This window comes from Pseudolysinimonas sp. (assembly GCF_051954455.1).
GTDB lineage: Bacteria > Actinomycetota > Actinomycetes > Actinomycetales > Microbacteriaceae > Pseudolysinimonas.
This window is the reverse complement of sequence record NZ_JBQCHS010000003.1, coordinates 55522-109432: the sequence shown is the minus strand read 5'-3', so window position 1 is coordinate 109432 and position 53911 is coordinate 55522. Positions and strand designations below refer to the sequence as shown.

58 protein-coding genes and 4 tRNA genes (2 of these 62 running past the window's edge) are annotated in these 53911 nt (G+C 71.3%); 23 read left to right on the top strand and 39 right to left on the bottom strand.

What is annotated here, in order from left to right; all coding sequences use genetic code 11:
- The 5 genes in view from ACTHM3_RS01630 to ACTHM3_RS01610 are tightly spaced (each overlapping or abutting the next) and all read right to left on the bottom strand, a layout consistent with a single transcriptional unit that may run on beyond the window.
- Positions 1–298, bottom strand: the 5' portion of a protein-coding gene (locus tag ACTHM3_RS01630; RefSeq protein WP_440404340.1) for an L-rhamnose mutarotase. The gene continues 26 nt to the left of window position 1, outside the view; only the first 298 of its 324 coding nucleotides appear in the window; it begins with the start codon at positions 296–298; its stop codon lies beyond the left edge, outside the window.
- Positions 295–1044, bottom strand: coding sequence for an SDR family NAD(P)-dependent oxidoreductase (locus tag ACTHM3_RS01625; protein ID WP_440404339.1), 750 nt, complete (start codon positions 1042–1044; stop codon positions 295–297). Before ACTHM3_RS01625 ends, ACTHM3_RS01630 begins: the two co-directional genes overlap by 4 nt.
- Entirely contained in the window at positions 1044–1892 is an 849-nt protein-coding gene (locus ACTHM3_RS01620) for a fumarylacetoacetate hydrolase family protein (RefSeq protein WP_440404338.1), read from the bottom strand. The genes ACTHM3_RS01625 and ACTHM3_RS01620 overlap by 1 nt, the downstream gene beginning before the upstream one ends.
- Complete coding sequence (locus tag ACTHM3_RS01615) at positions 1889–2023, bottom strand: hypothetical protein (RefSeq protein ID WP_440404337.1); 135 nt, start codon at positions 2021–2023, stop codon at positions 1889–1891. The genes ACTHM3_RS01620 and ACTHM3_RS01615 overlap by 4 nt, the downstream gene beginning before the upstream one ends.
- Positions 2020–3108 (bottom strand): mandelate racemase/muconate lactonizing enzyme family protein, encoded by a 1089-nt coding sequence (locus tag ACTHM3_RS01610; RefSeq protein WP_440404336.1) that lies wholly within the window; start codon positions 3106–3108, stop codon positions 2020–2022. The genes ACTHM3_RS01615 and ACTHM3_RS01610 overlap by 4 nt, the downstream gene beginning before the upstream one ends.
- Before the next feature lie 297 nt (positions 3109–3405).
- Here ACTHM3_RS01610 and ACTHM3_RS01605 point away from each other — a divergent pair, with 297 nt between their 5' ends.
- Together ACTHM3_RS01605 and ACTHM3_RS01600 are read left to right on the top strand one after the other, a co-directional pair.
- The gene (locus ACTHM3_RS01605) at positions 3406–4089 is read left to right on the top strand and encodes a GntR family transcriptional regulator (protein ID WP_440404335.1); all 684 of its coding nucleotides are present in this window, start codon (positions 3406–3408) and stop codon (positions 4087–4089) included.
- Positions 4090–4264: 175 nt separating this feature from the next.
- A complete protein-coding gene (locus ACTHM3_RS01600; protein ID WP_440404334.1) occupies positions 4265–5614 on the top strand; it encodes an MFS transporter in 1350 nt (449 codons plus the stop codon).
- A 321-nt stretch (positions 5615–5935) separates the two neighbouring features.
- Here ACTHM3_RS01600 and ACTHM3_RS01595 read toward each other — a convergent pair whose 3' ends face one another.
- The 3 genes from ACTHM3_RS01595 to ACTHM3_RS01585 form a co-directional block, all read right to left on the bottom strand.
- Positions 5936–6562: a hypothetical protein gene (locus tag ACTHM3_RS01595; RefSeq protein WP_440404333.1), complete on the bottom strand. Its 627-nt coding sequence runs from the start codon at positions 6560–6562 to the stop codon at positions 5936–5938.
- Entirely contained in the window at positions 6562–6780 is a 219-nt protein-coding gene (locus ACTHM3_RS01590; protein WP_440404332.1) for a hypothetical protein, read from the bottom strand. The genes ACTHM3_RS01595 and ACTHM3_RS01590 overlap by 1 nt, the downstream gene beginning before the upstream one ends.
- Before the next feature lie 272 nt (positions 6781–7052).
- Positions 7053–7142 (bottom strand) — tRNA-Ser (locus ACTHM3_RS01585).
- Between the two features lie 100 nt (positions 7143–7242).
- Here ACTHM3_RS01585 and ACTHM3_RS01580 point away from each other — a divergent pair.
- The 6 genes from ACTHM3_RS01580 to radA all read left to right on the top strand — a co-directional run bounded on the left by ACTHM3_RS01580 (position 7243) and on the right by radA (position 14390).
- Positions 7243–8880, top strand: coding sequence for an HAD family acid phosphatase (locus tag ACTHM3_RS01580; RefSeq protein ID WP_440404331.1), 1638 nt, complete (start codon positions 7243–7245; stop codon positions 8878–8880).
- Between the two features lie 72 nt (positions 8881–8952).
- Positions 8953–10269 carry an efflux RND transporter periplasmic adaptor subunit gene (locus tag ACTHM3_RS01575; protein ID WP_440404330.1) on the top strand — a complete coding sequence of 439 codons (1317 nt, stop codon included), beginning with the start codon at positions 8953–8955 and terminating at the stop codon, positions 10267–10269.
- Positions 10269–10964, top strand: a complete 696-nt coding sequence (locus ACTHM3_RS01570; protein ID WP_440404329.1) for an ABC transporter ATP-binding protein — start codon at positions 10269–10271, stop codon at positions 10962–10964. The genes ACTHM3_RS01575 and ACTHM3_RS01570 overlap by 1 nt, the downstream gene beginning before the upstream one ends.
- The gene (locus ACTHM3_RS01565; protein ID WP_440404328.1) at positions 10961–12301 is read left to right on the top strand and encodes an ABC transporter permease; all 1341 of its coding nucleotides are present in this window, start codon (positions 10961–10963) and stop codon (positions 12299–12301) included. The genes ACTHM3_RS01570 and ACTHM3_RS01565 overlap by 4 nt, the downstream gene beginning before the upstream one ends.
- Positions 12302–12321: 20 nt before the next feature.
- Entirely contained in the window at positions 12322–12930 is a 609-nt protein-coding gene (locus ACTHM3_RS01560; protein ID WP_440404327.1) for a DUF5666 domain-containing protein, read from the top strand.
- Between the two features lie 95 nt (positions 12931–13025).
- Positions 13026–14390, top strand: coding sequence for a DNA repair protein RadA (gene radA, locus ACTHM3_RS01555; RefSeq protein WP_440404326.1), 1365 nt, complete (start codon positions 13026–13028; stop codon positions 14388–14390).
- A gap of 37 nt (positions 14391–14427) precedes the next feature.
- Here radA and ACTHM3_RS01550 read toward each other — a convergent pair whose 3' ends face one another.
- From ACTHM3_RS01550 to ACTHM3_RS01540, 3 genes are all read right to left on the bottom strand, one after another.
- Positions 14428–15063: a hypothetical protein gene (locus tag ACTHM3_RS01550; RefSeq protein ID WP_440404325.1), complete on the bottom strand. Its 636-nt coding sequence runs from the start codon at positions 15061–15063 to the stop codon at positions 14428–14430.
- 60 nt (positions 15064–15123) lie between these two features.
- Positions 15124–15633, bottom strand: a complete 510-nt coding sequence (locus ACTHM3_RS01545; protein ID WP_440404324.1) for an amino-acid N-acetyltransferase — start codon at positions 15631–15633, stop codon at positions 15124–15126.
- Between the two features lie 86 nt (positions 15634–15719).
- The gene (locus ACTHM3_RS01540; protein ID WP_440404323.1) at positions 15720–18203 is read right to left on the bottom strand and encodes an ATP-dependent Clp protease ATP-binding subunit; all 2484 of its coding nucleotides are present in this window, start codon (positions 18201–18203) and stop codon (positions 15720–15722) included.
- A gap of 172 nt (positions 18204–18375) precedes the next feature.
- Between ACTHM3_RS01540 and ACTHM3_RS01535 the strand changes: the two genes are divergently transcribed.
- From ACTHM3_RS01535 to ACTHM3_RS01520, 4 genes are all read left to right on the top strand, one after another.
- Positions 18376–18975: a hypothetical protein gene (locus tag ACTHM3_RS01535; protein WP_440404322.1), complete on the top strand. Its 600-nt coding sequence runs from the start codon at positions 18376–18378 to the stop codon at positions 18973–18975.
- Positions 18975–19235 (top strand): helix-turn-helix domain-containing protein, encoded by a 261-nt coding sequence (locus ACTHM3_RS01530; protein WP_440404321.1) that lies wholly within the window; start codon positions 18975–18977, stop codon positions 19233–19235. The genes ACTHM3_RS01535 and ACTHM3_RS01530 overlap by 1 nt, the downstream gene beginning before the upstream one ends.
- 49 nt (positions 19236–19284) lie before the next feature.
- Complete coding sequence (locus ACTHM3_RS01525) at positions 19285–20163, top strand: cytochrome c oxidase assembly protein (protein ID WP_440404346.1); 879 nt, start codon at positions 19285–19287, stop codon at positions 20161–20163.
- Between the two features lie 118 nt (positions 20164–20281).
- On the top strand, positions 20282–21274 hold the full coding sequence (locus tag ACTHM3_RS01520; protein WP_440404320.1) for a pirin family protein: 993 nt from the start codon (positions 20282–20284) through the stop codon (positions 21272–21274).
- On the opposite strand, the gene ACTHM3_RS01515 is transcribed toward ACTHM3_RS01520, so the two are convergent.
- The 11 genes from ACTHM3_RS01515 to panC form a co-directional block, all read right to left on the bottom strand.
- On the bottom strand, positions 21271–22176 hold the full coding sequence (locus ACTHM3_RS01515; RefSeq protein ID WP_440404319.1) for a glycoside hydrolase family 43 protein: 906 nt from the start codon (positions 22174–22176) through the stop codon (positions 21271–21273). The two genes, ACTHM3_RS01520 and ACTHM3_RS01515, sit on opposite strands and share 4 nt — an antisense overlap.
- On the bottom strand, positions 22173–23477 hold the full coding sequence (locus tag ACTHM3_RS01510; RefSeq protein WP_440404318.1) for a family 1 glycosylhydrolase: 1305 nt from the start codon (positions 23475–23477) through the stop codon (positions 22173–22175). The genes ACTHM3_RS01515 and ACTHM3_RS01510 overlap by 4 nt, the downstream gene beginning before the upstream one ends.
- Positions 23474–24331 carry a carbohydrate ABC transporter permease gene (locus ACTHM3_RS01505; protein ID WP_440404317.1) on the bottom strand — a complete coding sequence of 286 codons (858 nt, stop codon included), beginning with the start codon at positions 24329–24331 and terminating at the stop codon, positions 23474–23476. The genes ACTHM3_RS01510 and ACTHM3_RS01505 overlap by 4 nt, the downstream gene beginning before the upstream one ends.
- Entirely contained in the window at positions 24321–25259 is a 939-nt protein-coding gene (locus ACTHM3_RS01500; protein ID WP_440404316.1) for a carbohydrate ABC transporter permease, read from the bottom strand. Before ACTHM3_RS01500 ends, ACTHM3_RS01505 begins: the two co-directional genes overlap by 11 nt.
- Complete coding sequence (locus tag ACTHM3_RS01495) at positions 25256–26521, bottom strand: ABC transporter substrate-binding protein (RefSeq protein WP_440404315.1); 1266 nt, start codon at positions 26519–26521, stop codon at positions 25256–25258. Before ACTHM3_RS01495 ends, ACTHM3_RS01500 begins: the two co-directional genes overlap by 4 nt.
- Before the next feature lie 53 nt (positions 26522–26574).
- Positions 26575–27630, bottom strand: a complete 1056-nt coding sequence (locus ACTHM3_RS01490; protein ID WP_440404314.1) for a LacI family DNA-binding transcriptional regulator — start codon at positions 27628–27630, stop codon at positions 26575–26577.
- Positions 27631–27810: 180 nt separating this feature from the next.
- The gene (locus ACTHM3_RS01485; RefSeq protein WP_440404313.1) at positions 27811–27990 is read right to left on the bottom strand and encodes a hypothetical protein; all 180 of its coding nucleotides are present in this window, start codon (positions 27988–27990) and stop codon (positions 27811–27813) included.
- A 154-nt stretch (positions 27991–28144) separates the two neighbouring features.
- Complete coding sequence (locus tag ACTHM3_RS01480; protein ID WP_440404312.1) at positions 28145–28273, bottom strand: hypothetical protein; 129 nt, start codon at positions 28271–28273, stop codon at positions 28145–28147.
- A complete protein-coding gene (locus ACTHM3_RS01475) occupies positions 28273–28569 on the bottom strand; it encodes a DUF4287 domain-containing protein (RefSeq protein WP_440404311.1) in 297 nt (98 codons plus the stop codon). Before ACTHM3_RS01475 ends, ACTHM3_RS01480 begins: the two co-directional genes overlap by 1 nt.
- Before the next feature lie 30 nt (positions 28570–28599).
- A complete protein-coding gene (gene lysS, locus ACTHM3_RS01470; RefSeq protein ID WP_440404310.1) occupies positions 28600–30087 on the bottom strand; it encodes a lysine--tRNA ligase in 1488 nt (495 codons plus the stop codon).
- 9 nt (positions 30088–30096) lie between these two features.
- Positions 30097–30939, bottom strand: coding sequence for a pantoate--beta-alanine ligase (panC, locus tag ACTHM3_RS01465; RefSeq protein ID WP_440404309.1), 843 nt, complete (start codon positions 30937–30939; stop codon positions 30097–30099).
- 71 nt (positions 30940–31010) lie between these two features.
- On the opposite strand from panC, the gene ACTHM3_RS01460 reads away from it, so the two are divergent.
- Both ACTHM3_RS01460 and ACTHM3_RS01455 read left to right on the top strand, forming a co-directional pair.
- Positions 31011–32459 (top strand): serine hydrolase domain-containing protein, encoded by a 1449-nt coding sequence (locus tag ACTHM3_RS01460; RefSeq protein ID WP_440404308.1) that lies wholly within the window; start codon positions 31011–31013, stop codon positions 32457–32459.
- Entirely contained in the window at positions 32459–33253 is a 795-nt protein-coding gene (locus tag ACTHM3_RS01455; RefSeq protein ID WP_440404307.1) for a class I SAM-dependent methyltransferase, read from the top strand. The genes ACTHM3_RS01460 and ACTHM3_RS01455 overlap by 1 nt, the downstream gene beginning before the upstream one ends.
- On the opposite strand, the gene ACTHM3_RS01450 is transcribed toward ACTHM3_RS01455, so the two are convergent.
- Positions 33254–34303 carry an alpha/beta hydrolase gene (locus tag ACTHM3_RS01450; protein ID WP_440404306.1) on the bottom strand — a complete coding sequence of 350 codons (1050 nt, stop codon included), beginning with the start codon at positions 34301–34303 and terminating at the stop codon, positions 33254–33256. It abuts the gene before it with no gap.
- 38 nt (positions 34304–34341) lie between these two features.
- Between ACTHM3_RS01450 and ACTHM3_RS01445 the strand changes: the two genes are divergently transcribed.
- Together ACTHM3_RS01445 and ACTHM3_RS01440 are read left to right on the top strand one after the other, a co-directional pair.
- Positions 34342–35094, top strand: coding sequence for a 3-hydroxybutyrate dehydrogenase (locus ACTHM3_RS01445; RefSeq protein WP_440404305.1), 753 nt, complete (start codon positions 34342–34344; stop codon positions 35092–35094).
- A complete protein-coding gene (locus tag ACTHM3_RS01440; protein WP_440404304.1) occupies positions 35079–35945 on the top strand; it encodes an alpha/beta fold hydrolase in 867 nt (288 codons plus the stop codon). The genes ACTHM3_RS01445 and ACTHM3_RS01440 overlap by 16 nt, the downstream gene beginning before the upstream one ends.
- Here ACTHM3_RS01440 and ACTHM3_RS01435 read toward each other — a convergent pair.
- On the bottom strand, positions 35879–36298 hold the full coding sequence (locus ACTHM3_RS01435) for a winged helix-turn-helix transcriptional regulator (protein WP_440404303.1): 420 nt from the start codon (positions 36296–36298) through the stop codon (positions 35879–35881). The two genes, ACTHM3_RS01440 and ACTHM3_RS01435, sit on opposite strands and share 67 nt — an antisense overlap.
- Positions 36299–36383: 85 nt before the next feature.
- Here ACTHM3_RS01435 and ACTHM3_RS01430 point away from each other — a divergent pair, with 85 nt between their 5' ends.
- Complete coding sequence (locus ACTHM3_RS01430) at positions 36384–37031, top strand: NAD(P)-dependent oxidoreductase (protein ID WP_440404302.1); 648 nt, start codon at positions 36384–36386, stop codon at positions 37029–37031.
- A gap of 9 nt (positions 37032–37040) precedes the next feature.
- Here the strand turns inward: ACTHM3_RS01430 and ACTHM3_RS01425 are convergent, their stop codons facing one another.
- The 10 genes from ACTHM3_RS01425 to tilS form a co-directional block, all read right to left on the bottom strand.
- Positions 37041–37718 carry a DUF2520 domain-containing protein gene (locus tag ACTHM3_RS01425; protein ID WP_440404301.1) on the bottom strand — a complete coding sequence of 226 codons (678 nt, stop codon included), beginning with the start codon at positions 37716–37718 and terminating at the stop codon, positions 37041–37043.
- Entirely contained in the window at positions 37715–39328 is a 1614-nt protein-coding gene (locus tag ACTHM3_RS01420; protein ID WP_440404300.1) for a PH domain-containing protein, read from the bottom strand. The genes ACTHM3_RS01425 and ACTHM3_RS01420 overlap by 4 nt, the downstream gene beginning before the upstream one ends.
- Positions 39329–39347: 19 nt before the next feature.
- Positions 39348–39839, bottom strand: coding sequence for a PH domain-containing protein (locus ACTHM3_RS01415; RefSeq protein ID WP_440404345.1), 492 nt, complete (start codon positions 39837–39839; stop codon positions 39348–39350).
- 2 nt (positions 39840–39841) lie between these two features.
- The gene (locus ACTHM3_RS01410; RefSeq protein ID WP_440404299.1) at positions 39842–40321 is read right to left on the bottom strand and encodes a DUF3180 domain-containing protein; all 480 of its coding nucleotides are present in this window, start codon (positions 40319–40321) and stop codon (positions 39842–39844) included.
- A complete protein-coding gene (folK, locus tag ACTHM3_RS01405) occupies positions 40318–40818 on the bottom strand; it encodes a 2-amino-4-hydroxy-6-hydroxymethyldihydropteridine diphosphokinase (protein ID WP_440404298.1) in 501 nt (166 codons plus the stop codon). The genes ACTHM3_RS01410 and folK overlap by 4 nt, the downstream gene beginning before the upstream one ends.
- Complete coding sequence (folB, locus tag ACTHM3_RS01400; RefSeq protein WP_440404297.1) at positions 40815–41177, bottom strand: dihydroneopterin aldolase; 363 nt, start codon at positions 41175–41177, stop codon at positions 40815–40817. The genes folK and folB overlap by 4 nt, the downstream gene beginning before the upstream one ends.
- The gene (gene folP / locus ACTHM3_RS01395; protein WP_440404296.1) at positions 41174–42028 is read right to left on the bottom strand and encodes a dihydropteroate synthase; all 855 of its coding nucleotides are present in this window, start codon (positions 42026–42028) and stop codon (positions 41174–41176) included. Before folP ends, folB begins: the two co-directional genes overlap by 4 nt.
- Positions 42029–42110: 82 nt before the next feature.
- Positions 42111–44117, bottom strand: a complete 2007-nt coding sequence (ftsH, locus tag ACTHM3_RS01390) for an ATP-dependent zinc metalloprotease FtsH (protein ID WP_440404295.1) — start codon at positions 44115–44117, stop codon at positions 42111–42113.
- Between the two features lie 111 nt (positions 44118–44228).
- Positions 44229–44780 (bottom strand): hypoxanthine phosphoribosyltransferase, encoded by a 552-nt coding sequence (hpt, locus tag ACTHM3_RS01385; RefSeq protein WP_440404294.1) that lies wholly within the window; start codon positions 44778–44780, stop codon positions 44229–44231.
- On the bottom strand, positions 44780–45928 hold the full coding sequence (gene tilS / locus ACTHM3_RS01380; RefSeq protein ID WP_440404293.1) for a tRNA lysidine(34) synthetase TilS: 1149 nt from the start codon (positions 45926–45928) through the stop codon (positions 44780–44782). Before tilS ends, hpt begins: the two co-directional genes overlap by 1 nt.
- A gap of 48 nt (positions 45929–45976) precedes the next feature.
- Here tilS and ACTHM3_RS01375 point away from each other — a divergent pair, with 48 nt between their 5' ends.
- Positions 45977–46465, top strand: a complete 489-nt coding sequence (locus tag ACTHM3_RS01375; RefSeq protein ID WP_440404292.1) for an inorganic diphosphatase — start codon at positions 45977–45979, stop codon at positions 46463–46465.
- Between the two features lie 37 nt (positions 46466–46502).
- On the opposite strand, the gene ACTHM3_RS01370 is transcribed toward ACTHM3_RS01375, so the two are convergent.
- Together ACTHM3_RS01370 and ACTHM3_RS01365 are read right to left on the bottom strand one after the other, a co-directional pair.
- Positions 46503–47825 (bottom strand): C40 family peptidase, encoded by a 1323-nt coding sequence (locus tag ACTHM3_RS01370; protein WP_440404291.1) that lies wholly within the window; start codon positions 47823–47825, stop codon positions 46503–46505.
- A gap of 15 nt (positions 47826–47840) precedes the next feature.
- The gene (locus ACTHM3_RS01365; protein ID WP_440404290.1) at positions 47841–49109 is read right to left on the bottom strand and encodes a peptidoglycan DD-metalloendopeptidase family protein; all 1269 of its coding nucleotides are present in this window, start codon (positions 49107–49109) and stop codon (positions 47841–47843) included.
- Positions 49110–49381: 272 nt separating this feature from the next.
- On the opposite strand from ACTHM3_RS01365, the gene ACTHM3_RS01360 reads away from it, so the two are divergent.
- From ACTHM3_RS01360 to ACTHM3_RS01345, 4 genes are all read left to right on the top strand, one after another.
- Positions 49382–49454: transfer RNA gene (locus ACTHM3_RS01360), tRNA-Glu, on the top strand.
- Between the two features lie 29 nt (positions 49455–49483).
- Positions 49484–49557: transfer RNA gene (locus ACTHM3_RS01355), tRNA-Asp, on the top strand.
- Positions 49558–49628: 71 nt separating this feature from the next.
- Positions 49629–49704 (top strand) — tRNA-Phe (locus ACTHM3_RS01350).
- A 158-nt stretch (positions 49705–49862) separates the two neighbouring features.
- A complete protein-coding gene (locus ACTHM3_RS01345; RefSeq protein WP_440404289.1) occupies positions 49863–50639 on the top strand; it encodes a ZIP family metal transporter in 777 nt (258 codons plus the stop codon).
- 73 nt (positions 50640–50712) lie between these two features.
- Here the strand turns inward: ACTHM3_RS01345 and ACTHM3_RS01340 are convergent, their stop codons facing one another.
- The 3 genes from ACTHM3_RS01340 to ACTHM3_RS01330 form a co-directional block, all read right to left on the bottom strand.
- A complete protein-coding gene (locus tag ACTHM3_RS01340) occupies positions 50713–51807 on the bottom strand; it encodes an ABC transporter substrate-binding protein (RefSeq protein WP_440404288.1) in 1095 nt (364 codons plus the stop codon).
- Between the two features lie 63 nt (positions 51808–51870).
- A complete protein-coding gene (locus ACTHM3_RS01335; protein ID WP_440404287.1) occupies positions 51871–52761 on the bottom strand; it encodes an ABC transporter permease in 891 nt (296 codons plus the stop codon).
- Complete coding sequence (locus tag ACTHM3_RS01330) at positions 52758–53621, bottom strand: ABC transporter ATP-binding protein (RefSeq protein ID WP_440404286.1); 864 nt, start codon at positions 53619–53621, stop codon at positions 52758–52760. Before ACTHM3_RS01330 ends, ACTHM3_RS01335 begins: the two co-directional genes overlap by 4 nt.
- 149 nt (positions 53622–53770) lie before the next feature.
- Between ACTHM3_RS01330 and ACTHM3_RS01325 the strand changes: the two genes are divergently transcribed.
- Positions 53771–53911: the start of an ATP-binding protein gene (locus ACTHM3_RS01325; RefSeq protein WP_440404285.1), read on the top strand. It continues 1452 nt past the right edge of the window; 141 of the gene's 1593 nt are visible here — the first part of the coding sequence; its start codon is at positions 53771–53773; the stop codon falls past the right edge of the window.

Sequence of the window (53911 nt, the reverse complement as noted above, 5' to 3'; positions counted from 1 at the left end):
CGGCCTTCGACCACGGGGTCCCGGAGGGGTCGAGCGCAATCCGGCGGCGGCCGGTCAGGTCCCACCATCGCCGGGTCACCGGGTCCGCCGCCATGCGCGCCATGCGGTGGCGTAGTCGGTGCCGAGGTACTCGAACGTCGAGAAACAGCAGATCGCCGTGCAGGTAGATCCGGTCGTCGCGGGTCCCGCAGCCGCGGATCGTCCGCTCGACCTCCACCCACACCGGGCGATGCAACCGCAGGTATTCCTCGCGCCGCTCGGGCCGCAGGCCGACGACCTGGCCGTAGTGCTCGCTCATTCGGGACGCAGTCGGAGTTCCTGCATGCCGCCGTCGACGGCGAGGCTCGTGCCGGTGGTCGCCGTGGATCGCGGGTCGGCCAGGTGGAGGATCGCGGTGGCGACCTCGTCCGCGGTGACCAGGCGCCCGCTCGGCTGGCGGGCGTTCAGCGCAGCGCGCTCGGCCGCGGGGTCCTCGGCGCTCTCGAGGAGTCGACCGACCCACGGAGTGTCGGCCGTTCCCGGGCTGACGGCGTTGACGCGGATTCCCTCCCGCAGGTGATCGGCCGCCATGGCCCGGGTGAGGGCGAGCACCGCTCCCTTCGAGGCGCTGTACAGGGCGCGCTGCGGCAGGCCGGCCGTCGCGGCGATGGACGCCGTGTTCACGACCGCGGCATGCGCCGAGCTCCGCAGGTAGGGCAGGGCCGCCGACGTGACGCGCGCGATCCCGACGACGTTGACGTCCAGCACCCGGAGCCATTCCTCCGCCGGGTTGGCGGCGATGTCGCCCTGCGCGCCGATACCGGCGTTGTTGATGACGATGTCGATCCCGCCCAGCTCGTCGCCGATGCTGCGGACGGCGGCTCGAACACCCTCGTCATCGGTGATGTCGACCGTCCGCGCCGTGAATTCCGGGTCGGCGTTCGTGGTGTCGCGGTCGAGGATCGCGATCCGCGCGCCCTCCTCGGCGAAGCGTCGAGCGGTGGCGGCGCCGATGCCGGACGCTCCCCCGGTGATCAGGACCACCAGTCCGTCGAATGCGCCCATCATCGTCTCATCTCCGCCGTGAACGGCGTTCTCTGCCGACCGAGCCCGTCGATCTCGACCTCGACGACGTCCCCGTCGGTCAGGTACGGGAAGCGTCCCGAGAGCGCGACACCCTCCGGGGTTCCGGTCAGGATGAGATCTCCGGGGTCGAGCCGAAGGTACTGGCTGAGGTGCCAGATGACATAGGGCACGTCGAAGATGAGGTCCCGCGTCGACGAGTCCTGCCGCGGCTCACCGTTGACCCGGCTGGTGAGCCGCAGGTCGCGAGGGTCCACCTCGTCGCCCGTCACGAGCCACGGACCGAGCGGGGTGAACCCGGGGGCGGACTTCCCCTTGCTCCATTGGCCGCCGGACTGCACGAGCTGGAAGTCGCGTTCCGACAGGTCGTCGGCGGCGACGTACCCGAGCACGTGGTCGAGCGCCTGGTCAGGCGAGTCGAGGTAGAGCGCGGTCCGGCCGATCACCACGCCGAGCTCGACCTCCCAGTCGGTCCGGGTGCTGCCGCGAGGGATCGCCACGGGGTCGTGCGGTCCGACGACCGTGTTGGGCGGTTTCAGGAACAGCACCGGCGACGTCGGCGGCTCCGAGCCCGATTCGGCGGCGTGCGCCGCGTAGTTCATCCCGATGCAGTAGATCGCCCCGGGCCGCGCGATCGGCGACCCTGTCCGGAGCCCGTCCGCCCCCTCGAGCAGGGGGAGACCCGCCCGCGCTGCGGCGGGCCGCACGCGTTCGACCGTCGCCGCGTCCACTCCTCGCGCGCCGACGACGCCGCGCAGATCGCGGATCGCGTCGCCGTCGAAGAGCACCGGGATCTCGTCGCCGATCGGACCGAGCCGTCCGAATCTCATGGGGTCGCCCCGTTGCCGTGGATGAGCCGGATCACGCACTGGAGGGTGATCATCTCGGTGAGGTGCCGGGTGCGGGCGTAGACGGAGGCGATCCTCGTGAGGGGCGGCGCGACGGAGGGCGCGGAACTCACGCGACCCGCCGATCGTCCACCGCGTCAGGATCCCACTCGATGCCGAGGCCGGGAGCGGTGGGCGCCACGGCGACGCCGTCGCGGATCTCGATGCGGTTCGTCGTGATGGCGCGCAGCTGCGGGATGTGCTCGACGTAACGCCCGTTCGGCACCGCGGCGGTGAGGCTGACGTGCAGCTCCATGAGGAAGTGCGGGCACACCTCGACGTTGAACGCCTCCGCGAGGTGGGCGACCTTCAGCCAGGGGGTGATCCCGCCGATCCGGGCCACGTCCACCTGCACGATCCCGGCGGCCCCGCGCTGCAGGTACTCGCGGAACTGCCCCACCGAGTAGATCGACTCGCCCACCGCGATCGGCGTCGGCGTGGCGGCGGCGAGGCGCTCGTGACCGGCCACGTCTTCCGCGGGCAGTGGTTCCTCGATCCAGAACAGGTCGACCGGCTCGAGGATGTGCGCACGCCGGATCGCGTCGGCCGAGGTGAGCGACTGGTTGGCGTCGACCATGAGGTCCATGCCCGGCCCGATGACCGAGCGCACGGCCACGAGTCGCTCGAGATCCTCGTGCGGGTCGGGCTTGCCGATCTTCACCTTGACGCCGCGCCATCCGGCGTCGCGCGACGCGGCCGCCCCGCGGACGAGCTCGTCGACCGAGAGCTGCAGCCAGCCTCCCTCGGTGTCGTAGAGCGGCACCTCCGGTCGATGGCCGCCAGCGACCTGCCAGAGCGGAAGGCCCTCCCGCCGGCTCTTGAGATCCCAGATCGCGGTGTCGACCGCCGCGAGCGCCAGCGCCGTGATGACGCCCACGGTGGTGGCCTTGGTGTGCAGGAACAGCGTGCGCCAGACCGTCTCGGTGGAGGCGGCGTCGAGCCCGGGCAGCAGCGGGATCAGGTGGTCGCGCAGCATCGACAGCGTCGCGCGACCACCCGTCCCGATCGTGTAGGAGTACCCGGTGCCCGTGAGGCCGTCGTCGGTGTCGATCTCGACGAACAGCGTCTCCTGCTTGACGAACGTCTGCAGGGCATCGGTGCGGACCGTCTCGACCTCGAGGTCGACCAGGTACGCGCGGGCGGCGGTGATGAGGGGCATGAGGACTCCGTGGGATGCCGGCGGGACTACGTGCAGTTCAGGTATGCGGTCTGGACGCCCTTCTGGAGCGCTTCGTCGCCACCCCGCGCACCGCGTCGTCGGTGGTGGCGTCGTCTTTCGTGGCGATGAAGGCAGCCCGAGCCGACGATCACGCCCGGCTTCTCCCTGCGCATGCCGTGGTCGAGGCCCCCAATCCTGATGCGCCTCAAGAGCTGAATAGATCCTATAGGATCTTTCACGAGACTAAGCTACTGGGCGCGACGTGCTTGTCAAGAAGGGCGTCAGGACGGAGCGGCCATGGACTCCCTGGTCGACGTCGTCGGAGCACTGCAGCCTCGGCAGATGCTGGCCGACGAGATCTACTCGCGGCTGCGGACGCTCATCATGTCGAGTGCGATCCCCCCGGGCACCCGGATCAACATCGAGGAGATCGCCCGACAGCTCGACGTCTCGGCGACGCCGGTCCGCGAATCGCTCGCCCGGCTCGAATCCGACGACCTCGTGCTGAAGCTGCCCCTCAAGGGATATCGGACGACCGAGCTGCTCACGGAACGACAGGTCGACGAGCTCTACGACCTGCGGCTGATGATCGAGCCGCCGTCCGCCGCGCGCGCGGCGAAGGCGCACGACGCGGCGGCCGTCGCCGAGGTGCGCCGCGAGGTGGACGGCGCGACCGGCATCGCCGGCGACGAGGAGATCTCGTATCAGGAGCTCTCGGTACACGACACGCGATTCCATGACCTCGTGCTGCGCGCCGCCGGCAACGAGACGGTGCGGCAGGCGTTCGCCCGCACCCACGCCCACCTCCACGTGACGCGCCTCGCCTACCGAGGCACCTACGGCGCGCACACCATCCGCGAGCACGCCGCGATCACCTCGGCGATCGAGGCGGGCGATGCGCGCGCCGCGGAGAAGGCCATGCGCGTCCACATCGAGGGATCGCGCGCCCGCGTTCTCAGCGCGTTCGACGGCTCGCACTGACCGCCGGCCGGTCCTCGCCGGTCACGGGCGGGCCGTGCGGGTCCTCGATCGCGATGCGCGGCGCACAGGGCGCTCCCGCTACGCGATGGCATTCATCGACGCCGGCTCCGTAATTCTATAGGATCTATGGAATCGCGCCGCCGCGGATCGCGGGGGCGGACATGGAAGGACGACGATGTCAGCACCAGCCACCACGCTTCCGCGACGCAACAGCACCTTCGGGGTCGCCGCCGCGTCCCTGGTCGGATCCGCCCTCGAGTGGTACGACTTCTACCTCTACGGGACCGCCGCCGCCCTGGTCTTCAACCGGATCGTGTTCGTGACCGGCAACCCCACCGCATCGACGCTCGCCGCCTTCACGACCTTCGCCTTCGGCTACTTCGTGCGTCCGCTCGGCGGTCTCGTCTTCGGGCGGCTCGGCGACGTGATCGGCCGGAAGCGCGTCCTCGTCGTGACGCTGCTGGTCATGGGGATCGCCAGCTTCCTCATGGCCCTGCTGCCCACGTATCAGCAGGTCGGCATCCTCTCCCCGATCCTCCTGGTCGTCCTGCGGCTCGTGCAGGGACTCGGCGCAGGAGCGGAGTTCGGCGGGGCCGCCGTCTTCTCGGTCGAGAACGCGGATCCTCGCCGGCGCGGCCTGCACGGCGCCTGGCCGTCCTCGGGCGTCTACATCGGCCTGCTGCTCGCATCCGGCGTCTTCGCGCTGGTGAGCAAGCTGCCCGAGCAGCAGTTCCTGGGATGGGGATGGCGGATCGCCTACGGCCTCAGCATCATCGTCGTGGTCATCGCGCTCGTCATCCGACTGCGGCTCGCCGAGAGCCCCGCCTTCCTCGAGTTGCAGGCCGAGGAGAAGGCCCCCCGCTCCCCCGTGAAGGACGTGTTCCTCCGCGAGAAGCGCGGCATGCTCCTGCTGGTCCTGACGCAGACCCCGCAGAACGTCGTCTCCTCGATCAACCTCGCCTTCATCACGGCCTACCTGGTCGGCAACCTCAAGCTCGCGAACTCGATCGGCCCCATGGCGACGACGATCGGAACCGCCGTGACCGTCGTGTCGCTGCCGCTGTTCGGGCTCCTCTCCGACCGGGTCGGCCGCCGACCGGTGATCCTCACCGGGATGGTGTTCTCGGCCCTGTTCGCGTTCCCCTACTTCTGGCTGATCGACGGAGGGCGCGCGCCGTTCACCATCACCCTCGCCATCGTGCTGAGCCTCGGAATCGGCATCGGGGCCATGTTCGGGCCTCAGGCGGCGTACTTCGCGGAACTCTTCACGGGCTCCGCCCGCCTGACGGGGCTCGCGTTCGCGCGCGAAGTCGCGGGTGCCCTCACCGCCGGGACCACCCCGCTCATCGCCGTCGCACTCGTCGCGGCCGTCGGCGGCGCGTCGTGGCTCGTGTCGATCTTCATCATCGCGGCCTGCCTCATCGGTATCGTCGCGCTGCTGATCGGGGGCGAGACCCGCGGACGCGATCTGCGGACGACCACGGTGCCGGCGCTCAAGGCCTCGACCGGGTCATTCGGCGAGTGAGCAGCCTCGCGCCCGCCGCGATCACCACCACCGACGGGGACACCGTCCTCCTGCGCATCTGCGCTCTCGGCGGCGCTGCCGTCGTCGACGCCGACACCACCGATCTCACGTTCCGAAAGCGCTGGCATCGGGCCGCCGGATCCGGCAACCGGGTCACCCCTCGTCCGGCCGCACCCCAGCAGGTCGACCTCGGTCAACCGGCGATCGGGAAGCCGGCATCTGGGGACGCTCGTAGACGGGCCGGCCCGGGGCGGCGCCGTCGCTGTAGTCGATGCAGACAGTGCACAGCGCGATGCCAGTCGATCGAATCGGACCGGGCGCTCACGGAGCAGGCTTCTTCGGCGGGATGACGTCGCCCTTGCCGACGGAGGCGGGCAGCGCCGGGGTCGGCGAGAACCTGCCGATCGCGGCGCCGGTCGCATCGCAGCGGGTGCCCAGGGCCTGCATGTCCACGAGCTTGAAGGAGTCTCCGGACCTCTTCAGGGTCATCGAGAGGTTCGCCGCGAATGTCAGGTCATACGCGGGCTTGTGCCGCGCGGTCCGGTACCAGTCCCGCGACGCATCGCAGACGACGACCGTGGCACCCTCGGGGGTGTTCTTCACCGAGACCGGCAGTTGGATCGACGGCCCGGGGAGCGTGTAGGTCGGCACGTCGGTGCCGGCGTAGTTGGTGACGTAGCCGTTGTGCTGGTGCGCGATGAGCGTCGAGCTCTCCGTCTTGCGCAGATCGGCGCGCGAGAAGTCGCGCGTGACCACCGCCGTCGCCCACGCGACATCGGCGGCCCGCACTGCGCGCACCGCGGGATCCGTCGCGAGTGCCGACTCGACGCCCACACTCCAGACGACCTTCGGCGCGGCGGGATGCCCGGGGCCCGAGCAGCCCGCCAGGGCCAGCAGCAGCGCGATAGTCACGAGACCGGCGACGGAGACGGTGATGCCACGGTTCATCAGTTGCTTCCCTTCGGCGAGACGACGTCGCTCTTCTGCAGCGAGGAGGGAGGCGTCGGCCGAGGGCTGAACCGCCCGATCGGAGCACCGGTCGCGTCGCACGGCGTCCCCGAGGTGTCCACCTCATCCAGGCGGTAGCCGGCGCCCGCCCGCACCAGGATCATCGTGTTCTGCAGCACCTTGGCGAGATCGAACGTCGCCGGATGGCCCTTCGCCACGTACCAGTCCCGCGAGGCCTCGCAGACCAGAAGGCGTTGGAGAGGCCGCCTGCCTCGCACATGGTCTGCAGCCCGTAACGGCCCGGTATGGCGTTCGCGAACGCGTCCAGCCGCTCAAACCTGATCTTGCTGTCCTTACAGACATGGGGCGATTCGGCCTTCATCTGGCCAGAATGGCTGCTGCCCCAGACACGCTGTGGGCGTCTTGTGGAGGAACTGGCGCTGAGGGACGGCAAGAGCCCCAGAATCTCAACGATTCCGGGGCTCTCGGCTGGCGGTACCGGTGGGATTTGAACCCACGGATGGCGTGAACCATCACATGTTTTCGAGACATGCTCCTTCGGCCGCTCGGACACGGTACCGGGAGAGAGTTTACCCATGCGGGGGTGGTGTCCGTCACCGGTGCGCCCTAGGTTCGACAATGACCCTCGTTCGGGGGTGGAACGACTGGAAGAGGGGTTCATGTCGAAACGTCCGCTCCGCGCCGCCCTGGTCGGCGTCGCCACCGCCGCGCTCGCCGCCGGCGCCCTGTTCGCCGGTACGGCGCCGGCCACCGCATCGCCGACGAGCCAGGCGAACTTCGGGCATGACAGCAGCCTGACGCCGCGCACGCAGTTCACGATGGCGCCCGACGGGTCGAGCGGCGCCACCCAGGGCGGCGAGGGCATCCCGAACATCGACGTCGTCAAGAAGACGATCGCCGCGTACTACGGCGACCCCGGCACCGGTATCGCCAACAAGACGAGCTCCCCCTACATCGCCGAGATGAGCGGGATCGCGCAGAAGCTCACGGCGGAGCTCCCCGCCCTCTACGCGCAGGCCGCCGCCACCGGCAAGAAGCCCGCGATCGTGCTCGACACCGACGACACCATGCTCATGACCTACGACCGCGAGGTCGCGGCGATGCACTTCAACTTCGACCCCGCCCTGAACAACCAGGACGTGCTGAACGAGGTGTTCCCCGCGACCCCGGCGATGCCCGCGTTCGTCAAGGCGGCGCAGAATGCAGGCTTCGCGATCTTCGGGATCACGGGCCGCAGCGCCGCGCAGCAGCAGGCGTCGATCGAGAACGTGGCCAAGGTCGGCTACACCGGTTTCACGACCGACAACTACTTCACCAAGTGGGCGCCCGGTGCGCAGCCGTCCTACGTGACGTGCGCGACGGCGACCTGCACGACGGTGGAGTACAAGGCCAACACCCGCAAGCACATCGAGCAGGACCTCGGCTACGAGATCGCGCTCAACGTCGGGGACCAGTTCTCCGACCTCCAGGGTGGTTACACGGAGCAGAACCAGAAGCTCCCGAACCCGACCTACTACCTCCCGTCCCCCGACCTCCCGGGCGTGGACGAGCCGCAGCTCGCACCGCGCACGCACTTCGAGATGAAGGCGGACGGCTCCTCCGGCACGACGCAGGGCGGTGAGGGCATCCCGAACATCGACTCCGTCAAGAAGACGATCGCGACCTACTACGGCGACCCCGGCACCGGCATCGCCAACAAGATCAGCTCGCCGTACATCTCGGAGATGCAGAGGATCCAGCGCCAGAACCTGGCGAAGATCTCGGCGCTCTGCTTCGTCGGCAAGAAGCTGCACCAGAAGCCGGCCGTCATCTTCGACACCGACGACACGATGCTCGAGACCTACGACCGCGAGGTCTCGGTCATGCATTTCAACTTCGACCCGGCGCAGAACAACCAGGACGTCCTCAACGAGGTCTTCCCGGCGACGCCCGGCATGGTCGGGTTCGAGAACGCGGTGAAGGCCGCGGGCTGCACCCCGATCGGCATCACCGGCCGCAGCGATGCGCAGAAGGCGGCCTCGATCGAGAACGTGACAAAGGTCGGGTACGAGGGCTTCGGCTCGTCGAACTACTTCACCAAGTTCCCGGCCGGGCAGAAGCCCGCCTATCTGAACTGCGCCGCCGGGGCGACCTGCACCACCATCGAGTACAAGTCGGGTACCCGCGCGTACCTCGAGACCAAGGCGGGCGGGAAGTATCGGATCATCGCGAACCTGGGCGACCAGTACAGCGACCTGATCGGCGGTCACGCGTTCTTCGACGTGAAGCTGCCGAACCCGACGTACTACCTGCCGTAGTCGGCACCCGCTGACGCCGAGAGCCCGGTCCCCGAGGGGGTCGGGCTCTCGGCGTGTTCATAGGCGCGTCGAATGCCGCGCTTATGCGGCGCGTTCATCGTGCTCACCGTGAAGCTCCCCCGGCCCGCGCTGGTCAACGGCATCCTCGTCGGCGTCATCGTCCTCGCCCTCGTGGGCGGAGGGCTGTGGATCTGGCATCCGTGGTCGGCGTCGGCCGCATCGTCGGCGTCGGCCCGGCTGACGGCCACCGTCCAGCAGGGATCGGTGAGCCAGACCGTCTCCGCGTCCGGCACGGTCGAACCGGTACGCGAGGTGTCGGCCGCGTTCCAGGTCTCCGGAACCGTCACGGCCGTCAACGTCGCCGTCGGCCAGACCGTGACCGCGGGCCAGCAGCTCGCCACCATCGATCCGACCGCACTCCAGGAGACCGCGAACGAGGACTACACCGCGTGGGTGTACGCCAAACAGGACCTGGCGGCCGCCGAGTCGGCGTCCTCCTCCGGAGGCGCGCAGGCGGGGGCGAACGAGACCTCCTCGATCAACTCCGCCAAGTCCGCCGTGACCAAGGCGTACGACACCTACCAGCAGGCGGAGACGGCGCTCGGGCAGGCGACGCTGACCGCTCCGATCGCGGGGCTGGTGGTCGCGGTGAACGGGGCGGTCGGCGGGTCCTCGTCGGGTTCATCGTCGAGCAGTTCGGGTGCTTCAGGCGGCTCGACGGGCTCCGGCGGATCGAGCGGCACGGCGAGCTCCGGGTCCGGTTCGGGCTCGTCGTCGAGCGGCTCCGGCTTCGTCACCATCGCCGACACGTCGGCCTACGTCGTGACGGCGAACATCGCGGAGGCCGACATCGGCGATGTGCAGGTCGGGCAGGCGGCGGCGGTCACCTTCCCCGCGCTGACCGGCACCACCGCGACGGCGAAGGTGACCGCGATCTCGCCGACGGCGACGGCGTCCAACTCGATCGTCACCTATGCGACCACCATCACCCTCGACGCGCTGCCCGCGAAGGCGCGACTCGGGCAGACCGCCGAGGCCGCGATCACCATCGCGGCCAGCAAGGCCGACGCGCTCTACGTGCCGGCCGCGGCGATCACCACGCGCAACGGCTCCTCCACGGTGGAGGTCGTGAAGAACGGGACCACGTCCACCGTCGACGTGACGACCGGCGTCGTCGGCGACCAAGGCACCGAGATCACGAAGGGTCTGACCGCGGGCGAGACCGTCGTCATCGGGCGCATCTCGGCGACGACGACGGGCACGGGAACCGGAACGGGGACGGGTGCGGGCCTCGGGACCGGCACGGGCGGCGGACGCGGCTTCGGCGGGGGCGGCGGCTTCGGCGGCGGAACCGGCGGCGGATTCCGCGGCGGCGCAGGCGGCAACTGATGGCCGCAGTCCTCGAGCTGCGCGACATCCGTCAGACCTACGGCACGGGCGAGGCCGCGGTGCACGCCCTCCGCGGCATCGACCTCGCGGTCGAGAGCGGGGAGCACGTCGCGATCATGGGGCCGTCGGGATCGGGCAAATCGACCCTCATGAACGTGCTGGGCTGCCTCGACGTGGCGAGCTCCGGCACCTACCTCCTCGAGGGCCAGGACGTCGCGGGGCTCGACGACACCGCGCTCGCCCGGGTGCGCAACCGCCGGATCGGGTTCGTGTTCCAGTCGTTCAACCTCATCCCCCGGATGACGGCGCTCGCCAACGTCGAGCTCCCCATGGTCTACGGGCGCGTGCGCGGCGGTGAGCGCCGCGCACGCGCCGAGGCGGCGCTCGAGCTCGTGGGATTGGCCGATCGGGCCGATCACCTGCCGAACGCCCTCTCCGGAGGCCAGCAGCAGCGCGTCGCGATCGCGCGCGCGCTCGTCACCGACCCGGCGATCGTGCTCGCGGACGAGCCGACCGGCAACCTGGACTCGGCATCGACCGACGACGTGCTGGGCATCCTCGAGCGCCTCTCCGGCGCCGGACGGACCGTCGTCGTGATCACCCACGAGGACGAGGTCGCCGCCCGCGCGCAGCGAGTCGTGCACATCCGCGACGGGCTCCTCGTGAGCGACGTCCGCGCGGGAGCCCGTCGATGACGCCCGGCGAGCTGCTGCGCAGCGCCTTCCGCGGGATCACCGCCAACAAGCTCCGCTCGGCGCTCACCCTGCTCGGGGTCACGATCGGCGTCGCGGCGGTCATCCTCCTGCTCGCGGTCGGCAACGGGAGCTCGTCGCAGATCCGCAACCTCATCACCCAGCTCGGCACCAACACCCTCACGGTGCGCGCGAGCGGCGGGTTCGGGTTCGGCGGCGGCACCGCATCGACGAGCTCCGACTCCACCAAGAAGCTCACGCTCGACGTGGCGGACCGCCTCGCGGAGGCGCACCTCGGTCACGTCAAGGCCGTCGTTCCGCAGGTCGACACCTCCCTCACCGTGTCGTCGACCACCGCCTCGGAGACCTCCACGTCCCTCGTCGGCACGATCCCCGACTACTTCACCGTGACCACCAACCGCATCGGCAGCGGCGCCTCCTTCACCGACGCCGATGTCACGAACGCCGCCAAGACGGCGGTCATCGGATCGACCCTCGCGTCGGAGCTGTTCCCGACCGGGAGCGCGCTCGGCCAGTCGATCGACGTCGACGGCACGCCCTTCACCGGCGGCGGCGTCCTGCAGACCGTCGCGTCGACGGGCCTGCAGGACGCCAACGCGGTGGTCATCGCGCCCATCACCCGGGTGCAGCGCAGCTACACGGGGTTCGGGCCGATCAGCTCGATGACCGTCGAGGCCACGTCGTCGGACGCGGTGGCCGCCGCGCAGGGTGAGACCGAGATCATGCTCGACCAGCTGCTCGCCTACGACCCGAGCGCGTCGACCACCGCGTCGACGACCTCGGGCGGGACCGGAGTCGTCGCGGGAACCGGCGGCCGACGCCTCGGCGCGGGTGCGGGGACCGGGACCGGGACCGGGGCGGGGGCCGCATCGACCCAGGCTCCGTACACGATCACCGACCAGACGCAGCTCCTCCAGACGGCCGCCGCGAGCGCGCAGAGCTTCACCGTGCTGCTCGGCGCGGTCGCCGCGATCTCGCTGCTCGTCGGCGGTATCGGCGTGACCAACGTCATGCTCGTCACGGTCACGGAGCGCACTCGTGAGATCGGCATCCGCAAGGCGCTCGGCGCGACGCGCGGCGCGATCCTCGGCCAATTCCTCGTCGAGGCCGCGACGCTCACCCTGCTCGGCGGTCTCCTCGGCACGGTCGTCGCCCTGGTCGGCGCGCAGTTCCCCATCAACGGGACGCAGCCCGAGGTCCTCGGGTTCTCCATTCCGCTGGCGCTCGGGGTGTCCGTCGCCATCGGCGTGTTCTTCGGCGTCTACCCCGCGGCCCGCGCGGCGGGGATGCGCCCGATCCAGGCGCTTCGCGCCATCTGACCTCGCGAAAGGAAAGCACCATGTCCGACCCGAACCTCCCCTCTCCTCCCGCCGGCGACTCCGAGACGCCGGTCACGCCGCCGCCGGCCGCGCCGGGCGGGCCGCAGAAGAAGTGGACCCGGTTCCTCACCCCCGTCCTCGCTCTCGTGGCCGCCCTCGTCGTGGGCGGCGTGATCGGAGGCATCATCGGTCACTCGACGGCCGAGGCGTCCCCGCAGCGGGCCGGGTTCGGGCAGAACGGCGGCGGCTTCCGGGGTGGGGAGGGATTCGGCGGACCGGGCGTCGGCGGTCAGAACGGCGGCGGCACCGGCGCGCAGGGCGGCCCCGCAGCGGGCCGCGGGTTCACCGCCGGCACCATCAGCTCCGTCGACGGCGACACGATCACCCTGAAGCTGCGCGACGGATCCACCGTCAAGGTCTCGACCTCCGACTCGACGACGGTCACGAAGACCTCCGCCTCGAGCGTCTCCAGCCTGAAGGCCGGCGAGACGATCACCGTCATCGGTCAGAAGGACTCGTCCGGCGACGTGACGGCGACCACGATCGCCGAGGGGCAAGCCGGCTTCGGCGGGCTCCGCGGCGGGTCCGGCGCTCCCCGCGGGGGGACGGCGGCGGGCTCGACCGACTGACCCTGCGATCCCTCCCCAGGCTCCCGCCGCCGCCGGTTCTCTCCCCCGGTGCGGCGGGAGCCGCCCGTGTCCGGGGCTCGACCTAGAGTCGTCGCATGGCCCGACCGACGACCGCATACGCGTGCTCCGAGTGCGGGTGGGCGGGCTCCAAGTGGTACGGGCGCTGCCCGGAATGCCAGGCGTGGGGAACCGTGGTCGAGAAGGACGCGCCGCGCTCCGCCGTCGCCGCGGCCCCCGTCTCCGAGTCGCGTGCCGCGCGCCCGATCGCGCAGTGGGGGGCGGAGGCGAGCACGCATGTGCCGAGCGGGATCGCAGAGTTCGACCGCGTCCTCGGCGGCGGCGTCGTCCCGGGCGCCGCGATCCTCCTGAGCGGCGAGCCCGGCGTCGGCAAGTCGACCCTGCTGCTCGAAGTCGCGTCGCGGGCCGCCCGTCGCGGGGTGCGCGTGCTCTACGTGAGCGCCGAGGAGTCGGCGAGCCAGGTGCGGCTGCGCGCGCAGCGCACCGGAGCGCTGGGCAGCGAGAACGGCGCCGACGAGCTCTACCTCGCCTCCGAGACCGACCTCGCCACCATCCTCGGACAGGTCGACGTCGTACAGCCGGAGCTGCTCATCGTCGACTCCGTGCAGACGGTGTCGTCCGCGCTGTCGGACGGCGCCGCCGGGCAGCCCGCTCAGGTGCGCGAGGTGGCGGGCACCCTCATCCGCGTCGCCAAGGAGCGCGGGCTCCCCGTGCTCCTTGTCGGGCACGTGACGAAGGACGGCACGATCGCCGGTCCGCGGCTGCTCGAGCACCTCGTCGACGTGGTCTGCCACTTCGAGGGCGACCGGCAGACCGCGCTGCGCTTCGTGCGCGCGCAGAAGAACCGCTTTGGCCCGACCGACGAGGTCGGCTGCTTCGAGATGACCGGCGACGGCATCGCCGAGGTGCCGGATCCGAGCGGGCTCTTCCTGTCGCGCTCCGGCGCCCCGGTCAGCGGCACGTGCGTTGCGATCGCGATGGAGGGCCGGCGGGCACTGCCGGTCGAGGTGCAGGCGCTCATCGTCGGCACCCAGGCGCCGCAACCGCGCCGCGTCGTGAACGGGGTGGACGCGTCGCGGGTCGCCATGCTGCTCGCCGTGCTCGAGCGGCGATGCGGGCTGCGCCTCTCGACATCGGACGTCTACGTCTCGACCGTCGGCGGCATCCGGCTGCAGGAGCCGGGCGCCGATCTCGCGATCGCGCTCGCCATCGCGAGCGCCGTCAGGGACCAGGCGTTGCCCGCGACGCTCGCCGCGATCGGCGAGATCAGCCTCGCCGGCGAGATACGACCGGTGAGCTCGGCGGTGCAGCGCGCGTCCGAGGCGAAGCGGCTCGGCTTCACCGGCCTCATCGACGGGGACGCCGGGGCGCTCCACGCAGCGATCCGCTCGGCGTTCGCCCGCACGGCGCCGGGCGAGCGCGTCGACGTGCCGGCGTTCTGACTCGAGCCGCCGCGCCGAGGCCGGGACGCGACGGAGGTCAGTTCAGGATGAACTGCTTCGTGCCCTTGGAGGTGATGTTCCCGAGCTTGACCTGCAGGTGGTAGCTCGCGCCGCCGCCCGTGACCGCAGTGGGGTTCGCCGCGCAGCCGCTCTCGGAGGAGCGGGTGCGGTTCCACGCGAACGGCGTCGTGGTGAGCGTCTTGCCGGGTTCGAGCGTCCGGACATCGGAGGTCGGATCCTGCTGGCAGGCCGTGGAGTTCCAGATCGTGTCGGCGCCGCTCGTGATGAGGTACTGCTGCGCCTTCGTGCCGACGTCGAGGCTGCAGGCCTTCGCGCTCGCATTGACGATCGACATCGACAGCTGCGGCTGCGCGTTGGCGGCGTAGCTGCTCGCATCGGTGATCGGCGTGATCGTCACGACGCTCGGATCGCAGGTGCCGGCGGCGGCCGCGGCGGTGCCGCTCGAGCTGAATTTCGGATCCGGGTTCGGCGGCGTGCTCGTCGCGGTCGGCGTCGGGGTCTTGTCGGTCGCCGCCTTCGAGTCGCCCTTCGGCGCGAAGACGATGAGCAGGATCACGACGATCACCGCGACGACGCCGATCAGCAGCAGCAGCCGGCGACGCCAGTAGACGTTCGGCGGCTGCGGACCCACGGGGTTGCGGATCGTCGACATGCGCACAGGGTACGACCGGGCCCGCAGGCAGCGGTCGCGCCTCGCCGCGCGTCGGGTGCTCTACAGGGTCTTCAGCATCCGGGTGTTGCCGAGGGTGTTCGGCTTGACCCGCGCCAGGTCGAGGAACTCGGCGACGCCCTCGTCGGGCGAGCGCACGAGCTCCGCGTAGACGTCGGGCGAGACGACGCCCTCCCCGATCTCGGCGTAACCGTGGGCGTGGAAGAAGTCGGTCTCGAAGGTGAGGCAGAAGAGCCGGGTGAGGCCGAGGTCCCGTGCGTCGTCCTCGATGCGGTCGAGGATCGCGCGCCCGACCCCGCGGCGACGCCATCCCTCGGCCGTCGCGAGCGTGCGCACCTCGCCGATGTCCTCCCACATGACGTGGAGGGCGCCGCAGCCGACCAGCTCACCGTCCGACGACTCGGCGACGCGGAACTCCTGCACCGCCTCGTAGAGGACGACGCGGTCCTTGCCGAGCAGGATGCGCTCCCGCACGAGCGGCTCGACGAGCCGCTCGATCTCCACGACGTCCGCGGTCCGTGCGCGGCGGACGCGGAGCTCGGGATGCGGCACCCCTCGACCCTACCCACCGCGCACGCGGCGAAGCGCCGGTGCGGCGTACCGCACCGGCCATTCGATGACCCCTGAGTGACCGGAGGTCAGCTCTCGATCGCGCCGACCGCCTCCGGGAGCTCCTCGCGGCCCGGCTGACGCCCGGTCGTGAAGACGAACTCCCCGTCGACGAAGTCGACGTGGACGTGGTCGCCCGCGACGAGCTCGTTGTGCAGGATCTTCTCCGAGAGCCGGTCCTCCACCTCGTGCTGCACCGCGCGGCGCAGCGGGCGGGCGCCCATCGCCGGATCCCAGCCGACCTCGATCAGCCGCAGCTCCGCCGCCTCCGTGACGTCGATCGTCATGTCGCGGTCGAGCAGACGGTCCGACAGCCGCTTGATGAAGAGGCCGACGATCTGCTTGAGCTCGTCCTGGTTCAGCTGCGGGAACACGATCGTCTCGTCGACGCGGTTCAGGAACTCCGGCTTGAAGTGCTTCTTCAGCTCCTCGACCACCTTGGCCCGCATCGCCCGGTACGAGTTCTCCTGGTTGCCCTCGATCGTGAAGCCGACCGGGCCGCCCGTGATGTCCTTCGTGCCGAGGTTCGTGGTCATGATGATCACGGTGTTCTTGAAGTCGACGACGCGGCCCTGACCATCCGTCAGACGCCCCTCCTCCAGGATCTGGAGCAGCGAGTTGAAGATGTCCGGGTGCGCCTTCTCGATCTCGTCGAAGAGCACCACCGAGAACGGCTTGCGGCGCACCTTCTCGGTGAGCTGTCCGCCCTCCTCGAAGCCGACGAATCCGGGAGGGGCGCCGAACAGCCGCGAGACCGTGTGCTTCTCGCCGTACTCCGACATGTCGAGGGAGATCAGTGCGCCCTCGTCGTCGAACAGGAACTCGGCGAGCGCCTTGGCGAGTTCGGTCTTCCCGACGCCGGTGGGGCCGGCGAAGATGAACGAACCGCTCGGACGCTTCGGGTCCTTGAGGCCGGCGCGCGTGCGGCGGATGGTCTTCGAGAGGACCGAGATGGCCTCCTCCTGACCGATGACGCGCTCGTGCAGGGCCTTCTCCATGAAGATGAGGCGCGAGCTCTCCTCCTCGGTGAGCTTGAACACCGGGATGCCGGTCGCGTTCGCGAGGACCTCGGCGATGACTCCCTCATCCACCGTGCCCGACGCGGCCACGTCACCCGACCGCCACTGCTTCTCGAGGCGCAGCCGCTCGCCGAGCAGCTTCTTCTCCTCGTCGCGCAGCGACGCGGCCTTCTCGAAGTCCTGCTCCTCGATCGCGGCCTCCTTGCTGCCGCGGACCGTGGCGATCTTCTCGTCGAAGTCGCGCAGCTCCGGCGGCGCCGACAGGATCGACAGGCGCAGGCGCGCGCCGGCCTCGTCGATCAGGTCGATGGCCTTGTCCGGCAGGAAGCGGTCGCTCACGTAGCGGTCGGCGAGGTTCGCCGCCGCGACGATCGCCCCGTCCGTGATCGACACCTTGTGGAACGCCTCGTACTTGTCGCGGAGTCCCTTGAGGATGTTGATGGTGTGCGGCAGCGACGGCTCCTGCACCTGCACCGGCTGGAAGCGGCGCTCGAGCGCGGCGTCCTTCTCGAAGTGCTTGCGGTACTCGTCGAGGGTCGTGGCGCCGATCGTCTGCAGCTCGCCGCGGGCGAGGAGCGGCTTGAGGATCGAGGCCGCGTCGATCGCGCCCTCCGCCGCGCCCGCGCCGACGAGGGTGTGGATCTCGTCGATGAAGGTGATGATGTCGCCGCGGGTGCGGATCTCCTTCGTCACCTTCTTGAGCCGCTCCTCGAAGTCGCCGCGGTAGCGGGACCCGGCGATGAGCGAGCCGAGGTCGAGCGTGTAGAGCTGCTTGTCCTTCAGCGTCTCGGGCACCTCGCCGCGGACGATCGCCTGCGCGAGGCCCTCGACGACGGCGGTCTTGCCGACGCCGGGCTCGCCGATCAGCACGGGGTTGTTCTTCGAGCGGCGGGAGAGGATCTGCATGACCCGCTCCATCTCCTTCTCGCGCCCGATGACCGGGTCGAGCTTGCCCTCGCGCGCGGCCTGCGTCAGGTTGCGGCCGAACTGGTCGAGGATCTGGGAGCCCTTGTCGGGGGCCGCGTCGGTGCCCCCGACGGCCACCTGCTCCTTGCCCTGGTAGCCGGAGAGCAGCTGGATGACCTGCTGGCGCACGCGGTTGAGGTCGGCGCCGAGCTTCATGAGCACCTGGGCGGCGACACCCTCGCCCTCGCGGATGAGGCCGAGGAGGATGTGCTCGGTGCCGATGTAGCTGTGGCCGAGCTGCAGCGCCTCGCGGAGCGAGAGCTCCAGCACCTTCTTGGCGCGCGGGGTGAAGGGGATGTGGCCGGTCGGCTGGGTCTGCCCCTGGCCGATGATGTCCTGGACCTGCTCGCGGACCGCGTCCAGCGAGATGCCGAGGGACTCGAGCGCCTTGGCGGCGACTCCCTCTCCCTCGTGGATCAGTCCGAGCAGGATGTGCTCGGTCCCGATGTAGTTGTGGTTGAGCATCTTCGCCTCTTCCTGGGCGAGGACGACCACCCGGCGGGCCCGGTCGGTGAAACGCTCGAACATGATGGAAACCTCTCGTCGGCACCGGTCGGGCGGTGCCTTGCATCGAGAGTAACGACGGGGTCCCCCCGGGGGATCCCGTGTTCGCCGTGGGCGTGAGGGCGGTTGCGCGGAGCCCCGCGTCGCCGTAGCTTATCGATATTCGTTATTAACGATGATCGATAAGGAGTCGATGATGTCCCGCCTCCGGCAATGGAACACGGCCAGCCTCCAGCTGCTCTCGGCAGGCGCGCTGGCCGCCGGCGCGTACCTCGCCATCCGGCTCGCCCTCCGCCTCACCGAGGTCGTGGGCAACCACCGCATCCCGTTCACTGTCGCGTTCGCCGAGCGCACCGCGCCTGTCCCGGTCGGTGCGGTCGACGTCCCTGTCGCCGTCACGGAGGGGATCGTGCACGCCGGCGGGCTGCCCGCGGGCATCGTCGTGTTGGTGGCGATCGGGGAGCTGCTCCAGGCCGGGACGCCGATCGCCGTGCTGGTGATGTTCGCGATTCTGTGCTGGCGGATGGCGCGAGGACTCGTCTTCGACCGACTCAACGCCCGACTGGTGTCGGTCTCCGGAGCGGTCATCACGGGCGGGCTCCTGATCGGCGCGTTCGTCGCCCACATGGGGACGAACTACGTGGTCGCGGAGCTCAGCGGTCGGACGACGGGTCGGATCGACAATCCGTCGATGTTCGACTGGGTCCCGCTGTCGATCGGGATCGGCGTCATGCTGCTCGGGTCGGCGTTCGAGGTCGGCACGCGGATGCAGCGCGACACCGACGGCCTCGTCTGATGCCGCCGGCCGAGGAGTTCGACGCCGGGCGCATCCACGTCCGGCTCGATGAGCTGCTCGCCGAGCGCGGGATGACGCTCACCGAGCTGAGCTCCCGCGTCGGGGTGAGCCTGGTCAACCTGTCGGTGCTGAAGAACGGACGCGCCCGCGCCATCCGGTTCTCCACGCTCACCGCGATCTGCGACGCGCTCGACTGCCAGGTGGGCGACCTGCTCATCGTGCTGCCGGTGGCGCGGCGACCTGAGGAGCACCGCTCTTAGGAGCACCTCAGAGCGGCGGAGCGACCGTGGGCGCACGCCCTCCCTCCCGATCCTCCTCAGCACCTGGGGCCTCGATCCCGTCGCACTCGGCGCGGCGATCGCGGCCGCGCTGCTGTACCTGGCGGGCGTCCGGCGGGTTCGCCGCGCAGGAGGCAGCTGGCCGCTGCGCTCGACGCTCCTGTTCCTTCTGCTCGGGCTCGGCTCGTACCTCGTCGTCACGTGCAGCGTGCTCGGGGTCTTCAGCGGAGCGCTGCGCTGGGCGTTCACGACCCGGATCGCGCTGCTGCTGCTCGCGGTGCCGCCCGCGATCGTGGCGGGGCGGCCGATCGCGCTGCTCCGGGCATCGCTCGGACCGGTCGGACTCCACCGGCTGGAACGTGTGCTGGGCTCGCGGCCCATCCGCATCGTCGGCAACGCGATGGTCGGGGCGGTCCTCTCCGCCGCGCTGTTCACCCTGTTCCTGACGCCGGTCGCGGGGATCGCGCGCGGCACCCCCGCCATCGACGGCGCTCTCTCGGTGGCGGTCCCCGTCGTCGGGCTGCTCACGGTGCTCCCGATCGCCGAGGACACCGCGAACCGCTCGTCCCTCTTCCTCACCGCGGAGTTCCTGCTGGCGTTCGTCGAACTCCTCATCGACGCGATCCCCGGCATCGTGCTGCGCCTCAGCCCGGTCGTGCTGGACCACGGACCCCGGATCGTCGAGGCGTTCGCCTGGTGGCCGAGCCCGCTGCGCGATCAGCAGCTCGCCGGCGACCTGCTCTGGTGCATCGCGGAGGGCGCGGACCTGCCGATCATCGTGCTGCTGCTGGTGCGGTGGGCGCGATCCGACCGGCGGGAGTCGCGGCGCTTCGACGAGCTGACCGACGAGCAGCTCGACGAGCTCAACCGCGAGCACCTCGGACGCTGGCGCGAGAGCCAAGGCGGCTGAGCCGCACACCGGCCACGCGCCCCCGCGACGGTTGTCGAGATGCCGCTTCCGGTCGCTCAGCTCGACGGATAGCGGCCGCAATCGGCATCTCGCCGCAAGATCCGGGCACGATAGGGGCGTGAGCAATCTCGAGGCCGAGCCGGCGGAGCTGGTGTGCGACGGAGCGGAGCAGGCGCGGCGCATCGAGGTGCTCGAGCCGCGCGACGTGCCGCTCGGCGGGCCGCGCGCGAGCCACGTGCGCCGCACCCTCCCCCAGCGCGCCCGCTCGCTCATCGGTGCGTGGTGCTTCGCCGACTCCTACGGCGGCACCTTCGCCGAGACGGCGAGCGACCGGCCGATGGACATCCCGCCGCATCCGCACACCGGTCTGCAGACGGTGAGCTGGCTCTACGAGGGCGAGATCGAGCACCGCGACTCGGTCGGGAGCCGGGAGCTGATCCGACCCGGCCAGGTGAACCTCATGACCGCGGGGGCCGGCATCCAGCACTCCGAGGAGTCGACGCCCGGTTCGGCGCGGCCGCACGGCGTCCAGCTCTGGACCGCGCTGCCCGACAGCGCCCGGCAGCACGCCCCGTTCTTCGAGCACCACGTGCCCGAGCCGATCGCGGTCGGCGACGCGACCCTCCGGGTCTTCGTGGGCGCGCTGCACGGCTCGACCTCGCCGATCACCGCGTTCACGCCCTTGCTCGGCGCGCAACTCGACCTCCCGGCGGGCGCCCGCGTCGAGCTGATCGTCGACCCCGCCTTCGAGCACGGGCTGCTGGTGGATGCCGGCTCGCCGACGTTCGAGGGCGTCGCGATCCCGCGGCACCACCTCGGCTACGCGCCGACCGGCGCCGCGACGCTCACGATCGGCGCCGGCGACGAGCCGCTCCGCGCGCTGCTGCTCGGCGGCGTGCCGCTCGGCGAGCGGATCGTCATGTGGTGGAACTTCATCGGCCGCAGCCACGACGAGATCGTCGCGTACCGCGAGCGGTGGCAGGCCGAGGTCGTGGGAGGCGCCGACAAGGCGGGGCTGTTCGGCTGGATCGACGGCTGGGACGACGGCACCGCGCTGCCGGCCCCCGAGCTCCCGAACGTCCGGCTGCGCCCGCGCGACCAGCCGTCCTAATCGAGGTCGAGGCGCGGGTCGGCCCCGTCCCACACCAGGTCGGCGAGGTAGGGCCGGCGCATGGTGTGCTCCGGATTCCAGGCGTGGAACGCGATCACCGTCGACCCGTCGTCGCGGGTGAGGACGGAGCAGTGCCCGGGACCCGGCAACCCGGCGATGGCGGTGCTCAGCACGGTCGGGTGGCGCGTCGGCGCATGGTGCCACGGGCCGCGCGGAGAGCCGGCCACGGCCGACGAGACGCCGTACCCGGGCCCCTCCCAGGAGCCGCCGGAGAAGAGGAGCACGAGATCCTGGCCGCGGCGGACCACGGTCGGACCCTCGAGCGTCCACCAGTCGGCACGGCGGCCGTAGAGGTCCCGATCCCGCTCGAAGATCTGCCACGGCGAATCGGGTGCGAGCACCGGCGAGACCTCGCCGAGCCGGGTCATCCCGTCCAGCGGAGCGACGGCGAGATGGGTGCCGCGACGCTCGGCGTCGGGGACGTCCCGGGCGAAGAACAGCCACCATGCGCCGTCGGCGTCGAGGAACGGGCTCGCATCGATCGCGAAGGACTCCCCCGGCGTCAGGTCGAGACCGAGATCCCGGAACGGCCCCTCGGGACGATCCGCTCGCGCCACCCGCAGATGATGACCCTCGATGTCCCGGCCCACGGAGTAGTACATCCAGTACGCACCGTCGGCGGCCGCGACCTCCGGCGCCCACACGTCGCGACCGAGCTCACCCGGCACCCCCTCGAGCACGGACCCGAGCTCCGTCCAGTGCGCCAGGTCGTCGGACACCAGCGCGATCGCCGTATCCTCCGGGCGGCCCGGGTCGGGCGTTCCGTAGAGGTAGAAGCGGCCGCCCGCCTCGAACAGGAACGGATCGGCGAGATAGCCGTCGTGAGCGAGTCGGATCGTCACCGCACGGCTCCCGCGGATCGCCGCGCGGTCGCGACCACGTCGACGAAGGCCGTCGCGCTCGCGTCGGGCACCCGGTGCAGGACGCCATCGCGCTCCTCCAGGCGCGCGAGTCCCATACGCCGGAGGTACGGCTCGATCGATCCGGATGCCGCACGTTCGGCGACGACCTCGGGCGGCACCTGGAACTCCTCCACGTTGCGGCCCCCGGCCGCCCAGGACCAGTCGACGAAGTCGACGAGCGGCCACCAGGTGTACCCGCGGAGGTCCATGCCCTCGCCGCGCAGCCGATCGACGGTCGCCGTCGACGACCGCAGCCAGGCCGAGCGCGTCGCGGGGTCGCCCTCGATGCTCGTCTCGGTGACCACCATGGGGAGGCCCCAGCGCGCCTCGGCCGACCGGAGCACCCGCTCGAGTCCCTCGGCACCCGCGTCGACCGCGCGCTGCACGACGCGACCGCCGCTGTGCTCCAGCACGCGGGGCGTGAGGTCCGGGTAGTAGTTGACGCCGAGCACGTCGATCCGAGCCGGCGCGGCGCGGAGCTCCGCGAGTGCGGCCGGATCGGCACCGTGCGCACGGAGCCAGTGGCCGTCGTCACCGTCCGGGTCGACACGGCCGAGGAGGAGATCGGTCGGGATGGTGGCGATCCGCTCCAGGAGGGCACGCTCGGCGTGCAGAGCGGAGTCGTCCGTGGCGTAGAGCGCCGAAGCCTCGACGTGCACGACGACGGCATCGGGATCGGCGTCCCGGATCGCCCGGACCGATCGCGTCATCCCCAGCGCGATACCGACCGCGACCCGCACCCATCCGTCCCACCCGGTCAGGGCCGGGGGCCAGATCCCGCGGAGTCCGCTGAACGATGCGGTGGTCACGGGCTCGTTGAACGGGGTGATGGCCTCGACGACCCCGCGGTACCGTTCGGCGAATCGTCCGGCGAACTCGGCGGCGGCGTCCGGGTAGGCGGGATCGGCGAAGGCGCCCTCGACCCAGGTCGGGGCCCCGTAGTGCACCAGGTCCGCCACGACCGTCAGACCGAGGTCGTGGGCGAACCCGATCCGCTCGTCCAGGTCGCGCCAGTCGAACCGGCCGGGCGCGAGATGCACCCGCGGCCAGAGCGCCCCGTAGCGCAGCCCGTCGCAGCCGAGGTCGCGCACCCATCGGAGGTCGTCGCGCCAGTTCGCGTCGTGTCCGGTCAACGCGATCTCGTCGAGAGGCGGCATGCCGTATCGCGCCGGCGGGTAGACGCAGGTGTCCTCGATGCCCGTCAACCAGGCGAACGTGCCCGGGGCGAATGCCGCGCTCATTTGATCCCGGTCGTCGCGACACCCGCGACGAAGTAGCGCTGGGCGAGGAAGAACGCGATCGCGATCGGCAGCAGCGAGATCGTCGCACCGGCGAGCAGCACCGCGTGGTCGGTGACGTGCGCGCCGCCGAACAGGGTGAGCCCGGCCGGCAGCGTCTGCATGTCCGGCGAGCTGGTCACGACGAGCGGCCAGAGCAGATCGTTCCAGAGGTTCATGAAGTTGAGGACCGCGACGGTCGCGAGCGCCGGCTTCACGAGCGGCAGGATCACGGACCAGTAGATCCGCAGATGTCCGGCGCCGTCGATCCGCGCCGCCTCGTCGAGCTCGGTCGGGATGCTGATCATCGATTGGCGCAGCAGGAAGATGCCGAAGGCGCTCGTCGCCCGCGGCACGATCAGCCCCTGATAGGTGTCGAGCCAGCCCAGGTGGAACAGCTCGATGAAGACCGGGATGAGGGTGACCTGGAAGGGCACCATGAGCGTCACCAGCACGAGGACGAAGCAGACCGTCCTCCCTCGGAAGCGCAGGCGTGCGAGCGCATAGGCGCTCAGCGAGTCGAACACGAGCGTGAGGAGGGTCGTCCCCCCGGCGAAGACCACCGTGTTCAGGAGGAGCCGCAGGAACGGGAGCTGCTGCCACACGCTCTCGTAGCCGTGCAGGGTGATGCTCGTCGGTAACAGGCTCTGCGGATGCGAGAACAGGTCCTGCTCGCTGCGGAACGATCCGGACACCATCCACACGAATGGCACGAGCGCGAGCACCACTCCGACACCGATGAAGACGCGGACGGCGACGCGGTTGACGACGGCGCCGGCCGGGACGTGCGGCCGCCGTCGGAGCCGCTCAGTCGACATCGTCGTAACGGAAGAAGCGGAGCTGCAGGGCGGAGATGATCATGATGATGGCGAAGAGCACCCAGGAGATGGCGGCGGCGTAGCCGGTCTTGTAGTCGACGAAGCCGGATCGGTAGAGGAGATTGACGAGCGAGTCGGTCGTGAACAGCGGCCCCCCGCCCGTCATGACGTAGACGAGGTCGAAGACCTGGAACGACTGGATCGTGAGGATGAGGGTCGCGAACAGCAGCGTCGGCCGGATGCTCGGGATCGTGATGTAGCGCACGAGCTGAGCTCGCGAGACGCCGTCCAGCCGCGCTGCCTCGTAGCGATCCACAGGGACGGCCTTCAGGCCGCCGACGAAGATGATCATCGAGAATCCGACGCTCTTCCAGACCCCGACGAAGATGACCGAGGGCAGCGCGAGCCCCGGCGTGTGGAGCCAGTCCACCGGGGTGAGGCCGACCATGTCCATGAGGCCTCCGAGGAGCCCGATCTTCGGGTCGAGGAGGAACTTCCACACCAGGCCGATGCTGACGAGCGACACGATCGTCGGGAAGAACAGCGCGGAACGGACGATGCGGGTCAGGAGGTTCTCGCCCTGCAGCGCGAGGGCGAACAGGAAGCCGAGGACCACGAGCAGCACCACCGACGCGACCGTGTAGATCAGGGTCACGCCGAGCGCATTCCAGAACCGGGAGTCGTGGAACAGCGCGATGTAGTTGCCGAGCCCCAGGAACGTCTGCTGGTCGGCTCCGACGGTCCAGTCGAAGAGGCTGTAGTACAGCGACTGCAGGATCGGCCAGAGCACGAAGACGCCCAGGATGAGCAGGCTCGGGGCGAGGAAGAGCAGTCCCGGCACCCACCGGCGGCGGCGGCGCCGGGAGGCCGGGGCCGGAGCCCGGTCGGGTCGCCCCGGCCGGACTCCGGTCACCGTGCCGGTGCTCACGACGCCGTGCAGCCCGTCAGCTGGTTGATCGCGCTCTGCGCGGTCTTCGTCGCGGTGGCGACGTCGGTGCCGCGGGTGATCTGGCCGATGAGGGTTCCGTAAGCGTCGGAGTCGACCTTGGTGGCGTTCGGTACCTGCGGCAGGTAGAGCCTCGAGTGCGGCACCTGCGACGCGAAGACAGAGATGACCGGGTCGGCCTTGAGCTCCGGGTCGTCGGCGAGGTCGGTGCGCAGCGGCGGGAAGCCGGTGCCGAGCGAGAACTTCTTCTGCACGGACTTGCTCGTCCAGTAGGCGAGGAACTCCTGCGCCTCCTTCGCGTGCTTCGTCTTCGCCGAGATCGCGAGGCCCGCGGTCGAGCCGAGCGTCACATCGCCGTCGACGCCGGTGGGGACCTTGACGATACCGAGGTCGATGCCGGCCGACTTGTAGCCCGGGGCCGCCCAGGGTCCGTTGATCTCCATGGCCGCCTTGCCCGCCGAGAACTGCGAGTCGGCCTCGGCGCCGGTCAGCCCGACAGGCGAGATGCCGTCTTTCGAGACGAGCTCCGCCCAGGGCTGGAGACTCTTCTGGCCGGCCGAGGTCTGCACGACGCTGCAGTTCTTCGAGTCGACGATGTCGCCTCCCGAGAGCCACTGCAGGATCGGCCACATCTGGATGGTCTGGTTGTCGGCCAGGACCAGCCCGGACTGCGTCTTGCCGCCGTCCAGAGTGAGCTTCTTCGCGTCCTCCTGCAGCTCGGCGACGGTGACCGGGGGCTGGGCGATTCCGGCCGCCGCGAGCATCTTCTTGTTGTAGTAGAGGCTCAGCGTCGCGAAGTTCGCGGGCACCGCGTAGAGCTTGCCCTTGTAGGTGAACTCCTTGACCGTGCCGGGAGCCAGCTGGTCGACGTTGATCCGGGTCGTGCCGGATCCCGTGTCGGTGATCGGGAGGACCGAGTTCGTCTTGACGTACTGGGCGATCGCGTTCGGGTCGGAGCTCGGCGTCGCGATGTCGGGGCCCTGCCCGGTCAACCAGGCCGACGGCAGCTTCTGCTGGATGGTGTCCCAGGGCTGCACCGTCATCGTGACGTGGATGTCGGGATGCGAGGCGTTGAAGTCCTTGACGATCTGGGCGTAACCGGGGCGATCGCCGCCCGTGAAGCCGGTCCAGACCGACAGTTCGACCTTGCCGCCGGACGACGCCCCGCCGCCGCCCGAGCACGCCGCCAGGAGCAGCGCGAGCGCCACTCCGCCCGCGGCCGCAGCGGCCGTTGTCTTCTTCATGGGTTCTCCTTCGAACGTGGATGATGCAGGTGGCTGTGCCGGGGGGTGGTCGGTCAGCCGGGATTCCGGCAGCCGCAGGACTCGCGGATGCGGAGCTCGGGTGCCGGCGTGCTGCCGGCAGCGGGAACGGGATCGCCGGCGACGAGCCCGACAAGCAGCTCGGCCGCCTCGCGGGCCATCTCCTCGGCGGGGACGTGCACGGTGGTGATGCCGGGCGTCGTGGAGCGGGCCAGCCCGAAGTCGTCGAAGCCGACGACCGCGACGTCGGCCGGGACCTCGAGCCCGGCTGCGCGGAGCGCGCGCATCCCCCCGAACGCCATGTCGTCGTTGGCGAAGACGACGCCGTCGAACGGGGCGCCTTCGCGCTGCAGAGCAGCGATCGCGGCAGCACCGGACTCCTCGGAGAAGTCGCCTTCGACCACCACGCCGTCGATGCCGGCCTCGCGGGTCGCCTCAAGGAAGCCGTCGCGACGGTCCACGCCCGTCTGGTGGTCGAGCGGGCCCGTGACGTGCACGAGACGACGGCGGTCGTGCTCCTCGATCAGATGACGCGTGATCGTCCGCGAGGCCGCGACGTCGTCGATCCAGATGCTCGTCGCGTCGGGGAGCTCGGGGAAGCTGCCGATGAGCACGACCGGGAGTCCGCTGGTCGTGAGCCGCGCGACGTTCGGATCCCCGATCGCGGCGCTCGTCACGATGGCACCGTCCGCGCTCTGCGAGCGCAGCACCCTCTCGTAGGCGGTGATGCCGTCGGCCTCGTCGGCGTTCGTCGCGACTAGCAGCTGCGCGTCGTGCCGGTTCGCGACCGACGCGACCCCGGTGAGCACGTGCATGAAGTAGAGGTGGCCGAACACGTGATGGGTCGTGTTCGGGACGACCACCGCGATCGCGCCGGAGCGTCGCCGACGCAGCGCGCGCCCCGCCGAGCTCGGGACGTAGCCGAGATCCGCGGCCGCCTCGCGCACCGCCGCCTTGGTTTTGTCGCTGATGCGCGGGCTGCCCGCGAGCGCCATGGAGACCGCCGCCGGGGTCAGCCCGACCCGCGCCGCGATGTCGCGCAGCGTGACGCGGGCCGTCGGCGTGGGGATCGGGGACATCTTCCGCTTCATCGTTAAAGCATGCCGTCCCAAGGATTCGGACGATCGTGCGGTGGCCAGGTCGGTGCGGTGCGCGAGTGCTTAATCGTTTAAACACTCAGCACTTCGATCAGTATGCTTCACCGGCGTGACGCCCGTCAAGAACGATCCCCGGGCGGCCGTCCAAGAACGATCGCGAGGGGCGGCGGAAGGTCAGGAGTCGGACCGCTCCGCGGCGACCTTGGCGCGCTCCTCCGCCTCGATCCTGGCGTAGGCGCGACGCTCGTCGCGGTCGGCGCGGACGATCATGCGGATCACGAACCAGAAGATCAGGCCGACCACGATCGTGGGCGCGACGGACCAGATGATCCCGCCCCAGAGGTCCGTCGGCATGCGGTCAGCCTACGCGGCGGGGCTGAGGCGATGCTGCGTGCTCGCTCGGCACAGCGGCACTCCTAGTGCGGAGTGAGGAAGAACGCGACGGCGACCACGACGATGATGACCACGAGCCCCGCGTACATGACGATGCGCGAGGTCCGGCGGTCCATCAGCCGCCCTTCTGGACGATGCCGATGAGCCCGTTGACGATGAGGTAGACGGCCGCGCCACCGGCGACGACCCAGATCACGATGCGTGTCGACGAGGGGAGCTTGCGACCGCCGCCGGGATCCGACATCAGTACCCCTCGGGCTTCGTGGCGACGCCGTCGAGCCACAGCCGGTCGGAGGCGTCGCGGTGCGATCCCTCCGACCCGACATGCGTCGCGTCGATCCGATCGCCCTGGGTGATCACGCGCCAGAGGGCCATCGCATGTCCGCGCCCGAGACCGTAGTCGGCGGCCAGCCATTCGACGACGGCTACGGCCTTCACGCCGGGCTGGTCGAAGCCGCGGTCGTGCGCCAGCTCGACCAGGCGGCGGGGCGTGAGTCCGGTCTTCGCCTCGATCGTGTCGAGGTAGGCCTGGAACGACATGCGGCGATCCTACGCGGACGTCTCCGGCCCCTACTTGACCAGAGGGAAGAGGATCGTCTCGCGGATGCCGAGGCCGGTCAGCGCCATGAGCAGCCGGTCGATGCCCATGCCCATGCCGCCCATCGGGGGCATGCCGTGCTCCATCGCGGTGAGGAAGTCCTCGTCGAGGCGCATGGCTTCGAGGTCGCCGCGCGCGGCCTGCTGCGCCTGCTCCACGAAGCGCTCACGCTGGATGACGGGGTCGATGAGCTCCGAGTAGCCGGTCGCGAGCTCGAAGCCGCGCACGTAGAGGTCCCACTTCTCCACCACACCCGCGGTGGTGCGGTGGTTCCTCACCAGCGGGGAGGTGTCGACCGGGAAGTCCATGACGAACGTGGGACGGTGCAGCGTGCCCTTGACGAAGTGCTCCCACAGCTCCTCGACGTACTTGCCGTGCGTCGGGAGCTTGACCTCGACCTCGTTCGCCGCGGCGAGCGCCTCGAGCTCGGCCAGCGGGGTCTCCGGCGTGATCTCGACGCCGGCCGCCTCGGAGAGGGACGCGTACATGCGGATGCGGTCCCACTCGCCGCCGAAGTCGTACTCCGTGCCGTCGGCCCAGGTCACGACGTGCGAGCCCGACGCGGCCTCGGCCGCGTCCTGGATGAGCTCCTGCGTGAGCCGCGCGATCGAGTCGTAGTCGCCGTAGGTCTCGTACGCCTCGAGCATCGCGAACTCCGGGCTGTGGGTGGAGTCGGCGCCCTCGTTGCGGAAGTTGCGGTTGATCTCGAAGACGCGCTCGATGCCGCCGACGACCGCGCGCTTGAGGAAGAGCTCCGGCGCGATCCGCAGGTACAGGTCGGTGTCGAACGCGTTCGAGTGCGTGACGAAGGGGCGCGCCGCGGCGCCGCCGTGCATCGTCTGGAGCATCGGCGTCTCGACCTCGAGGAAGTCGTGCCGGGCGAAGGTCGAGCGCAGGCTCGCGACCGCCTTGGCGCGGGCGCGGACCGTGAACCGCGCCTGCTCGCGCGCGATGAGGTCGAGGTAGCGCTGGCGCACCCGCGTCTCCTCCGAGAGCTCGGAGTGCAGGTTCGGCAGCGGCAGCACGGCCTTGGACGCGATGCGCCAGTCGGTCGCCATGATGCTCAGCTCGCCGCGGCGGGAGGAGATCACCTCGCCGTGCACGAAGAGGTGGTCGCCGAGGTCGACGAGCTCCTTCCAGCGCTGCAGCGACTCCTCGCCGACCTTGTCGAGCGAGACCATGGCCTGGATGCGGGCGCCATCGCCCGACTGCAGCGCAGCGAAGCAGAGCTTGCCGGTGTTGCGGAGGTGGACCACGCGGCCCGCGACGCCGACCTCGACGCCCGTCGCCTCGTCGGCGTGCAGGTCGGCCCAGCGCTCCCGCACCTGCGGGATGGTGTGCGTGACCGGCACGCCGACCGGGTAGGCGTCGCCGTCCTCGGCGATGAGGCGCTCGCGTTTGGCGAGGCGGACGGCCTTCTGCTCGGCGATGTCGATGGTGCCGGTCTCGTCGTCGCTCATGGCGGGCCTCTAGCTCAGGTGGATGGCGTCGTTGTCGATCAGCCGTGCGCGGCCGACCTGTGCGGCGATCAGCAGGCGCGCCGTGCCGCGGAACGCGTCGTCGACGGGGCGGAAGGTACGCGGATCGACGACGGCGAGATAGTCCAGCTTAACGAGGTCGTCGGCCGCGATCTCCGCACGGGCGGCGTCGGTCGCGGCCGCGAGGCCCCGCTCCCCCGCCGCTGCCGCGGCGTCGAGGGCGCGGCGGAGCGCGACGGCCGCCGCACGGTGCGCGTCGTCGAGGTAGCGGTTGCGGCTGGAGAGCGCGAGACCGTCGCCGGCGCGGACGGTCTCCACCGGCTCCACGACCACCGCGATGTCGAGGTCGCGCACCATCCGCTGCACGAGGAAGAGCTGCTGCGCGTCCTTCTGCCCGAACAGGACGTGGCTCGGGCGGACGATGTGGAGCAGCTTCGCGACGATGGTCAGCACGCCGTCGAAGTGCCCGGGTCGCGACGCCCCCTCGAACGTGTCGGCGACGGGGCCGGCGTGCACCGTGACGGCGGTCGGTCCGTCCGGGTACATCTCGGAGGCGTCCGGTGCGAAGACGAACTCCACCCCGCGGGTGGCGAGCACCGCGAGATCGCCGGCGAGATCGCGCGGGTACTTCGCCAGGTCCTCGGCGGGGCCGAACTGGGTGGGGTTGACGAAGATCGACACGACGACCGTCTGGGCGACCTCCCGCGCGCGATCGACGAGCGCCAGGTGCCCCTCGTGCAGCGCGCCCATGGTGGGGACGAGCGCCACCGCCCCCCGGCCCGCGAGCGCGGAGCGCATCCCGGCGATGGTCGTGACGACGACCGGCTCGGCCACGTGGGCTCCCTCCGCGCGCCCGTCGGGCGCCCCGTCGATGCTAACGAGGCCGCGGCGTAGGCTGCCGACTCGTGGCCGCTCCCGTGCTCCCCCGATCCACTCCGACGGCGGAAGGGGTCGACCCCGCCGCCGTCGCCGCCTTCGTCGACGCCGCCGAACGCGAGCGCGCCGGCGTGCACAGCCTGATGGTCGTGCGCCACGGCGCGGTGATCGCCGAAGGATGGTGGGCGCCCTTCGCGCCCGACGTGCGCCATCAGGTGCACTCGGTGTCGAAGAGCGTCCTCTCGACCGCGATCGGCATCGCGCAGGCGGAGGGCATCCTCTCGATCGACGAGCCCGCGGTGGACTTCTTCCCCGGCGTCGAGGGGCCGCGGGACGTGCTCCTGCGGCACCTCCTCTCCATGTCGAGCGGGCACGACGAGGACACCATGGGCCTCATGCGCGCGCTGCCGGGCGAGGACTGGCCGCGCCTCTTCTTCGCGTCGCCCTTCCTCTTCCCGCCCGGGGAGCACTTCGTCTACGACTCGGGCGGCAGCTACGTGCTGAGCGCCGCCCTGCAGTCGCGGACGGGTGTGACGTTGCCCGAGTTCCTCGAGCCGCGGCTGTTCGCGCCGCTCGGCCTCGACACCCCGCCGTGGGCCGCCTCGCCCGCCGGCGTCAGCCTCGGCGGCACCGGGCTCGGGCTCCTCACCGAGGACATCGCGGTGCTCGCCGAGCTGTACCGCCGCCGGGGAGAGTGGAACGGGCGGCAGCTCGTGCCCGCCGACTGGATCGAGGAGGCGACGCGGTCGCACGTCGACGACGGCCCGAACGCCGCGGCCGACTGGGCCCTCGGCTACGGATTCCAGTTCTGGCGCTCGCAGCACGGCTACCGGATGGACGGCGCGTGGGGGCAGTACGGACTCGTCATCCCGGAGCTCGACCTGGTGGTCGCGATCACGGCCGGGGCGATCGACAACGCCACCGTGCTGCGGCTCGTGTGGGAGCACCTGCTGCCGGGCGTCGACCGCGCGCGCGGGACGGACGCGGGCGGCCTCGACGACGCGGCGCTCGGCGAGCGGCTCGCGCACCTCGACCTCCCGGCCCCGTCGTATCGCGCGACCGCGCCCGAGGTCGCTGCGCGGCTGAACGGCATGCCGATCGTGCTGCCCTTCACGTCGCTGCACCTCTCGACCGTGACGCTGCACCTCGACGGCGACCGCACCGTGCTGGAGACCGTCGGCACCGACGGCGCGGTCGAGCGCATCGACGCCGCGCGCGACGCCTGGCTGCCCGGCGCCACGGCGATCTGGCCGCATCCCGAGCTGACCGGAAGCCGCACCGGCAGCCGCGCGGGGTGGGTCGACGACACGACGTTCGAGTTCCACGAGCAGTGCATCGAGTCGGCGGCGGCGCGCATCTGGCGGTTCGAGACCGGGTACGGGGCGGACGACGACGTGCGCGTCACGGTCGGCCTCGACCTCCCGTTCTGGAGCTCGCGCACGGAGCGCGTGGTCGGCCGGCTCGGCATGCTCGACTGATGCCGGGCGCCTGGGCCGGGACCGCGGAGGCGTACGCGACCTCGTTCGCGCTGCTCTGCGCCGGCGCGGTCGACCCGCTCCTCGACGCGGTGGAGCTCCGGATGCCGGGGCGCGGCACGCTGCTCGACGTCGGCACCGGGCCCGGGACTGTCGCCCACGCGGCCGCCTCCCGCGGCTGGCGCGTCGCGGCCTCCGATCCGGAGCAGGACATGCTCGCCGTCGCGGAGCGCGGGGGCGGCGGGGTGCGCTACGCCCGCGCCGCGCTGCCCGGGCTGCCGCACCCCGACGCCGCGTTCGACGCGGTGACGGCGAACTTCGTCGTGAATCACACCGCGCGCCCCCGCGACGCGATCGCCGAGCTGGCGCGGGTCGCGCGCGGCGTCGTCGCGCTGACGATCTGGCCGCGCGGGCGGACCGTGTTGAACGGGCTCTGGTCGGGCGTCGTCGCCGACGCCGGCGCCGTGTCGCCGCCCGGCACGGCCCTCGCCCCCGGCGACGACATCGACCGGACCGAGGAGGGCCTCGCGGCGGAGCTCGCCGCGGCCGGCCTCATCGACGTCGTCGCCGCGACGCCGACCTGGGACTTCGCGATCGCGCCGGAGGTGCTGTGGCGCGGGGTCGCCGGCGGGGCGGGGACGATCGGGACGACGTACCGGGCGCAGGACGACCCGACGCGCGCGCGGATGCACGACGCGTACCTCGCGCGGACGGCGGAGCTCGTCGGCGCGGACGGGGTCCTGCGGTTCCCGACCGCGGCGCTGCTGGGCGTGGGGTCGGTGGCCGGGAGGGGCTGATCAGTCGCCGGCGACGAGCTCCTCGAGGGCCGCGCGCACGAGGTCCGGGTACTCGACGTGCGGTGAGTGCCCGCACGCCTCGAGCACGAGCTCGGTCACGGTGCCGCCGCCGTCGCGGTACCGGCCGAGCACCGCGCGCGTCTGCGCCACCATCGGCTGTGCGGGGGCGACGTCCACGCCCGGCCACCCCGGCACGACCCCGAGCGCGCCGAGCTGGTTGAGGTCGAAAAAGGAGGCGTCCGCGACGATGGCGTCGCTGTCGCCGTGCACCCAGAGGATCGGCGGCTTCGGCGAGATCGCGGCGATGCCCGAGAGGTCGAGGTGGTCGGGGGTCATCGTGTTGAGCACCCCGCGGTCGCCGGGCGCGAAGCCCGGCCAGTTGTCGCTCGGCCGGCTGTCGCCCGGGTAGTTGTCGACGCCGGTCGCGGTGGAGAGCATCGACTCCACCCACAGGTCCTCGTAGGCGTCGGCGTGCCCGGCGTGCACGTACGCCGTGCGGTACACTGTCCGCGGGGAGGCGGGCCCGTCGCCCGTGTCGCCGGCCTGGAGCGCCGCGACGAAGTCCGGGTTGCCGCCCCCGCCGCCCGATCCGGCCGCATCCGGGGTGAGGAGCGAGCCGTCGAGCGCGGTCGCGCCGAACCCGTACGGCGACACGGGCGCCTGCAGCGCGAGCGACGCGACCGAGTGGTCGAGCGCGTACTGGAGCACGACTCCCCCGCCCATGCTCCAGCCGAACAGGTGCGGATCGCCCGCCAGCCCGAGCGCACCGACGGTCTCCGCCAGGTCGTCGGCGAAGTCGCGCAGGCCCCGGGTCGCATCGACCGGGGTCGTCTCGCTGTCGCCGAAGCCGCGCAGATCGACGGCGACCACGCGCCACGACGACGGCAGCGAGAGCATGAAGGGCTGGAAGAACGCGGCCGACGAGACGTTGCCGTGGACGAGCACGACGGGCGTGCCGTCCGCGGCGTCGCCCGGGCGCTCGAGGATGTTCGTGCGGAGCCGCGCCGTGGGGATCTGGCGGGCGGTGATGCCGGGGAGCAGAGTGGACACGGGGTCACGGTAACGCCGGCGACCCGCTCGGGGAAGGGATGCGGATGGCGGAGCTCGACGGGCGCACGGCGCTCGTGACCGGAGGCGGCAGCGGGATCGGCGCCGCGATCGCGGAGCGGCTGGCGGCCGACGGCGCCCACGTCACCGTCGCCGATGTCGACGACCGGGCGGCGCAGGCCGTCGCGGACCGGATCGGCGGCAGCACATGGATCGTCGACCTCTCCGACGCGGCGGCGCTCGCCCGGCAGCGGCTCGACTGCGACATCCTCGTCAACAACGCCGGCATCCAGCGGGTGGCGCCCATCGAGGAGTTCGAGCCGGAGATGTTCCACCGGATCCTCGCGATCATGCTCGAGGCCCCCTTCCTGCTGATGCGCGCCGCGCTGCCGCACATGTACGAGGGCGGCTGGGGGCGGATCGTCAACGTCTCGTCGGTGCACGGGATCCGCGCCTCCGAGTACAAGTCGGCCTACGTCGCCGCGAAGCACGGCCTGGAGGGCCTGTCGAAGACGGCCGCGCTCGAGGGGGCGCCGCACGGCGTCACGAGCAACTGCGTGAACCCCGGCTACGTGCGCACCCCGCTCGTCGAGAAGCAGATCGCCGACCAGGCGCGCATCCACGGGATCGACCCGGAGGACGTGGTCGAGACCGTGCTGCTGGAGCGCGCCGCGATCAAGCGCCTGGTCGAGCCGGCGGACGTCGCGTCTCTGGTCGGCTGGCTGGTCTCGCCGCGCGCGGACATGGTCACGGGGGCGTCGTACACGATGGACGGCGGATGGAGCGTGTCGTGATCGACCCGCGGATGGGATCGGTACCGGTCGACGGCGGCGAGCTGGTCTACGGCGAGTGGGGCGACCCCTCGGCCCCGCCGGTGCTCGCGACCCACGGGATCACGGCCTCCCACCTGGCCTGGTCGCGGCTCGCGGAGGCGCTGCCCGATCGGCGGATCATCGCGCCCGACCTGCGGGGGCGCGGCGGGAGCGCGGGGCTTCCCGGCCCCTGGGGGATGGCGACCCACGCCGCCGACATGGTGCGGCTGCTGGACGGGCTGGGCCTCGATCGCGTGCGGCTGGTCGGGCACTCGATGGGGGCGTTCGTCGCCGCCGCGACCGCGGCGCGACTCGGCGAGCGCGCGACGGGGGTGCTGCTCGTCGACGGCGGGGTGCCGTTCGCCGCGCCGCCCGGGCTCGACCTCGACGCGGCCATCACCGCGACCCTCGGGCCGGCGCTCGCGCGGCTCGCGCTGACCTTCCCCGACCGCGCGACGTACCGCGAGTTCTGGGCCGGGACCCCGGCGCTCGGGCCGCTCGTCGACGACGACGCCGTGCGCGCCTACCTCGACTACGACCTGGTCGGCGACCCGCTGCATCCGGCGGCGTCCCCCGACGCGGTGGCGCAGGACTCGCACGAGTTCTACGGCGAGGAGCCGGCGGCGGTCCTCGCCGCGATCACGGCACCGGTCGCGATGCTCTGGGTGCCGCGCGGGCTGCAGAACGAGACGCCGGGCCTCTACACGGCGGAGCTCCTCGCCCCGTGGACGTCGATCGCGACGCGCTTCGTCGACGGGTTCAACCACTACACGATCGTCATGACCGCGCCCGGCGCGGCCGAGGTCGCCGCCGCGCTGGTCGAGCTGTCGTAGGCCCGCTGCGAGGTGGCCACCTCGCCGAGGTGCTCGATGGACCACTCCTCGAGCGCGCGGAGCGGCGCGAGGAGCGTGCGCCCCGCCTCGGTGAGCGCGTACTCGACCCGCACCGGCACCTCCGGGTGCACGGTCCGCGTCACGAGGCCGTCGCGTTCGAGGCCGCGGAGCGTCTGGGTCAGCATCTTCTGCGAGATCCCCTGGACCTCGCGCAGCAGCTCCGAGAACCGGGCGTCCCCGCGCCCGAGGATGCCCACGATGAGCACGGTCCAGCGGTCGCCGATGCGATCGAGGATGCGACGGGTCGGGCAGTCGGCGCGGTAGGGGTCGCCGACGAGCGGGGTGGTTACCACGAAGTGCCTTCTTCCTCTTCGGAGGTTGCTCTCCTACAGTAACCACGCGACACGATCGCATCGAGATCTCGAGGAAAGGCAGCACATGACCCGCATCACCGTCATCGGAGGCACCGGCTACGCCGGCTCGGCGATCGTCGCGGAGGCGGCGGCGCGCGGGCACGAGGTGACCTCGTTCAGCCGCACCCTTCCCGAGACGTCGCTCGCGGGTGTCACCTACGTCCAGGGCGACGCGACCGACGACGCGGCCCTGGCGTCCGCCGTCGAGGGCACGGAGGTCGTGGTCGGCGCGCTCTCGCCGCGCGGCGCGACGGCGGGCAAGGTTCGCCCGGCCTACCACCGGCTCGCGGAGCTGGTTGCCGCCGCCGGCGCCCGGCTGGTCGTCGTCGGCGGCTGGAGCTCGCTCCGTCCCGCAGCCGGGGCGCCCCGCTTCTCCGCGGACGCGGACGCGATCCCGGAGATGTTCCGCGCCGAGGCGCTCGAGATCGCCGCGATCGTCGACGAGGATCTGCCCGCGACCCCGGCGGAGCTCGACTGGCTGTTCGTGAGCCCGGCCCAGAACTACGGCTCCTACGCGCCGTTCGAGCGCACCGGCTCGTTCCGCGTCGGCGACGACGTGGCACTGACCGCCGAGGGCGGGACGCGCATCTCGGGCCCCGACTTCGGGCTCGCCGTCGTCGAGCTCATCGAGCGCGACGAGCACCACCGCACGCAGGTCAACGTCGCGGAGTGATGCTGCGGGTCACCGGTCGAGGGCGTTCTCGACCGCCGACCGCACCAGCGGCCCGAGCACGCGCCCCGGGCGCTCCACACCGATCCCGCGCAGCCGCTCGACCGCGTCGCCGACGATCGTCTCGGAGTAGCCGGTCGCGAGGCGGACGGCGTCCGCGTACGCGGGTCGGTCCGCCTCCGCGATCACGACCGGCTCCGCGCCCATCTCGACGACGAGCGCCTGCGCGATCGGCAGCACCGGAGCGGGTGCCGTCACGGCGCACCACGCGTCGCGGAGGCGCACGAGGTCGATGCTCGTGCCGGTGAACGCCATCGCCGGGTGGATCGCGAGCGGGATCGCGCCCGCCGCGGCCGCCGGCGCGAGCACCCCGACGCCGTGCTCGGCCGCCGTATGCGCGACGAGCTGACCGGCCTGCCACGCGCCGGTCGCGGCCAATCCGCCGACGAGGCCGGCGAGCTCCGGCTCCGGGACGGCGACGATCACGAGCTCGGCGCGCTCCACGAGGTCCGGCACGTCGAGCACCGGGACGCCGGGCAGCAGCACCTCGGCCCGGTCCCGGCTGGTCTGCGAGACCGCGCTGACGCCGACGACGGCGTGGCCCGCGCCGCCGAGCGCCGCGCCCAGCACCGGGCCGACCCGGCCCGCACCGATGACCCCGATGCCGAGGCGCCCGTCGCGCCCGGTCATGCCGGAGCCGGCGGCAGCTCCGGCCGGCGCTCGTGCGGCTGCGGCGGCGCGAGACGCGGTCGCGCGGCGTTCCAGCGGTGGGAGCTGTCGGCGGCGGCCGCCACCACATCCGCCTCGGCCGCGTCGCGGAAGAACCCGACCGCGTCGTCCTGGTCGAGCCCGCCGATGCGCGCGTTGATCGGGCCCTGCACGGTGTGCACGTGCACCGTCGCGAGCCGCAGTGCCCGGAGGAACGGCCCTTGGTGGATCGCGACGCTCTGCATGCGCGCCGTCGGCACCATGACGAGGTCGCGCCAGATCGCCCCCCGGCGCAGGAGCACCGCCTCCGGCCGGAGCGCGAAGCCGTTGCGCCTGCGCGAGAACCACCGCACGATCCGGGCGCGCGGGGGTGAGACCGTGAAGCCGTCGCCGGGGCGGGCGCGGTCGAGCGCGGCGGCCACGAGGTCCGGCATCCCGTCGACGGCGAGGAGCTCCGGCAGCGCGAGCTGCACGACCTTCAGCGCCTCGGCGCGGCTGCCGACCGGCAGGATCGAGGTGCCGCGTCGCCCCTCCTGGCCGCGCTCGCGCGACCGCGACGCGAGGTTGACGCGCACCTCCCACCAGTCGAACGGGCGCCAGAGCAGCTCCTGGCTGACCTGGATCGAGTGGATGCGCCCCGGCGGCAGCGTCTCGTTGCTGAGCGAGAGCAGGCCGTACCCGACGCGCACGCCGTCGGAGGTGCCGGCGATCGAGTAGCGCAGCGACTTCGTCACGCGGCGCACGAGCACGGAGCCGAGGGCGAAGACCGTCGGCACGATCGCGAACAGCAGCTCGTAGACGTGGAACACGAACGCCGCGACGATCGCGACCGCGACGATCCCGAGGAACCAGAGGGTGCCGCTGCTGAGCACCGTCGAGCCGACGAGGCGGCCGGGATGCATCTGCACGACCGAGGTCGGCGGGGCGAGCGACGGATCGAGCTCCGGCGCGACGAACTCCTCTGCGCGCTGGTTGAGCAGGTCGGCGACGCCGCGCGGAGCCGCGGTCGCGCCCGGCGCCCCTTGCGCGGCGGCGCGCTCCTGCTCGCGCACCCCCGACGCCCGACGGAGGATGACTCGGCGGAGCGCGTCCGCGTTGCGGCTCGAGAGGTAGGCGAGGTTGACGTTCGCGTCCTGCCCGGCGACCTTGATCTCCAGTCGCGCAGCCCCGAAGACCCGCGGCAGCAGCTGGCGCGTCACGTCGACGCCCTGGACGCGGTCGAGCCGCCCCTTGCGGTTGGTGCGGAACAGGATGCCGCTGCGCACCTCGACCTCGTCGTCGGTGATGCGGAACGTGTGCACGCGCCACGAGAGATAGAAGACGACGAGGATCAGCAGCAGCACGCCGAGCACGACCAGCAGGGCGACCGGGATCAGGTGGTGCCGCTCGATGAGGTCGATCGGGTCGCCGCCGTAGCGGCCCGCTTCGGGCACGAAGAAGTCGACGATCCGCTCGCGCAGGTTCGCGATGACGATGCCGACGATCGCGACGAACGCGATGCCGCCGCGCAGCAGGGGCGTCGCCGGGTGGAGCCGGTGCCACTCGCCGTCGGCGAGGTCCTCGGCCTTGGCGACCGCCGCCGCGTCGGTCACGACCGCGCCCGGCGGCCGGTCACAGCCCGGCCCTCCGGGTCTCCGCGAGGTCGACGATCTGGTCGCGCAGGGCCTCCGCGTCGGCCATCGGGAGCCCGGGAACGGTCACGTTGCTCGCCGCCGCCGCGGTGACGAGCTTCAGACCGGCCAGCCCGAGCGCGCGGTCGAGCGGCCCGCGGTTGATGTCGACGAGCTGCATCCGGCCGTACGGCACGGCGACGAAGCGCTGGAACATGAGCCCCCGCCGGAAGAGCAGGTCGTCGTCGCGGAGGCGGTAGCCGATCGAGCGCACGCGACGCGGGGTGAACGCGGCGACCAGCACGAGCACGACGAGGAACGCCGCCGGGAAGAGCAGCAGCCACCAGATCCGCTGCCCCGACACCCACCACGGGATCGACGATGCGGCGGCGACGATCGCCCAGCTGAGGATCTGGCCCACGAGGTCCACCCAGACGTAGCGCGGCGACACCCGCCGCCAGTCGCCGGGAGCGGGGTCGAGGCGCGGAGGCACGGTCACGACCGTACCCGCTCGGGGTCGCCGTCGTGCCGGTCGTCGTCGTCCGGCGGCGGGACCCGGCACAGGAACTCGGCCACCAGGCCGCCCGTCAGCAGCACGATCGCCCCGGCGAGGCAGACGAGGATCCGGGCGAGGGTGTCGCCGTTGGAGGCGCTCCGCAGCAGCAGGTCGGCGAGGAGCCCGATCGCGGCGCCCCCGAGGAGTGCGCCGGCGATGCTGCACGCCTTCGCCAGCAGCACGACGCGCGTCGCGTAGAACGGGTCGATGCGGCGGCCGAGCCGTCCGCGCACCGCGCGGCGTACGGGAACCGCCAGCAGCACGACGAGCACGGCGATGATCGCGAGGCTCAGCGCGAGGGTGTATTCGGGGCGGATCTTCGCCATGCCCATCGTGGCGAGCACGGTCTGCGCGCCGAAGCCGACCGCCCCGCCGAAGACGGCGAGCGCGAGGAGCAGCGCGGGGTTGGTCTGCCTCACCGCCCCGCCTCCAGGGCGGCCAGGAGGTCGGCGACCCGGCCGCGCCCGGTGAGCGTCGCCTCGCCGTCGACCTGCAGCCACGGGCGGAGCACGAAGTCGCGCTCCACGGCGTGCGGGTGCGGCAGGGTCAGGCGCGGGTCGTCGGAGACCTCGCCGTCGTAGTCGATCAGATCGAGGTCGAGCGTGCGGTCGCCCCAGCGCTCGATGCGGACACGACCGTGCGCGTCCTCGATGCGGTTGAGCACCACGAGCAGCTCGACCGGGGCGAGGGTCGTGCGGAGGAGCACGACGCCGTTCAGGTACGCGGGAGCCGCCGGGTCCTCGCCCGCGGGCTTCACGGCCACGCTCTCGACGACGTCGGAGACGGCCGTCACCTCGACGCCGTCCTCCCCCGCCAGCTCCCGAACCGCGGCGAGCACCGTCGCGCGGCGGTCGCCGAGGTTGGCGCCGAAGGCCACGACCGCGGGGCGTCCGGCGGCGACGTCGCCCACGATCACGGCCGACCCCGCTCGATGACGACGCGGACGTCGTCGAACGGCACGGCGATCGGCGCCTCCGGCTTGTGCACCGTGACCCGCACCGACTCGACGGCCGGGAACCCGAGCGCGACCGCCGCGACGCGCTCGGCGACGGTCTCGATGAGGTCCACCGGATCCCGCTCGACCGCCGCGACGACCTGCTCGGCGAGCTCGCCGTAGTGGACCGTGCGGCCGAGGTCGTCCGAGCCGGCTGCGTCGCCGAGCGGGAGGCGCACCTGCAGGTCGATGACGAAGGGCTGACCGTCGCGGCGCTCGTGCTCGAAGACGCCGTGGTGCGCGAAGGCGCGGAGGCCGACCAGCTCGATCAGGTCGGTCACGTCGCGCTCTCGAACACGCTCTCCGTCGCACCGACGGGCAGCGCCGCCGGCTCGCGGGTCGACTCGGCGCCGTGCCGCCAGCGCTCCCACACGTCGAGCGCCTGCCGGCTGGCCGCCACGTCGTGCACCCGCACGCCCCAGGCGCCCGAGCGCGCGGCGAGCGCGGTGATGATCGCGGTCGGCGCGTCGCGGTCCTCGAACGGCGCATCCGGGGGCAGCAGCTTGCCGACGAAGCGCTTGCGGGAGGCGCCGATCAGCACGCCGCCGCCGAGGCGGGCGAACTCCTCCAGGTGGCCGAGCAGAGCCCAGTTGTGCACGTTCTTCTTCGCGAACCCGAGGCCCGGGTCGACGATGAGCTTCGCAGGGTCGACGCCGAAGATCAGGAGCTCGGCGACGCGGGTTTTGAGCTCCGCCTTCACATCCGCGACCACGTCGCGGTACTGCGGGGCGGCGTCGGCCCCGCCGCGCCAGTGCATCGCGATGTAGGGCACGCCCGCGGACGCGATGAGCGGCGCCATCGCCGAGTCGGCGAGACCGCCCGAGACGTCGTTGACCAGCCGCGCGCCGACGTCGAGCGCCGCCCGCGCGACGTCGGCGTGCATCGTGTCGATGCTCACCGGCACGCGGCGGTCGGCGAGGCCGGCGACGACCGGCAGCACCCGGCGTCGCTCCTCCTCGGGATCGACCGGCTCCGCACCCGGTCGGGTCGACTCCCCGCCGACGTCGACGTAGTCGGCGCCGAGCTCGTGGAGCTCGACCCCCCGGTCGATCGCCGCCTGGGTGTCGCCCCACACGCCGCCGTCGCTGAAGGAGTCCGGGGTGACGTTGAGGATGCCCAGCAGCCGCGTCATCCGGCGAGCCTAGCCAGCGCAGCGGAACCCTCGCACGCGGTCGGCGGAGCGGTGCGCGCCGCGGGGGCGGCGGCGCGCCCGATCATGCGGTCGCGATGCCGGGGCTCTTGCGAGGCCGCGGCGTCCGCTTCGGGCGCGGGGGCTGCGGCTCGGAGTCGACCGCGCCGTCGGTCGCGCCCGCGTCGATCGGGGCCTTCGGCATCTCGATCGGCGGCAGGTCGCTTACCGGGCGCTTCGTGCTCGAGAGCCATTGCGGGCGCTCCGGGAGCTTCCGCACATCCGCGAAGATGCGCGCCAGCTGCTCGTGGTCGAGGGTCTCCTTCTCGAGGAGCTCCTGCGCGAGCGCATCGAGGATGTCGCGGTTGTCGTTGATCACCTGGTACGCCTCGTCGTGGGCGGCCTCGACGAGCTTGCGCACCTCGAGGTCGACCTTCTCCGCCAGCTCCTCGGAGTAGTCGCGCTGGTGGCCCATGTCGCGGCCGAGGAAGACCTCCCCCTGCGACTGCCCCAGCTTGACCGAGCCGATCTCCGACGACATGCCGTACTCGGTGACCATCTTGCGGGCGATGCCCGTGGCCTTCTCGATGTCGTTCGATGCGCCGGTCGTCGGGTCGTGGAAGACGATCTCCTCCGCGACGCGACCGCCCATGGCGTAGGCGAGCTGATCGAGCAGCTCGTTGCGGGTGACCGAGTACTTGTCCTCGAGGGGCAGCACCATCGTGTACCCGAGGGCGCGGCCGCGCGGGAGGATCGTGACCTTCGTCACCGGGTCGGTGTGACGCATCGCCGCCGCCGCAAGGGCGTGGCCGCCCTCGTGGTACGCGGTGATGAGCTTCTCCTTGTCCTTCATCACGCGGGTGCGGCGCTGCGGACCGGCCATCACGCGGTCGACGGCCTCATCGAGGGCGCGGTTGTCGATCAGCTGCGCGTTGCTGCGCGCCGTGAGGAGCGCGGCCTCGTTGAGCACGTTCGCGAGATCGGCGCCGGTGAAGCCCGGCGTCTTCCGGGCGAGCACCTCGAGGTCGACCCCCCGGGCCATGGGCTTGCCCTTGGCGTGGACGGTCAGGATCTTCTTGCGGCCCTCGAGGTCCGGCGCGTCGACGCCGATCTGACGGTCGAAGCGGCCCGGGCGCAGGAGCGCAGGGTCGAGGATGTCGGGGCGGTTGGTCGCCGCGATGAGGATGACGTTCGTCTTGACGTCGAAGCCGTCCATCTCGACGAGCAGCTGGTTGAGGGTCTGCTCGCGCTCGTCGTGCCCGCCGCCGAGGCCGGCGCCGCGGTGGCGGCCGACCGCGTCGATCTCGTCGACGAAGATGATGGCCGGCGAGTTCTGCTTCGCCTGCTCGAAGAGGTCGCGCACGCGGCTCGCGCCGACGCCGACGAACATCTCCACGAAGTCCGAGCCGGAGATCGAGTAGAACGGCACGCCCGCCTCGCCCGCGACCGCGCGCGCGAGGAGCGTCTTGCCGGTGCCGGGAGGGCCGTACAGCAGCACGCCCTTCGGGATGCGGGCGCCGACCGCCTGGAACTTGGCCGGGTCCTTCAGGAAGTCCTTGATCTCCTGCAGCTCCTCGACGGCCTCGTCGGAGCCCGCGACATCGGCGAAGGTGACCTTCGGCGACTCCTTCGACACGAGCTTCGCGCGCGACTTGCCGAACTGCATGACGCGGTTGCCGCCGCCCTGCATCGACGAGAGGAGGAACCAGAAGATCACGCCGATCACGAGCACCGGCAGCAGGAGGCCCAGGATCGAGAGGAACCAGTTCTGCTGCGGCACGTCGTCGTTGTAGGTCGCACCGGAGCTGTCGACCGCCTTGACCACGTCGGCGCCGCGCGGGGCCACGTAATAGAACTGCACCTGCGTGCCGAAGTCCTTGTAGGACTTGTTGAGGGTGAGGTCGACGCGCTGGTCGCCGTCCACCACCTTCGCGCTCTTCACGGTCCCATCGGTGCTCAGCAGCTCGAGCCCCTGCTGGGTGCTGATCTGCCTGAACCCCGAGCTCGTGAGCAGGGAGTAACCGACGATCGCCGCGGCGATGGCGACGATGATCCAGATGAGGGGCCCGCGAAGGAACCGCTTGACGTCCATATGGTGCACACCCGGGCTCTGTTGCCCGCTCCTGACAGTGGCCCTCAGGCTATCGCGCGATTCCTCGGCGCCGTCTGCGCGTTCGCCGGAGGCGGACCCAGCTTCACCTGACTATGCGTAGACGTGTGGCGCGAGGACCGAGACGTCGCGCAGATTGCGGTAGCGCTCGGCGTAGTCGAGCCCGTAGCCGACCACGAAGGCGTTCGGGATCTCGAACCCGACGTAGCGGGCGTCGATCTCGATCTTGGCGGCCTCCGGCTTGCGCAGCAGCGCGCAGATCTCGACCGACGCGGGGCCGCGGCTCTGCAGGTTGGAACGCAGCCAGGAGAGCGTGAGGCCCGAGTCGACGATGTCCTCGACGATGAGCACGTGCCGGCCGGCGAGGTCGGTGTCGAGGTCCTTCACGATGCGGACCACGCCCGAGGACTGCGTGCCGGCGCCGTACGACGAGACCGCCATCCAGTCCATCTCGACGTCGCGCTTCAGCTCGCGCGCGAGGTCGGCCATGACCATGACGGCGCCCTTCAGCACGCCGATGAGGAGCAGGTCGCGGCCCTCGTAGTCGCGCTCGATCTCACGGCACATCGCCGCGATCCGGTCGCGGATCTGCTGCTCGGTGAGGAGCACCTCGGTGAGGTCGTTCGCGACGTCGGCCGACTCCATCAGTCCTCTTCCTGTCGGGGGTCCGGGCGGGATTCGAAGTGCAGGAGGGCGCCCCGCCGCACCACCCTAACGCCGGGCAGGTCGACGCCGGCCTGCCCGTGCCAGTCGGTCACGAGGCGGCAGACCTCGAGGGTCTGCGCGCGGCTGAGCGCGACGCCGAACTCGCTGCGGACCGCGAGCCGGACGAGCCGCTGGCGGAGCGCGGGCGGGTTCGCGGCGAGCGCGGCGGCGGGGAGGGTGAGGCCGGCCTCGGCGTGATCGGCGAGGTCCTCCGCCACCTCCTCGGCGAACGCGTCGAGCGCGGCGTTATCCTCGCGGAGCTGCTCCGCCGTGCGCGCGAGGGCGTCGGTGACGCCGGGGCCGAGCTCCGCCTCGAGGAGCGGCAGCACCGTGGTGCGCACCCGCACCCGCGCGAACGCCGGGTCGTCGTTGTGGGGGTCGCGCCACGGTTCGAGGCCGGCGTCGGCGCAGGCCTGCGCCGTGGTGGATCGTCGGATGCCGAGCAGCGGCCGGCGCCAGAGCCCGGCGACCGGCGCCATGCCCTGCAGGCTCGCGGCGCCCGACCCGCGGGCGAGGCCGAGCAGGACGGTCTCGGCCTGGTCGTCGAGGGTGTGGCCGAGGAGGACCGCGGCGGCGTCCTCTTCGCGGGCGACGCGTTCGAGCGCGGCGTAGCGCGCGTCGCGGGCTGCGGCCTCGGGGCCGCCGGCGGTACCGACCCTCACCCGCTCGACGCGCACGGGGGCGAGGCCGAGCGCGGCCGCCTGCTGCGCGGCGCGGGCGGCGACCGCCTCCGATCCGGGCTGGAGGCCGTGGTCGATCACGACCGCGCCCGCGGCGATCCCGGCCCGGGACGCCTCGAACGCGACCCCCGCCGCGAGCGCGAGCGAATCGGGTCCGCCGCTCAGCGCGACCAGCACGAGCGGCGCGCGCTCCGCCGTCCCTGCCGTCCGTGCCGTCCCTGCCCGGAATGCAGGAGATTCCCCGGAGTCGGCGACGACATCCCCGCGAACGCCCGTCGGAGGAGTCGGATCTCCTGCATTTCGGACAGCGGGCGGGACGGGAGCGAGGGGCGCGAGGTCGGCGAGCGACGCTCGGACCGCCCGGCGGAGGTCGGCGACCGCGGGCGTCAGTCGGGGCCGGGAGGGCATCCACTAACGTTATGCGCGACTTCGCAGCGCGATTCATAAGGAGCGGAATTGGCCACGTACGACGCCGTCATCGAGATCCCCAAGGGGAGCCGCAACAAGTACGAGGTGGACCACGAGACCGGTCGCGTCTTCCTCGACCGCGTGCTCTACACGACGTTCGTCTACCCCACCGACTACGGCTTCTTCGACAAGACGCTCGGCGACGACGGCGACCCGCTCGACGTGCTCGTGCTGACCCAGTACCCGCTGTTCCCGGGCGTGGGCGTCAAGGTGCGCCCGGTCGCGGTGTTCCACATGACGGACGACGGCGGGGGCGACTCCAAGGTGCTCGCCGTGCCCGCGAAGGACCCGCGCTGGGACCACATCCAGGACCTCGACTCCGTCCCCGAGTACACGAAGAAGGAGATCGAGCACTTCTTCGAGCACTACAAGGACCTCGAGCCCGGCAAGTGGGTCAAGACCGAGGGCTGGGAGGGCGCGGAGGCCGCGGAGGCCCTCATCGCCAAGGCGCAGGAGGCCTACGTCCCCGGTCACTGACCCGGGACGACGCCCGCCCGGGGCGGGTGGCGCCGGCTCAGCCGGTCGGGCGGCCGACGTACGGCAGGAGATCCTGCGTGTAGATCGGGTAGTCGCGCACGAGCTTGCCCGGTGACGGCGCCTCGATCATGCGGCCCCCGCCCGTCGCGAGCGTGACGTGGTCGATGATCCCGTCGCGGAGCGAGCTCGCGCTCGAGTAGAAGATCAGGTCGCCCGGCTGGATGCCGGCGCTCCGCGGCACGAGGCGCACCGTGTAGTACTGCCGCGTCGAGCTGTGGCCGCCGATGTAGATGCCGGCCGCCTCGTAGGCCCGCATCGTGAGCCCGGAGCAGTCGAAGGAGTCGGGACCGGCTCCGCCCCATACGTACGGCTTGCCGATCTGGGCCCGCGCGTACGCGATCGCGGTCGCGACGGCGTTGGCGTTCGGCGTCGGCGGGGTCGGGTCGACGTGGCTCGGCGGCGGTGCGGTCGTTCCGCCACCGGAGGACGAGCCGCCGCCGGAGCCGCCGGAGGATCCGCCCCCGCTCGACGAGCCGCCGCCGGAGGACGAGCCGCCTCCCGACGACGAGCCGCCGCCCGAGCTCGGGGCCCCGGAGGTCACCGGCTGCAGCGCCGCCTCGGCGGCCGCCTGCTCGAGCGCCGCCGTCGTGCCCTTGAGCTCGGCGAGCTGCGCGTACATCGTCGTCTGCGACGCGGTCGCGGAGGCCAGCTGACTCTCCGCCTGAGCCGAGGCGGTCTGGGCCGCGGTCATCGCCTTCTGCGCGTCGTCGGCCCGGGCGGCGCGTGCCGCCTTCGCGGCCGACGCCTGCTTCGCGAGGGACGACGCCTGATTCCGGTCGAAGCTCGCCTTCGCGAGGATCGCCTGCGCGCTCGCGCTCAGCCGGTTCATCGATCCGAGCCGCTGCAGGAACTGATCGGTCTCCTTGCCCGACCCCGAGAGGAGGCCGAGGGTCAGGTCGCCGCCGCCGGTGCGGGCCAGCTGGGCGATGATCCCGGCCGCCTTCCGCTGCGACGCGGCGGCGGTCTTGGCGGCCGCCTTCTGCTGGTCGGTGAGCTGCTGGAGCTTGTCGGTCGCGGCGGCGAGGTCCTGCTCGGCGAGGTTGTACTCCTCGGCCGCGGCCTGCGCCGAGGAGGCCGCCGCGTCCGACTGCTGCTGGTACTGCTGCAGCAGGCCGCCGATCTTGGCGATCTCGGCCTGCTTGGCCGCCTCGCTGCTCTTGGCCGCGGCGATCTCGCCCGGCGTGGGCACGTCGACGCGCGGCACGGCGTCCGCCGTGAGCGGGACGCCCGCGATCGTGAGCGCGAGTGCGATGGACGCGGCAGCAGCCGCCGCCCCCCAGGGGCGTCTGCGTGCGTCCATCAGCGGAGCCGGACCTTATGAACCAAGCTTGACCCCCCGGTCACGCATGAAGGGCACCGGGTTGACCAGCGTCGACCCGCCCTCGTACACCATGAAATGCAGGTGGCAACCCGTCGACCCCCCGGTCGTGCCGATCTTCGCGATCTGCTGCCCGGATCCCACTCGCTGGCCGATCCTAACCAGCATGCCGCCGTTGACGATGTGCCCATAACCGGTGACAGTGCCGTCGTCGTGGCGGATCTGGATGAAGTTGCCGAGGTCGCCCATCCACCCGGCGTAGACGACCGTGCCCGCCGCCGCGGCGAAGATCGGCGCCCCGCACGAGTTGGCGATGTCCTGCCCGGAGTGGAGCTTCCACTCGTGGTAGATCGGGTGGAAGCGCAGCCCGAACGGGTCGAGCAGCACGCCGTAGGCGGGGTCCGCCCAGCCGGAGGAGCTGATCCGCGCGGCGGCCTGGGCTGCGGCGGCCGCAGCCGCCGCAGCGGCGCGGGCGGCGACACCGGCCTGGTAGTCGGCCTCGGTCGCGGCGCGCTTCTGCGTCAGGACCGCGAGCTGCGCCTGCAGGTCCGCCTGGTGGTCGGTCTCGGCCTGAACCGCGTCGGCGGCCGCCTGGGCGGCGGCCTGAGCGGCCTCGAGCGCCTGCTGCGCCTTGACCTTGAGGTCGGCGAGGAGCTTCTTCTGCACGGCGGCCTGGTCGGTCAGCGACTGGGCGTTCTTCTGCAGCTGCAGCGCGTGCTCGTAGATGCCCTGCGACTGCCGGATCAGGGTGTTGTAGGCCTGCAGCCGGTAGAGCTGCCCGTCGGCCGAGCCCTGGTGCGACAGCAGGGTCGCGGTGGAGTCGGTGCCGCCGTTGGTCTTCGACAGCTGCGACACGAGGCGGGCGGCCTTGTCGCGCGCGTCGTCAGCCTCCTTCTTCGCGGTGTCGGCCTGCGCCTGCAGCTGCTGGGTCTTGTAGTCCTGCTCGTCGTAGGCGTCCTGCGCCTTGCCGTAGGCCTCGCCCTTCGCCTGGGCATCGGCCTGCGCGGCGTCGGAGGCCGCCTTCAACTGGGTGAGCTGCGCGGTGATCTGGGCGACGAGCGCCTGCGTCGTGGACTCCGCCTTCTGGGCGTTCTGCACGTCCTGCCAGGTCGGGTAGTCCATGCGGGCGGTCGGCGCCGCCTCCGCCGCCTGCGCCGCGGGCACTCCCGCGAACGCGCCGACGGGCAGGAGGGCGAGTGCGATGGATGCCGCGATCGCGCGCATCCGGATCCGCGTCCCCCGCATGGTGGTGCCCGCTCCGGTCATGATCTCCCCAGTTCCCGTGGAACGGCGCACCAGAGCAGGCCTATTCACACGAATAACATTGTTCACACTAACAACAGGCATCTCGAAGTCTCAATGCCGGGTTGAAAGTAACCTCGACAGCCCGCGATCCCGGGGATCCCGGGCGGTGCGGCACCGCATCCGGGTCGGAGGGGCGCGCGGCGGCGCGGCGTCGCGGCTGCTCGAGCGTTCGGTTGGCGGCATCCCCCGACGTCCCGTATGCTTGACCCTCGGTTGCCGTGCGGTTCGCTCGCGGCCCCATCGTTTAGTGGCCTAGGACACCGCCCTTTCACGGCGGCAGCACGGGTTCGAATCCCGTTGGGGTCACACTGAACAGCACACAATTCAACAAGCAAGGCCCTGTAGCGCAGTTGGTTAGCGTGCCGCCCTGTCACGGCGGAGGTCGCGGGTTCAAGTCCCGTCAGGGTCGCGGATGTCAGAGCCTTTCCGCGAGGGAAGGCTCTTTCTCCATCGCGACGGTCTCGCCACCGTCGCGAAACCGGCTCTGTAGCTCAGTTGGTAGAGCGCACGACTGAAAATCGTGAGGTCACGGGATCGACGCCCGTCGGAGCCACCACAAAGCCCCCGGATTCTCGGGGGCTTTCGCATCTCGGGAACCGCCGACGAACCGGGGAACCGCCCGCTACCCGCGGCCTGCGCGCACCTGGGATTCGGCGCGATGCTTCGGTCACCCTATGCTTCCAGTTAGGACAGCCTTACCAAACTGGAGTGCGAGTGAATTTCGGGACCGCCGTACTGCTCGGGCTGATCGCCGGCGTCACGATCCTCATCGGGCTGCCCGTCGGACGGCTGCGAGCACTCAATCCTGCGCTGCGGACGCTGCTGAGCTCGATCGCCGTCGGGATCCTCATCTTCCTGGTGTGGGACGTGCTCGCTCATGCGTGGGAGCCGATCGACGTCGCCCTGGCGAGCGAGCGCCATCCCGAGGTCCTCCTCGTCGACGGAGCGGTGTTCGCCATCGGCCTGGCCCTGGGGCTCGTCGGCCTGGCGCTCCTCGAACGGCGGATCCGCCGGCGCCGCGGAGACGAGGACCTGCCGCGCCGCCACCTGGCGCTGCTGATCGCCGCGGGAATCGGCGTGCACAACTTCGCCGAAGGGCTCGCGATCGGCCAGTCGGCGGCCAGCGGCGTGCTCGACCTCGCCGTCGTGCTCGTCGTCGGGTTCGCGCTCCACAACGCCACGGAGGGGTTCGGGATCGTCGCCCCGCTCGCGGGGGAGGGAGCACGGCCCAGTTGGCCCTTCCTTCTCCTCCTCGGGCTGATCGGCGGAGGGCCGACGGTGGTCGGCGCTGCGCTCGGGTCGGTGCTGGTCAGCGACGTGCTGTCGATCCTCTTCCTCACCCTCGCCGCCGGTTCGATCGTCTACGTGATCATCCAGATCGTCGGCGGCATCGCCCGCGCCAAGCGTGCGGAGCTGGTCGCCGTCGGCGGCTTCGTCGGGCTGATCGCCGGGTTCGCGACGGACGCCATCCTCACCGCTGCGGGCGCCTGAGCAGTCGGCGGCGGATCGGGCGCCGAACGGCCCGCGCGGCCGAGGGCGCGCGGGCCGTTCGACGAGGAGGGCGTCAGCCGTCGGAGCCGGCCGCCGTCGTGCTCGCGGTGATGTCGAGCTTCTTCAGGGCGTTCTCGACGTAGGTGTTGGTGAAGGTGTCGCTGTACGAGATCGAACTCGTGTCGACGCCGATCGCCTTCTCCATCGCGAAGACGGTCTTGGGCCCCCCGGCCGGCATGAGGCCGTCCGGCAGGAACTGCCCGTAGTCCTGCTGCAGCCCCGCGATGTACGCCGCCTTCGAGATGGTCGCGTTCTGCACGAAGGATGCCGGCAGCTTGTCCGCGACGTCCGCGGCCGTGTGGGTGTGGATCCAGTGCATCGTCGCGGTCAGGGCGGTCACGACGGCCTGCGCTGCGGCCTTGTGGCTGCTCACCCACGACGCCTGAGCGAGGAGACCGGCAGCGGGCCAGGCGCCGCCGAGTGCGGCATCCGCTCCCTTGGTGGTGGCCAGGTCGATGGCCGAGGTCGCGAGCTTCTGGTTCTCGAGGGCTCCGACCGTCGGCTGGGTCGTCATGACGCAGTCCGCGCTCCCTCGCTGGATCGCGGCGATGGCCGTCGCTCCGGCGCCGACGGCGATCGTCTTGTAATCGGACTTGCCGACCCCGGCCTTCGAGGCGATGAACTGGGTCAGCTCGTCGGTCCCGGATCCCAGGTCCGTGACCCCGACGGTCTTGCCCTTGAGGTCGGCTCCGGACGACACCTTCGCCTTGGGGTTGCACATGATGCGCTCGCCGGGCGCTCCGGAGAGCTGGATCAGGTTGATGACCTTCTTGCCCTTGACCTGGAAGTCGATGGTGTGGATGTACCAGGCCCCGGCCATGTCGACCTGGCCCGACGCCATGGCATCCTCCGCCCCGACTCCGCCGTTCTGCTCCGTCGACAGCTCGACGTTGACCCCGTACTTCTTGTAGAAACCCAGGTTCTGAGCGAGCTGGTACGGGAGATAGATCTGCTTGTCGATGCCGCCGACCATCATCTTGACGGTGGGGAGCGGGGCTCCGGACGAGCCGGCGGTGGAGCCGCTTCCGCCGGTGCTGCAGGCGGCGAGACCCAGGGAGAGGGTGACGGCGCCGACGGCGACGGCAGCGACGATGCTGCGCTTGTTCATCTTGGTGGGTTCCTTTCGGCATGCCGGACGGATGCCCGGCGGTCTGGGGGTGGGCGGAGCGGGTCAGACGACCTGGGACTCCGAACGCGACGGCGGGCGCCACTTGAGGACGACGCGCTCGAGGAGGGAGATGAGGTACTCCGCGCCCAGCGTGACGACGGCCATGATGACCATGCAGGCGAAGACCGTGTCGGGGTCGAAGTGGCCCTGCGCCTGGCTGATGAGGAGGCCGATGCCCTGGGTCGCGCCGAGGACCTCCGCGACGAGGGCGCCGATGATCGCGAACCCGAATGCGGTGTGCAGGCTGGCGATGATCCAGGTCATGGCCGACGGGATCGTGACGTGGCGCGCGACCTGCAGCCGTGACGCTCCCAGCACGCGGACATTCGCCACGAGGCCGGGGTCGACCTCCCGCACCCCCTGGTAGGCGTTGAAGAACACGGCGAAGAAGACCAGCACGGCGGCCAGCAGGATCTTGGGGAAGATGCCGAGCCCGAACGCGACGATGAAGATCGAGCCGAGGACGATGCGCGGGATCGAGTTGAGGATCTTGATGTACGGGCTCAGGACGTCCGAGAGGTATCGATTCGACCCGAGGAGGATGCCCAGGATGATCCCCGCCACGGTGCCGAGGAGCATGCCCAGAAGGGCCTCCTGGACGGTGACCCACAGGTTCTCCCAGATGCTGCCGAACGCGGTGCCCTGGGTGAAGAGCGTGACGAGGGCGTTCCAGATGCCGCTGGGCTGGCCGAAGAAGAACTTGTCGACCCAGCCGACCGCCGTGAAGAGCTGCCAACCGCCGATGACGACGACCACGACGATGGCGCGACCGATCCAGACGAGCGTGGTGCGCCGGTTCCGGTCGCGCTTCGCCCTCGCCCGGATGCTCGCCTCCGAATCCGCGGACCCGTCCCGGCCGACCGCCGGAACCTCATGCTGAAGGAGCGTGGTCATGCCGCGACTCCGATCGACGCCGTGCGGGCGTAGGCCCGGGTGACCTCGTCGCGCAGCGACTCCCAGATCCGCGACTGCAGCTCGACGAAGCGCGCCTCGTGCCGCACCTCCTGCACATCGCCGCGCGGACGCGGGAGATCGATGTCGAAGATCTCCTTGATCGTCCCGGGGCTGCTGGTCATGATCGCGACCCGGTCCGCGAGCGCGACCGCCTCGTCGAGGTCGTGGGTGATGAACAGGACGGATGGCCGGGTCTGCTCCCAGAGCCCCAGGAGCTCGTTCTGCATGATGGCCTTCGTCTGGACGTCGAGGGCTCCGAACGGTTCGTCCATGAGCAGGATGCGCGGCTCGTTGATCAGCGCCGCCGCCATAGCCACGCGCTTGCGCATGCCGCCGGAGAGCTGGTGCGGGTAGCGATCCTCGAAACCGGAGAGGCCCACTCGGCGCAGCCAGTCGCGTGCCAGCTCCGTCGCCTCACGCTTCGACCGACCGAGCAGCACCGGCCCGATCGAGACGTTCTGCAGGACGGTCTTCCAGGGGAAGAGGGAGTCCGACTGGAACATGTAGCTGACTCCATCGGTGATGCCGTCGACGACGCGCCCACCGACCTGCACCGAACCGGCGCTCGGCCGCTCCAGCCCCGAGACCTGCGCCAGGGTCGTGGACTTCCCGCACCCGGTCGGCCCGACGATGGCGCAGAACTGGCCCGCTGCCACGGTCAGCGACACGTCGCGGATCGCCGTGAACGGCTCGCCCTTCGGCGTGAGGAAGCGCTTCGTCAGTCCGACGATCTCGATGCGTGCGGCGTCCTCGGGAGGAGCTGCGGTCGCGGGGCCGGGGTGGCGTGCAGTGTCGCCCATCTGCGTTGACCTCTCTGTCATCGGCTGTGACAGAGATGGTGGCGGTGCGAGGCGCGCGCCGTCGCGCTTCTGCCGCATCCGCACGTTCTGCGCGATATCCGGGACTTCTGCGCATTCCGCGCACCCGCTGCGGTGCCACAATTCCGACCATGCGACGACGCGTGCGGAAGCTCTCGAGCCAGATCTTCCTCGCGCAACTGGTCATCCTCACCATCGCCACCGTCGTCGGCTTCGCGCTGTTCGCCGCCGGAGCCCGGTCGCGACTGGACGAGGAGTACCAGGCGCGTGCC

Coding starts and splice junctions, on each gene's coding strand:
- ACTHM3_RS01625 (WP_440404339.1), bottom strand. CDS start 1,044: ATGGGCGCATTCGACGGACTGGTGGTCCTGATCACCGGGGGAGCGTCC.
- ACTHM3_RS01620 (WP_440404338.1), bottom strand. CDS start 1,892: ATGAGATTCGGACGGCTCGGTCCGATCGGCGACGAGATCCCGGTGCTC.
- ACTHM3_RS01610 (WP_440404336.1), bottom strand. CDS start 3,108: ATGCCCCTCATCACCGCCGCCCGCGCGTACCTGGTCGACCTCGAGGTC.
- ACTHM3_RS01605 (WP_440404335.1), top strand. CDS start 3,406: ATGGACTCCCTGGTCGACGTCGTCGGAGCACTGCAGCCTCGGCAGATG.
- ACTHM3_RS01600 (WP_440404334.1), top strand. CDS start 4,265: ATGTCAGCACCAGCCACCACGCTTCCGCGACGCAACAGCACCTTCGGG.
- ACTHM3_RS01595 (WP_440404333.1), bottom strand. CDS start 6,562: ATGAACCGTGGCATCACCGTCTCCGTCGCCGGTCTCGTGACTATCGCG.
- ACTHM3_RS01580 (WP_440404331.1), top strand. CDS start 7,243: ATGTCGAAACGTCCGCTCCGCGCCGCCCTGGTCGGCGTCGCCACCGCC.
- ACTHM3_RS01575 (WP_440404330.1), top strand. CDS start 8,953: ATGCCGCGCTTATGCGGCGCGTTCATCGTGCTCACCGTGAAGCTCCCC.
- ACTHM3_RS01570 (WP_440404329.1), top strand. CDS start 10,269: ATGGCCGCAGTCCTCGAGCTGCGCGACATCCGTCAGACCTACGGCACG.
- ACTHM3_RS01565 (WP_440404328.1), top strand. CDS start 10,961: ATGACGCCCGGCGAGCTGCTGCGCAGCGCCTTCCGCGGGATCACCGCC.
- ACTHM3_RS01560 (WP_440404327.1), top strand. CDS start 12,322: ATGTCCGACCCGAACCTCCCCTCTCCTCCCGCCGGCGACTCCGAGACG.
- radA (WP_440404326.1), top strand. CDS start 13,026: ATGGCCCGACCGACGACCGCATACGCGTGCTCCGAGTGCGGGTGGGCG.
- ACTHM3_RS01550 (WP_440404325.1), bottom strand. CDS start 15,063: ATGTCGACGATCCGCAACCCCGTGGGTCCGCAGCCGCCGAACGTCTAC.
- ACTHM3_RS01540 (WP_440404323.1), bottom strand. CDS start 18,203: ATGTTCGAGCGTTTCACCGACCGGGCCCGCCGGGTGGTCGTCCTCGCC.
- ACTHM3_RS01535 (WP_440404322.1), top strand. CDS start 18,376: ATGTCCCGCCTCCGGCAATGGAACACGGCCAGCCTCCAGCTGCTCTCG.
- ACTHM3_RS01530 (WP_440404321.1), top strand. CDS start 18,975: ATGCCGCCGGCCGAGGAGTTCGACGCCGGGCGCATCCACGTCCGGCTC.
- ACTHM3_RS01510 (WP_440404318.1), bottom strand. CDS start 23,477: ATGAGCGCGGCATTCGCCCCGGGCACGTTCGCCTGGTTGACGGGCATC.
- ACTHM3_RS01505 (WP_440404317.1), bottom strand. CDS start 24,331: ATGTCGACTGAGCGGCTCCGACGGCGGCCGCACGTCCCGGCCGGCGCC.
- ACTHM3_RS01495 (WP_440404315.1), bottom strand. CDS start 26,521: ATGAAGAAGACAACGGCCGCTGCGGCCGCGGGCGGAGTGGCGCTCGCG.
- ACTHM3_RS01490 (WP_440404314.1), bottom strand. CDS start 27,630: ATGAAGCGGAAGATGTCCCCGATCCCCACGCCGACGGCCCGCGTCACG.
- ACTHM3_RS01485 (WP_440404313.1), bottom strand. CDS start 27,990: ATGCCGACGGACCTCTGGGGCGGGATCATCTGGTCCGTCGCGCCCACG.
- ACTHM3_RS01480 (WP_440404312.1), bottom strand. CDS start 28,273: ATGTCGGATCCCGGCGGCGGTCGCAAGCTCCCCTCGTCGACACGCATC.
- ACTHM3_RS01475 (WP_440404311.1), bottom strand. CDS start 28,569: ATGTCGTTCCAGGCCTACCTCGACACGATCGAGGCGAAGACCGGACTC.
- lysS (WP_440404310.1), bottom strand. CDS start 30,087: ATGAGCGACGACGAGACCGGCACCATCGACATCGCCGAGCAGAAGGCC.
- ACTHM3_RS01455 (WP_440404307.1), top strand. CDS start 32,459: ATGCCGGGCGCCTGGGCCGGGACCGCGGAGGCGTACGCGACCTCGTTC.
- ACTHM3_RS01445 (WP_440404305.1), top strand. CDS start 34,342: ATGCGGATGGCGGAGCTCGACGGGCGCACGGCGCTCGTGACCGGAGGC.
- ACTHM3_RS01440 (WP_440404304.1), top strand. CDS start 35,079: ATGGAGCGTGTCGTGATCGACCCGCGGATGGGATCGGTACCGGTCGAC.
- ACTHM3_RS01430 (WP_440404302.1), top strand. CDS start 36,384: ATGACCCGCATCACCGTCATCGGAGGCACCGGCTACGCCGGCTCGGCG.
- ACTHM3_RS01425 (WP_440404301.1), bottom strand. CDS start 37,718: ATGACCGGGCGCGACGGGCGCCTCGGCATCGGGGTCATCGGTGCGGGC.
- folP (WP_440404296.1), bottom strand. CDS start 42,028: ATGACGCGGCTGCTGGGCATCCTCAACGTCACCCCGGACTCCTTCAGC.
- ftsH (WP_440404295.1), bottom strand. CDS start 44,117: ATGGACGTCAAGCGGTTCCTTCGCGGGCCCCTCATCTGGATCATCGTC.
- hpt (WP_440404294.1), bottom strand. CDS start 44,780: ATGGAGTCGGCCGACGTCGCGAACGACCTCACCGAGGTGCTCCTCACC.
- tilS (WP_440404293.1), bottom strand. CDS start 45,928: ATGCCCTCCCGGCCCCGACTGACGCCCGCGGTCGCCGACCTCCGCCGG.
- ACTHM3_RS01370 (WP_440404291.1), bottom strand. CDS start 47,825: ATGGACGCACGCAGACGCCCCTGGGGGGCGGCGGCTGCTGCCGCGTCC.
- ACTHM3_RS01365 (WP_440404290.1), bottom strand. CDS start 49,109: ATGACCGGAGCGGGCACCACCATGCGGGGGACGCGGATCCGGATGCGC.
- ACTHM3_RS01340 (WP_440404288.1), bottom strand. CDS start 51,807: ATGAACAAGCGCAGCATCGTCGCTGCCGTCGCCGTCGGCGCCGTCACC.
- ACTHM3_RS01335 (WP_440404287.1), bottom strand. CDS start 52,761: ATGACCACGCTCCTTCAGCATGAGGTTCCGGCGGTCGGCCGGGACGGG.
- ACTHM3_RS01330 (WP_440404286.1), bottom strand. CDS start 53,621: ATGGGCGACACTGCACGCCACCCCGGCCCCGCGACCGCAGCTCCTCCC.